The sequence below is a fragment of the Silvibacterium bohemicum genome (assembly GCF_001006305.1).
Lineage (GTDB): Bacteria > Acidobacteriota > Terriglobia > Terriglobales > Acidobacteriaceae > Silvibacterium > Silvibacterium bohemicum.
The window spans coordinates 519,045-575,346 of sequence record NZ_LBHJ01000004.1 but is presented as its reverse complement, the minus strand read 5'-3'; the positions used below and the strand labels follow the sequence as shown (position 1 = coordinate 575,346).

Here is a 56,302-nt window from a genome sequence, read left to right as displayed (position 1 = left end):
CGGAAGGTACGGGCGTGATCGCTGGCGGCGCAGTGCGCGCGGTGATGACCTCGGCGGGTGTGCAGAACATTTTGACCAAGAGCCTGGGTTCCGCGAATCCGCATAACGTGATCAAGGCTACATTCGACGCGCTGGTTCAGCTGCGCGATCGTGCCGAGGTTGCTGCGGCCCGCGGCAAGCAGGTTGAGGAGCTGTAAGAGTCATGGCAGAGATAAAGGCAACGATCAAGATCCAATACTTTCGCTCTATGATCCAGGCGCCGGTGAAGCACAAGAAGGTCGTCAAAGGCCTGGGCTTCACACGTCTGAATCAGGTCGTCGAGCGCGAGGACACGCCGTCCATTCGCGGCATGGTAAAGACGATTCCGCACCTGGTGCGGATCATTGGCTAGTTGTTAGCACCCAGCTTTTAGCTTCTGGCTAAAAGCAAAATAAAAAAAGCGAGTCGGTGGAGTTCAGCTCTTCCGGCGTTGAGCGAGGAAATCATGAATCTTTCAAATCTTAGGGCGCCTAAAAAGGCGAACCGTGGCAAGAAGCGTGTCGGCCGCGGTATGGGCTCCGGCCACGGCAAAACTTCAGCTCGTGGACACAAGGGACAGCGCTCCCGCTCCGGTTCGAGCATGATGCGCGGTTTTGAAGGCGGCCAGATGCCGCTGCACCGCCGTTTGCCCAAGCGCGGCTTCACCAACATCTTCCGCACCGAGTACACGGTTCTGAACCTGGACCGCCTGGCCGAGTTGAACGAGACCGAGCTGACGCTCGAGGCCTTCGTCGCCAAGGGCTTCCTCAAGAAGCGCGGCGAGCTGCTGAAGATCCTCGGCAACGGCGATCTGAGTGTTGCTCTCACCGTGCACGCGCACAAGTTCTCGAAGACGGCGCAGGATAAGATCGAAAAGGCCGGCGGCAAAGTCGTTCTGGTCGGTTAAGGTTTGCCATACGCCTCGTTCCTCTTCGGGGAGCGAGGCGGTATGATTGAGACGGTCTACCCCGAATCATCCTGAGAGTCTTCCATGCTTGAAAAGTTCCTGAATATCTTCCGCGTCCCTGATCTGCGCAAGCGTGTCCTGTTCACCATGGCCATGCTCGCCATCTACCGCCTTGGCGCGCACATTCCTACGCCGGGCGTAAATACGGACGCCCTCGCGAACTTCTTCAACCAGCAGAGCGGCTCTTCGCTTGCGCTCGTCGACCTCTTCAGCGGCGGTAATCTTCGCCGCCTGACAGTATTTGCGCTGGGCATCATGCCCTACATCACGGCGTCGATCATCTTCCAGCTGCTGACTGTCGTTTACGAGCCGCTCGCGCGCCTCCAAAAAGAGGGCGAGCTGGGCCGTCGCAAGATCACGCAATGGACGCGCTACCTGACCGTCATCCTCGGTGTGGTGCAGTCCGCGGCAATCGCCATCGCGCTCAAGAGCTCCTCGGGCAATCTGGTCCTGAATCCCGGTGTCGGCTTCATCATCATGACCGTTCTCACACTCACCACGGGTACAGCATTCATCATGTGGCTGGGTGAGCAGATCACGGACCGCGGCATCGGCAACGGTATGAGCTTGCTGATCTTCGCCGGCATCGTGGTCGGCCTGCCTCGCGCCATTGCCGAGCTCGTCGATGTAGCCAAGACGCAGAAGTTCGGAGCCTTCACCGTTCCTGCGCTCATCTTGCTGGTCGTCGGCATGATTGCGGTCGTGGCCTTCATCGTCTACGTGGAGCGCAGCGAACGCCGCATCCCCGTGCAGTACGCCAAGCGCATTGTTGGACGCCGCCTTATGGGCGGTCAGTCGACCCACCTGCCTTTGAAGGTCAATTCCGGTGGCGTGATGCCGGTTATCTTCGCGGCCTCCGTCCTGTCGGCTCCTCTGCTCTTCGCGCAGTCGTCGTTCATCCGCAATAGCGCTCCGCTGACCCGCATCTTCGATGCGCTGCATCCGGGAGAGCCGTGGTACGAGCTGCTCTATATTGTCGCGATCATCTTCTTCGCGTACTTCTATATCTCGATCGTCTTCCGTCCCGATGACATTGCCGACAACATGCGCAAGTACGGCGGCTTCATCCCCGGAATTCGACCCGGCAAGCGGACTTCGGATTACATCAACGACATCCTGACCCGTATCACGCTGGTTGGCGCTGTATACCTGATCATCATCTCGATCATCCCGACCTTCCTGATCACTGGTATTCGCCTGAACCACCTATGGCTGGTTGGAGGCTTCTTCGAGCACCTTCCGCTATGGGTGACCAACGGCTTCGGCTTCAACTTCTACTTCGGCGGCACATCGCTGCTGATCGTAGTGGGCGTGGCCATGGATACCGTGAACCAGGTGGAGTCGCAGCTGATCATGCGGCACTATGAAGGTTTCTCGCCCCGCAGCGGACGAGTGCGCGGAAGGCGGAGCTGGTAAGTGGCCTTGACCGCAACCGATCCACAAATTCATGACCCGGCGCAAAGGAAACTTGCTCCGGGTCCTATCCTTTTACTGGGAGCTCCCGGTGTCGGTAAAGGCACGCAGGCCAAGGAGTTGGTGGCGGCTTGGGGCATTCCGCAGATTTCTACCGGAGACATCCTGCGGGCGAATGTCAGCCAGGGAACCGCTCTCGGTATCATCGCCAAGTCTGTGCTCGACCGTGGCGAGTTGGTCTCGGACGACCTGGTGAACGAGATGGTCGCCGACCGCCTCAAGTCCCCGGACACGACTGCCGGCTATATTCTGGATGGCTTCCCCCGGACCCTCGGCCAGGCCGATTGGCTCGACCTTCATCTGGCAGGCAGCAAAGATGCTTTGCCGGTGATTGCTGTCAGCATTCAGGTAAGTTATAATCAGTTGTTGCGTCGCATCACCGGTCGACGCAGCTGTCCCGTTTGCAAGAGTATTTACAACATCTACTTGCAGCCGCCCAGGGTGGATGAGTTGTGCGACCTTGACGGCACGCCCCTGGCGCGGCGCTCAGACGACACGGAAGAGGTTTTCGAGGAGAGGATGCGCGCCTATAACGCGCTGACGGCTCCGGTCGTTGAGCATTATCGTGCGCTGGGCCGATTCGAAGAGGTAAACGGGGAACAATCGGTGAGCGCGGTTACAGCCGAAGTAATGAAGGCTGTTGTGCGCTTGAGGAGCTGATAGGCGCATGGCAATCATGATCAAGACGCCGCAGGAGATCGAGAAGATGCGGCGCAGCGGACAGGTAGTTCGCGATGTTCTCGAGCATGTCCGCAAGTTTGTAAAGCCAGGCGCGTCCACGCTGGACCTGGAAAACGCGGCTGTCGAGAAGATGAACGAGTTTGGCGCCAAGCCGGCATTCAAGGGATATCGTGGTTATCCCTGCGTGCTGTGCACCTCGGTAAACGAGGAAGTGGTTCACGGAATTCCGTCGGCGGAGCGGGTGCTTCGCGATGGCGACATTGTTTCGATCGACACCGGCGTGATTATCGACGGCTTTTACGGCGATTCGGCGATTACGGTGGCGGTAGGCGACAAGGTCAATCCGCGGATTAAAAAATTGCTGGACGTTACGCAGGCATCCCTGGCGAGCGGCATTCAGGCCATCCGGCCGGGCGCAACGCTGGGCGATGTGGGCGCTGCGGTTCAGGAAGTCGTTGAAGCCGAGGGCTTCAGCGTGGTTCGGGATTTTGTAGGGCACGGGATCGGGACGCGTCTGCATGAAGATCCGCAGGTGCCGAATTACGGACGCCGCGGGCAAGGGCAGAAGCTGCGCGAGGGTATGGTAATCGCGATCGAGCCCATGGTGAACGCGGGCAAGCCGGATGTGCAGGTGTTGAGCGACGGCTGGACAGCAGTTACGCAGGATGGAAGTCTGAGCGCGCACTTCGAGCATACGGTTGCAGTGACCGCCGAAGGCGCCGTGATTCTGACGTAGGCGCTTTGACGCGATGCTTTTAGCAGGATATTTGTTCGAGCGGGGCTGGGCTAAGGTCCGGCGGAAACGGGATAAGGTTTGTCGAAGGAAGATGCGATTGAAGTAATGGCAGTGGTCCTTGAGACCCTGCCAAACGCTATGTTCAAGGTTGAGCTCGAGAACAAGCACCAGGTGCTGGCGCATGTCTCGGGCCGCATGCGGAAGAACTTTATCCGCATACTTCCCGGCGATCGTGTAGCGATTGAGCTCAGCCCGTATGATCTTACGCGCGGGCGGATCGTGTATCGCTACAAGTAGCTTTTTAGCCGTTCGCTCCTCGCTTTAGCTGGAGTGACGGCTTCATCAACATTGTGCTGCGGGGCGGCCAAAAACGCCGGTAGCGCAAGGAACAGGCTGATAGCTAAAAACTAGAAGCTGGAAGCTGGAGTTAGTTATGAAGGTTCGTGCATCGGTAAAGAAGATTTGTGACAAGTGCAAGGTCATTCACCGCCGTGGGGTGGTGCGTGTGATCTGCGAAAACTCGAAGCACAAGCAGCGCCAGGGCTAAATTCTGGCGCGGCTTCGGCTGCGAATGATTCGAGTCGCGCCCGGCAAGATTAAGGGCAGGGGCTAGTTAGCCGTAGAAAGGCTTGCGATGAACCCCGACTCATCACTGCAGGTTTGAAATTCAGACCTGCCTAACCGCTTCCGGCGGTGAAGCTTCCGGAAGCAAACGAAGGACAGAACATGGCACGTGTTGCTGGCGTCGATTTGCCCCGCAATAAGCAGGCGCGGATCGGCCTTACTTACATCTTCGGGATCGGTAACCCGCGCGCACTCAGGATTCTGAAGGCCGCGAATGTCGACCCCCTCAAGAAGATCCAGGATCTCGGCGAAGACGAGGTCAACCGCATCCGTCAGATCATCGAGCAGGAAGGCAACGTCGAAGGCGATCTTCGCAAAGACGTCTCGATGCACATCAAGCGGCTGATCGACATTCAGTCCTACCGCGGCATCCGTCATCGTCGCAGCCTGCCGGTACGCGGGCAGCGGACGCACACCAATGCGCGCACCCGTAAGGGACCGCGTAAAGGCACGGTAGCAGGCAAGAAGAAAGCGACGGCGAAGACCTAATGGCAAAAGCACAGCAGCAGGGTGGCTCTGCCGGCAAGGCGGCCAAGAACAAGAAGTTCAAGAAGCGCGAACGCAAGAATGTCCCCTACGGTTTGGTATACATTCAGGCGTCGTTCAACAACACCATCGTGACCATTACCGACGGTCAGGGAAACACCATCTCCTGGAAGAGCTCGGGTTCGCTCGGCTTCCGTGGATCGCGTAAGGGAACCCCGTTTGCCGCGCAGCAGGCGGCGATGAATGCGGCCAATCAGGCTCGCGACCATGGTCTCCGCTCGGTCGACGTCCGCGTGAGCGGTCCGGGATCGGGCCGTGAGTCTGCGGTTCGTGCACTGGCTGCCGCAGGCATCGACGTGCGTTCGATTCGTGACGTTACGCCGATTCCGCACAATGGCTGCCGTCCGCCCAAGCGCCGCAGGGTGTAAGAGTAGGGTATAGGGCTTAGGGGAGGGTTAGTAAAACACCCTCCCGCAACCCTGTTGCTGTAAAATTGTGGATGGACTGGGACGAAGCGCTTGCCAGCGCGTAAACCTGTCGGCCTCTGAAATGAAACGTCCGGGCTGAAGCCGGGACGAGGAGAATTGTTTTGGCACGTTATACAGGAGCAGTCTGCCGCCTTTGCCGCCGCGAAGGCATGAAGCTTTTTTTGAAGGGCCCCAAGTGTTTTAGCGACAAGTGCCCCATCGAGAAGCGTAACTTTGCCCCCGGCCAGCACGGCCGCGACCGCAAGGCGAAGATCGTCGGCTACGGCCTGCAGCTTCGCGAAAAGCAGAAGGCGAAGCGCATCTACTTCACCCTCGAAAGCCAGTTCCGCGAATACTACGAGAAGGCAGCGCGTACCCCCGGCGTCACCGGTCAGCTGCTCTTGCAGCAGTTGGAGCGTCGCCTGGACAACGTGGTATTCCGGCTTGGTTTTGCCAGCTCGCGTCGCCAGTCTCGCCAGATCGTTCGTCACGGACACATTGAAGTGAATGGCCGCAAGGTGAACATCCCTTCTTTCCAGGTGGGTGTGGGCGACGAGATTAAGATTCGTCCCAACTCGCAGAAGTTGACGGTTGTCGAAGGCGCTCGCGAGTTCGCGAGCCATCAGCCGGCTCCGGCATGGCTGAGTGTCGATGGCGCGAACCTCTCGGGCAAGGTGATTGCTCTGCCGAAGCGCGAAGATGTCAACCTGCCGGTCAACGAGCAGCTGATCGTCGAACTGTACAGCAAGTAATCAGGGCGCAGAGCACAGAGCTCAGTTTTGTGCTCTGCCAGACCGAAAGTTTTCGGATCGAAGACGATCCGGAGAGCAATAAACCGCGAAAGCGGTATCTCAAGTCAGGAGAATCACGCGCAGCCGTTGCAGAATGCTTCGCGGCGTTCGCTGCGCATGAGAAAAGGATATCGATATGCTTTGGAGAGGATTTCAAAAACCCAAGCGTTTGGCCGTCGAGGCAGAAACGCTCACCGATAAATACGGGAAGTTCAGCGCCCAGCCTTTTGAGCGCGGCTTCGGCACCACCATCGGCAATGCGCTGCGCCGCACCCTGCTTTCGTCAATCGAAGGCGCGGCGGTAACGGCAGTCAAGATCGAAGGCGTATTGCACGAGTTCCAGTCGATTGGCGGAGTCGTGGAAGACGCGACCGACATCATCCTCAACCTGAAGCAGATTCCCTTCAAGTTGAACGGCGAGGGCCCGAAGGCGCTGTATCTGCGCGCGGAGCAGCCGGGGATTGTGACTTCGGGCATGATCGAAGCCGATGGAGACGTGGAAATCCTGGACAAAGATGTCTATATCGCCACCGTCAGCGAAGGTGGCAAACTGGACATGGAAATGCGCTTGAAGCGCGGCCGTGGCTACATCTCCGCGGACAAGAACTTCGACTCCGACCTGGGCATTGGCTTCATCCCGGTCGATTCGGTGCACTCGCCGGTTCGCAAGGTGAACTATGCTGTCGACGCTGCGCGTCTCGGCCAGATCACCGACTACGACAAGCTGACGCTCGAAGTCTGGACCAACGGTTCCGTGCTTCCGGCAGACGCAGTCGGTCTCGCGGCGAAGCTGCTCAAGGACCACATGAGCATCTTCATCAACTTCGAGGAAGAGATCGAAGCTGAGAGCCACGCCGAAGAAGGCCGCATGCAGCTGCGCAACGAGAACCTGAACCGCTCGGTGGAAGAGTTGGAGCTCAGCGTCCGCAGCTACAACTGCCTGAAGAACGCAAATATTCAGACCATCGGCGAGTTGGTGCAGAAGACCGAAGCCGAGATGCTGAAGACCAAGAACTTCGGCCGCAAGTCGCTGAACGAGATCAAGGAAATCCTCGCGCAGATGGGGCTTTCCCTGGGCATGAAGATCGACGAGCACGGCAACGCCGTACCCGGACCGACCTCCGTGCTGCCGGCCGCGACGCTCGCCGCCAGCTACAACCACTTCGACGACGATGACGAAGACGATGAGCTGGAAGACGACGTAGCACTGCAGAACGAAACCGAGAACTTTTAATTACAGGGTGCAGCGTTCCGGGCTCAGGGTGCAGCAAGACCCAGACCCTGAGCGCTGCTAACTGACAAGATAGTACGAATTTAAAGACGGGCGCGTGGCGTGCAGGTGATGGGCAGGAACTCCCTGAACCCTGTGCCCTGAACGCTGAGCCCTAATAAAGAGAGAAACGCCATGCGTCATCGCAATGCAGGATACAAACTGGGACGGAACACCAGCCATCGCCGCGCTCTGCTGCGCAATCTGGTCACGTCGATTCTTCTTGAGGACCGCGTCGAGACCACGATTACCAAGGCCAAGGCTGCGCGTCCTCACGTTGAAAAGCTCATCACCCTGGGAAAGAAGGGCGACGTGCACGCGCGGCGTCAGGCTCTCTCTTTCCTGCAGACCCGCGAAGCGGTCACGCGGCTGTTCGACACCGTAGCCCCGCGCTACGGCGATCGTAACGGCGGCTATCTGCGCATCGTCCGCACCGGCTTCCAGAAGGGCGACGGCGCCGAGAAGGCCTTCATCGAGCTTTTGGGCGCGGAAAAGATCCTCGACGAGAAGCGGCAGAAGCGTGCCGAAGCCCGCGAGAAGCGCCGCGAAGAGCTGCAGAAGCAGCTGGCAGAGCAGCAGCCCGCTGGCGGCGAAGAGCAGGCCTAAGCTCGTCCGATCGGGACTCATTTCAACCGGTCAAATTCAAGCGCACCCTTCGCGGATGCGCCTCAGATAGTTGACAAAGTCTTGGTTTGGGAAGGGTACGGCCTTCAGGCCGTACATAAATCAGGCAGAATGAGTGCGGCTTTAGCCGCTGAGGGAACGCCCCGCTCGCGCTATAAAGGTTTGTCATCAGTCTCAGCGCATCCGTTTGCGGGTGCGCTTTTCTTTTGAGCCAAGAAATACGCTGGCCTCGCCGTCACCGCGCTGCTATCGTATTGCCTGCCCCCAGAGTGTTATCCGTCCATGCCCAAGGCCAACGATCAAAAAAAAGTATTAGGAAATTTCAGCCTGCTGGGCTTTCAGCTTGTCCTCGCGGCGGTGTCGGTGTCCGTATGGGCAGTCGAGTGGATACTGCACGCACGAGGGACGCTGGTTGGAGTGTTGCTGGGCACGTTTATCACTGGAAATGTTCTGATCTTTGCGATATCGGCTACCAGGCCGGTCTATGTAAAGCGGCCGCGTCCGTGGAACTGGGTTGTCTATCTCCTGCTGCTGATGTGTGCCGGATTGGCGGGCGATCTTCTGTCCGAAGTTCCTATCTACCTGCTGCTTCATCCTCCGGTGTCGTTCTGGCAGGAGTTTATCGGCGGATTGCCATTCGCGATGCTGGTGACTTTGATTGTGGGCTCCCTGATCTTTGCCTTCGACGACAGCCAGGCGCGGCTGAAGGCCCAGAATGAGAAGCTGCAGAGCCAGGTTCATCTGGGGCTGATAGAAAAGCAGGCGCATCTTTCCGAACTGGAACAAGCCGGCGAGATCCAGATGCATCTGCTGCCGCGCGAGACGCCGCAGCTTCGAGGTTTTCAGATCGCCTGCGCCTGGCAGCCTGCGAAGAGCGTAAGCGGAGACTACTTTGATGTCTTTCCCGTAGGCGCCGATAAGATGGCAGTATGTATCGCCGACGTGTCGGGCAAGGGCATGGCTGCGGCCCTGCTCATGGCCAATCTGCAGGCATCGGTCAAGGCATTTGCGCGGGACAATCCCTCTGCCGGAGCGATGTGCGCTCGGCTCAACGCGGCGCTCTCGGACAATATCGCGCCCGGGCGCTTCGTGACTCTGTTCTACGGCGTGCTCGATGCCAACACGAGGGTGATGCAGTACGAGAATGCCGGACATTGCCTACCGCTGCTGGTGCATGCCGATGGGACAGTGGACTTTCCCGCCGCCTACAGCGGAGTCCTGGGGCTATTCTCCCACTGGACCTACAGCGATCGTGACCAACAATTAAAGACCGGAGATACGCTGCTTCTCTTGACGGATGGCGTGCTCGAGGCCGCCGACGAAGCCGAAGAGGAGTTCGGCTATCAGCGGCTGATTCAGTCGGTGGTGGCGAGCCGAGCCTCGGGAGCCCACGGAATTCGTCAGCAGGTCCTGGATGACGTGACCGCATTCTGCCACGGACAATTTCAAGACGACGCTTCGCTGATCGTGATCAGCGTCCTGTAACCAAGAAGCGGATGGTTCGGACTTCGGTCTTGAGCAGCTCGCGATATATCGGCGATAGATCGCCAATATGCGGTCAGTGGTTGCGGGAAAACCTATAGAGAAGTGCGATGTGGAATCAATGCTGCCCGAAGTTCGCGGGTGACGATCGCCAAAAAATTTACCACTTCATCCTGGGGAAGATCGCCTTGCGCCAGGTCCGGCGAGCCGCCGCCACGGAAACCGAAATCCGCGAGCGCCTTCTTCATCATCTCTCCGCAGTGAATATCGATGTCGCCGCTGCGCGCCAGCACCACCCGCGCCGGAGAGGACTCCGTCGAGGCAAGCAGCGCAACCGTGCGAGGAACAGATGCGGTGACCTTCGAACCCAGAAGGCGAATGTAGTCGTTGCCTCGATCGGCGAACATGCGACAAACCAGGCGGAGATTTTCCTGGAATAGCTCTTCGACCACTAGACGCGTGGCGTGATAGGTCGCCACTTCTTCCAGGAGCTTCTGTCTTTCCTTCGCGGCGGCTTTGGCCTCGCCCACCAGGCGCTCGACGGCAGCAGGAATCTCCTCGGGCTTCGTGGAGAGCGTGCCCGCGGCGCGTCCCAGCAGCTCAAAGTCATGTCTGGCGGCGTCAGCGGCGCGGAGTCCACAGAGGAATTCGACGCGGAAGCCCCGGCTCACCTTTTCCACGGAGCGGATCAGCAGCCCTCCAATCTGGCCGGTGGAGCGCACATGCGTGCCGCCGCAGGCATTCAGATCGTAATCGGCGATTTCAATCAGGCGGATGGAGCCTTCGCGCTCGGGAAGCTTGCGCAGATCGCCGGTAGCCAGGAGGCTTTCGGCCTCGGCGCGCTCGACGGTGCGGACAGAGACCGCGCGGTCCTCCGCGATCAATTCGTTGGCGATTCTTTCAATGCGCTGGAGGGTGTGTCGCGCGATGGGCGCCGTCGCCAGATCGATGGTCGACACCGTTTCTCCCAGGTGAAAGGACACCGTGGGCGCGCTGAGCTCTCGAGCGAAGACCGCCGAAAGAAGATGCTGACCGGAATGTTGCTGGATGTGGTCTAGCCGGCGCGACCAATCGATTTCGCCTTCAACCGTAGTTCCGGCCTGCAGAGGCTTGCGGGTGTAGTGCCAGACCTGGCCGCTTTCGTCCTCTTCCACGCTTTCGATGGCGGCTTCCAGAATCGCCCCATTGCGGGAGGTCGCGCGCAGGACTCCCGTGTCGTGAGGCTGGCCTCCGCTGGTTGGGTAAAAAGCGGTGCGATCCAGGGCGATCTGCCAGACCGATATACCGTCGGCCCGCGAAGCCTCCCGTATATCGGTTACGTTTGCAGCAAAGGCCCGAACAAACGAGTCGCGATAAAACAAGCGGTCCGTCATTACTTCTCCAAAGGTGAAAAGTACAACCAGCTCTCAAGTGTAGCGGAGAAAGTCATTGATTGGCTGAGAGTTGGACAGAGAGATTCTCCCCTTTTTCTACCAACTTTTGGTGGGAATATGCGTTTAGAGGGTTGTAGTCGTCTATAACTTCATGCCACGAATCTATCGATCAACGTTACTTGCAGTTATCGCCTTCCTCGCCCTGTTGTCCCCGATGCATGCACAGGAGCAGAGCTTCCCCGACGACAGCTGGATACCTCAAGGGATGGAAGCGCTGGGGAAACATGCCAGCTTCCATACCGATGTCACCTTCGACAAGTCGATGTTGGATATGGCCAACAATTTTCTCGGCGATGACGACACCAGGCGTGTGGTCGCGAAGCTGCGCGGGATATCCGTACACACCTTCCGCTATCCCCAGCCTGGGCTTTATGATCCGGCCATTCTCGATTCGGTGCGCTCGCAGTACCATGACCGGGGCTGGAAGCACCTGGTCACCAAGCAGTCGCACGCCGCCGCGCCGCATCCCGGCCGTACCGATGTATGGATACGCTTCGCGCACGGCAATGTCGAAGGAATGGTTTTGCTTATAGCGAATGAAACCAATGTGAACCTGGTGGCTGTGAACGGAACGCTGAGTCCGCTCGATCTGTTGCACCTGCGCGGGCACTTCGGCATTCCCCGCTTCTCCGGCGATGATTTCGAAGAGCAGAAGAACTGATCCGCGGACGCTTGCTCCTTGCTGCCGTTATTCTGGAAGCTGAGTGACGGAGAAGAACGTGTCAGCCAAATCCGCAAGAATGAAAGACGTGCCCCGCAATCTCAAGGGCTATTTCCTTTGCCTGATGCGCAAGGGACCGCAATGGAACGAGACCGGCGATTCGCCTGAGCTAATGCTCGCGCATCTGGCGTTCCTGCGGACGCAGCTGGAGGCGAGGCGGTTCATGATCACCGGTCCGGTCGTGGACGATGCCGACGATCTGGTAGGGATCACACTGTTGCAGGCGGAAAATCTGGAGGAGGCGTCGCAGCTTGCGAATGACGATCCGGGAGCGCGAGCAGGGCGGCTAAGGATGGAGCTTCGCCCGGTATTTCTGCCTTCGCTGGATGCGGTGCGAGTGGAATACTGAACTCGGTAGCGCCACGAGCTGACTGCAGATCCTTCGGTTCACTTCAAGCCGTTGGGATAACAAGCAGAAAAGCAGCAGAAGGGAGTCCGCGCGGACTCCCTTCTGCTGCTTGAGATCGCTGAGATTCCCTCACTCCGTTTTGAACGACGAAGTGAAGGCTGTTAGAGCGAGCTCATGTTCAGCAGGAACTCGGCGTTGTTTCTGGTCTTGCCCAGCTTGTCGACGAGCAATTCCATAGCTTCGACCGGAGACAACGGATTCAGCACCTTGCGGAGGACCCAGATGCGCTGCAGGTCTTCCTTGGGGATCAGCAGCTCTTCCTTACGAGTACCCGAGCGCTGGATGTCGATGGCAGGGAAGACACGCTTGTCGACCAGCTTGCGGTCGAGAATGACTTCCATGTTGCCGGTGCCCTTGAACTCTTCGAAGATCACTTCGTCCATGCGCGAGCCGGTATCGACGAGTGCGGTCGCGATAATGGTCAAAGATCCGCCTTCTTCAATATTGCGGGCCGCCCCGAAGAAGCGCTTCGGACGCTGCAAGGCATTCGAATCGACACCGCCCGAGAGGACCTTTCCTGACGGCGGAACGATGGTGTTGTAGGCGCGGGCGAGACGGGTGATCGAGTCGAGCAGGATGACGACGTCGCGCTTGTGCTCGACCAGGCGCTTGGCCTTCTCGATGACCATCTCTGCAACTTGTACGTGGCGTGCCGCAGGCTCGTCGAAGGTCGAGCTGATGACTTCGCCTTTCACCGAGCGCTGCATGTCCGTGACTTCTTCCGGACGCTCGTCGATAAGCAGCACAATCAGAACCACTTCAGGATGATTCGAGGTGACGGAGTTGGCAATCGACTGCAGCAGCATGGTTTTGCCGGTGCGGGGCGGGGCGACGATCAGGCCGCGCTGGCCCTTGCCAATGGGGGTGAGCAGATCCATCACGCGGCCGCTGATGTTTTCGCGCACCGTCTCCTGCTTGATCCGCTCCTGCGGATAAAGAGGCGTGAGGTTGTCGAATAGGATCTTGTTGCGCGTCTCTTCGGGCGACTCGAAGTTGATCGCCTCGATTTTGACCAGGGCAAAGTATTTCTCACCCTCATGAGGCGGGCGCACATTGCCGCTGATGGTGTCGCCGGTCTTGAGGTCGAATTTGCGGATCTGGGACGGGGAGACGTAGATGTCGTCGGGACCGGGCAGGTAATTATAGTCCGGAGAGCGAAGGAAGCCGTAGCCGTCGGGCAGAATTTCGAGCACGCCTTCAGCGAAAATGTGTCCTTCTTTTTCGCTCTGGGCCTGAAGAATCTTGAAGATGAGGTCCTGCTTGCGGAGTCCGCTAGCGCCGGGGATCTCGAGGGTCCGGGCGATACGGCTCAGCTCCGTAATGTTCTTTTCTTTTAGTTCGGAGATGGTCATTTTTTACCTGCGGTGGGTTTTTTAGGATGGGGGGCGGTGCCAGGAAGGAAGTTACGGATCGAACGGCAATTCGGTGGACCCTTGTTTCTAGATTCTCTGGAGGATCGATCAGGGGGAGCTGGTGGGACGGCAAAGCCGCGCGATTAAGCTGCGCGGCGCTGCTGGATTGCTGTCTGGTGGGCGGAAACGGCCGAACCGGCCGCCGGGTTGGTCTCGTGAAAGCGGAGTAGCACATCATTCGTCGTGTCCTGGAGACGAGTGTTCGGCTTATGCAGCTTGCGAGTGGCCTTCGAGGCCAACTGGCAGAGCTGATACCGGTTTTCAACATGGGCAAGAGCCCCAAAAATTAAATCAGAACGCATATTCGTACTCTCCTTCTCGACCGCTTCACGCAACCTTTCATTCTCGGGCTGGGAAAGGTAGTTCCGGGATTATCTACGGCTACCCTATGTCGGTCTTTGCTTTCTGTCCCTTTAGACGCGCGAGACAGCATTCATGGTCAACATTTTTTCTGACATCTGCGCGAAAACCTAGCTGACCTTACGGACTTTCACGCTGAGCAAACTGCAATTGAACTTTCAGAATTCCTTCGCGACTTCACAACGGCCGAGTAATTCCATGGACCCGGTTCTCTGGATCTACGGAAACATGGTCATGGCGGGAAATACCGACAGGATGCAGTGACTTCAGCTGCAACAGGCCTGTTTCGAAGGAACATTTCCTAAGTGCAAGGTTGAAAATAAACCTCTCTCCGCCGTGGGTCAATACTTTTTTCATAGAAATGTGTCGAGTGTGATTCCAGGAACTGGAGATAAGCAAATGCTCCCCAAATGAAACTAATTACCTAAGTTTGTTGGGTTTGCGTTGGAGTTACCAACTGATCAGCAAGTTTACTTATTCTGTTTTTCATATATTTTCTGGATTTCTTACTCTTATTTCTCCGCCATCGGAACCCGAAGGCCGCATTTCACTCATTTGCCAGCGGATATTCGGCGCTCGGCAGCGTACAGCTTAAGAACAGCTAAATGAGGACAAAATTCCATTCGTCCATCATTAAATGATTCGGGGGATCGGGGCGATATGCCGACGTTACACGTCGAGGCCAATCGAGCGCATGAGCAGCAGCGCGTTGGTGGTCTGCACGATGCCGGGTGTCAGCTTGTAGTCGAAGTGCAGCTTGCCGTCTTCGAAGGTGTCCTCGAAGTGGAAGTTCGCAGCAGTCGTTCCGATGCGCTCGGCGATCTCGGCCAGCGCCAGGTCGTGGGTGGTCACCAGACCGATTGCTCCGCGCCCGAGCAGGCTGCGCACGAACGATTCGGTTCCAATGCGGCGGTCGTAGGAGTTGGTGCCCGAGAGCAGCTCATCGAGCAGGAAGAGGACAGGAGTATCCGCTTTGCTTAACTCGTCGATTTGTTTCAGGCGGGAGATCTCGGCATAAAAGCGCGAGAGCCCCCCTTGCAGCGAATCAAGGATGCAGATCGAGGCAGCTACCTGAAGGCTGGAGAGCGTCATGCGGCGGGCGCAAACCGGCGCTCCGGCCAGAGCGAGGACGGCATTGATGCCGATGCTGCGGATGAACGTGCTCTTGCCCGCCATGTTGGGGCCGCTGATGACCAGCAGTTGCAGATTACGGTCGAGCTTCAAATCGTTCGGAACTGCGTTTGCGCGCGCGAGCAGGGGATGAGCGAGACCCTCGGCGTCAAGATAGGGTCCGCCTTCCGGCATTTGCGGAAAGGTGTCCGCGGGGTGCTCGTAGGAATAGAGTGCGAACGAGGTGAGTGCTTCGACCTCTCCGGTGACGGCGAGCCATTCGCGAATCGCCGCGCCATGGCGCGTACGCCAGGCGTCGATCGCCATCACGCAGTGGGGAAAGTAGAAGATGAATGGGTCGAATATCTTCACAAACCAGTTATCGTTCGATTCGAGCCATTCGACGCGCTTGCTCAAAGCCACTATCGCCTGCGAGGCCAGCACGCCGGAGCGGCCGAGCCTGTGCTGCAGCTGAACGATCTTCGGCGCAGTTGCCGCCTCTGCTTCGATGATTTTCAAGATGCCCGCCAATAAGGCGAGATCATGCTGCGCGCCGTAGACACCTTCCGCGGCGCGGTTCATTCGCGAACGGAGCTTGTAGCTCACTCCGAAATTGACAAGGCTTATGGCGAGAGCAGCGGCCATCCAGTCCCATCTCCACCAGGCGACCAGGCTGAGCAGCCACAAAGCAGTCAGAAGGAGTGTAGTGAGGCGAATCGAGGCACGGTTCAATGGCTGTGCGTTCTCCGCCCATGCGATCAGTGCTTCGGGATGAACGTTTTTTTTGACTTCTTCTCCGGCGAGAACCAGGCGTTCGCGCAAGTCCACCTTCGGGGTCAGTTCTTGAACTGCTTCCTGGCGTGCTGTGATTTCGGGGACAGGCGCTGCGGCCATCAACCACGCAGCCAAGGTCTGTTCCCCCGAACTGGTTCGAGCCGTGCAGAGCAATTGAAAGAGGCTGCCAGGGCCGAAGATATCGAGATCGCGCGCGTAAGGATGTGAAGGGTCGAGGAATCGTTCGCCGGTTTCTCCAATGCCAGCCCAGCGATTCTCGATGCGAGCGATGCCCTGGTTGTAATAGGACTGGAGCCGAGCATCGGAGCGCAGCCGCTTTAAGATTCGCTCGTGCAGTACGCCAAGAACGACGAAAAGCAAAATGGGGATCAGCAGCAAGTACAACCGGGCCGCGTGGTACTTCACCAGCCAGATTGCAGCGAGGACGATGAAAACGCCGAGAATCAGCTTGGCCGCTGCAAAGACTTTATCGCGCCCGCGGTAGCGGTTTGTAGAATCGGCGATCGCGCTCAAGCGGCGGCGATACTCGGCAATTGGCTCGCTCCCCGTTGTTTCGCGCCCCGTTCCCTCGCTCCCAGTTGTCTCGTTCATCGTTCCATTGTCTCAGGGGAGGTTCTCCGTCTGAGTTGCCTGAGCTCAACGTTCAAGGGACGCGACGTTAAGCTTTCGATTTTTAAGGTATACGTCTGCCTAGCTCCAATAACTGCGGTCGAGCGTCCGATACTGGATGGCTTCGGCGATGTGGGCTACGGTGAGCGCGCTTTGACCTTCGAGGTCGGCGATGGTGCGAGCCACTTTTAAGATGCGGTCATGAGCGCGGGCTGTGAGCCCCTGTTGCTGCATGGCGCGTTCCAGAAGCTTCTCGGCGTCGGGGCCGAGTTCGCAGAAGGCGCGAATCTGGCGGGTGCTCATCTGCGCGTTGGAATAGATTTTTTCGCGAGCGTGGGCGAAGCGTTCGCTCTGCAGCCCGCGAGCTTTGAGAACCCGCGCCCGGATGCTCGCCGAACTCTCGCTCGATGCGCCGGCGCGCAGCTCGCGATACTGCACGGCAGGGACCTCGATGTGGATGTCGATGCGATCGAGCAGCGGTCCGGAGACCTTGGAGACGTAACGCTGGATGATCGGCGGAGTGCAGTGGCACTCGCGCGACTTGTCATTGAAATAGCCGCAGGGGCAGGGGTTCATGGCGGCGGCGAGCATGAAGGCGGATGGAAAACTCAGAGACATTGAAGCGCGAGCAATGGTGACTGTGCGGTCCTCAAGAGGCTGGCGCAGCACTTCGAGCACATTGCGCGGGAACTCCGGCAGCTCGTCGAGAAAGAGCACGCCGTTGTGCGCGAGCGAAACCTCGCCGGGGTGCGGAATGACGCCTCCTCCGATAAGCCCGGCGTCAGAGATCGTGTGATGTGGCGAGCGAAAGGGCCGCTGGGTTACCAGTCCCGCCTCGGGATCGAGAACACCGGCGACGGAATGAATCTTGGTCGTCTCCAGAGCTTCTTCAAAGCTGAGCGGAGTGAGAATAGAGGGCAGACGTTTGGCGAGCATCGTTTTGCCTGAGCCCGGTGGTCCGATCATCAGGATGTTATGGCCGCCCGCGGCTGCAACCTCCAACGCTCGCTTGGCCGTTTGCTGGCCGCGAACATCGGCGAAGTCCAGCGCACAATGCTGCAGCTCGCCGAGCACGTGCTTTGCTTCTACTTGAAAGGGAGCGACGTGGATTCCGCCGTTGCCCGCCGCGTTGAGCAGTTCGCGAACCTCGTTCAGCGTCTCCACTGGATAGACGTTCACGCCTTCGACCACGGCGGCTTCGCGAGCGTTGGCCTTGGGGACGACCAGGTTTTTAATGCCATGCTCGCGTGCGGCGACTGCTACCGAGAGCATGCCCGAGATGGCGCGCAGGCCGCCATCGAGCCCGAGCTCGCCCACCAGCAGAAACTGGCTGAGATCGCGGAGTTGCAGTGCTCCGTACGCTCCGAGAATGCCTACGGCCATGGGGAGATCGAAGCCTGAGCCTTCTTTCTTGATATCCGCCGGCGCAAGGTTGATGGTGATGTGGGTGGGCGGAATGTCGAAGCCGGAGTTTTTGATGGCGGCGCGTACGCGGTCGCGGCTTTCGCGTACGGCGGCGTCGGGAAGTCCAACCGTGTGGAAGTGATCCTCGGTGGTCTTGATGCCGGAGAAATCGACTTCGACATCGATCATGTTCGCGTCGATGCCGTAGACGGAGGCGCTGAAGGCTTTGAAAAGCATAATGTTCTTGGGAGTAAAAGTGGCTGGAGTATACACTCGCGAACGACATGCTCTTTCATGCAAACGCGTGGAATGGATGCTGCTCAGGTAGCGTTAGTAACCTGGAGTCTTGGTTCGGGTAAGAGCGGCCTCGATCGAAGGCCTGCGAAGGAGAAATACCGCAATGAAAAACTTTGCTCAGACGGTCATCTTTTCAGCCATCCTGCTCTCCGCAGTCCCGGTGGTTCAGGCTCAGAGTGACAGCAGTTCCAACAATAATCAGGCTGCGCAAGCCAGCCAGGGCAGCGACGAGCCGGATCAGCCAGTGACCGCGCACTCCGACCAGCTCAAGTCCAACCAGGGAGACGCGCTGACGACTGCATGGCAGATGCTGCAGTCAACCAGCCAGGCGTCGAAGCCGCGCGAGCACGTGAGCCTGCTGGTGGCTCTGGGCACGCTGGGTGGATATAAGCAGGCCGAAGAGATGATTACCTCCGCCATGAAGGACAACAACCTGGATGTAAAGCTGGCAGCGGTGGCTTCGGCGGGCACGACGGAAGATCACGCGTTCATTCCCGCTCTGCGTATTGCCATGGAGTACCAGGCGCCGGAGGTGGTGGTGACTGCGGCGGCCTCGCTGTGGAAGATGGGAGATCACACCGGCATGAACGTGCTGCAGGGAGTATTGACGGGGCAGATGAAGGCCACCTCGGGCATGCTCAAGTCGGGGATGCACACGGTGAACCGCGACCTGCATGATCCCTCGACGATGGCCACCATGGGCGCGGAAGAAGGAGCTTCGATGTTGTTCGGACCGGTGGGAATCGCGCTGGCGGCCGTCAAGTTTGCGCATCCGGGACCGTCGGCCAATTCACCGCGGGTCATTGCTGCCGGATTGCTGGCGAGCGATCCCAATGAGTCGAACCAGAAGGCTCTGATTCAGACGCTGCGGGACAAAGATCCCTTTCTGCGGCTGGCTTCGGCTAAGGCGCTCGGAAAATTCCACGGCAAAGATGTGACGGATGCATTGGTGGACGGCTTCGACGATCCCAAGCCCTCGGTGCGGTATATGTCGGCTGCATCGTACATTCGCGTGACAACGCCCCTGACTCCGGAAGAGGTCCATCAGACTACGCATAAGACATCAAAGAAGAAGCCGGTCGCGAAACAGAATTGACGGCGGGTTGGATGTGCAGTCCACGCGGACTAGAATGATCTGTTGTGAAGACCAGCCTGTTCGATCTCTATAAGGTGGGCATCGGCCCATCCAGTTCTCATACCATGGGGCCCATGCGTGCGGCGCGGCGTTTTGCCGAGGAGCTTGCCGCATCGAAATTGTTGGATCGTGTCGCTTTGCTTCGCGTCGACCTCTACGGATCGCTTGCCCTGACCGGTTTAGGCCACGGGACGGACCGCGCGGTGCTGCTGGGGCTCAGCGGCGAAGAGGCTTCCGCAATCGATCCTGCAACCATCGAGCCGAAGCTGGCGGCAATTCGTGCGTCGGGCATGCTTGCTCTGCTGGGCCAACAAACAATTCCTTTTCGCGAGAGCGAGCACCTGTTTTTTCATCGCGATCAGATGTTTCCTCCGGGTGCCAAGACGGAGCATCCCAACGGGGTGCGCTTCACCGCTGTCGATGCACAGGGAACTGAGCTTCTCAGCAATATCTATTTTTCCATCGGCGGCGGATTCATTGTGGCCGATGCTGAGGGCGCGGGCGCTGCTCCAGTGATGACGACAGCGACGCTGCCGTTTCCTTTTCGCAGTGCGGCGGAACTGCTCGAACTTGCTGCTGAAAAGAATCTCGCCATCTGGCAGGTGATGCTGGCCAATGAATGCGTATTGCGCAACGAGGCGGAAGTGCGCGCGGGCATTCTGCATATCTGGAGTGTGATGGAGGCTTGCATCGATCGCGGCATCGCCACCGAGGGAATTCTTCCCGGCGGATTGCAGGTGCGGCGACGCGCTGCACGCCTGGCGCAGAGGCTAGGTGCGAAGGGCTCAGTAGATCCTCTAGCGCCGTTGGATTGGGTGACCGTTTATGCCATGGCCATCAATGAAGAGAATGCTGCCGGCGGCCGCGTGGTCACGGCTCCGACGAATGGAGCTGCTGGAGTCATTCCCGCAGTCGCCCGTTACTATCGGACTTTTATCGGCGGAGCGGACGAAGAGGGAATCCTGCGCTACTTTCTAACCTCGGCCGCGATTGGCGTGCTCTACAAAGAGAACGCATCGATCAGCGGAGCCGAGGTGGGTTGCCAGGGTGAGGTGGGCGTGGCCTGTTCGATGGCCGCCGGTGGATTGGCTGCCGCGCTGGGCGGCTCCAACAGCGAAGTGGAGCATGCCGCCGAGATCGGGATGGAGCACAACCTGGGCATGACCTGCGATCCCATTGGCGGGTTGGTGCAGATTCCCTGCATCGAACGCAATGCGATGGGCGCGGTCAAGGCGGTGCATGCCTGCAGGATCGCCATGAACGAGACCGAGGGGCACAAGGTGTCGCTCGATCAGGTGATCAAGACGATGTATCTCACCGGCCTCGATATGCAGTCGCGCTATAAGGAGACTTCACTCGCCGGCTTAGCTCTCAATGTCATCGAATGCTGACGTTGTGAGTTGGCCGTAAGCGACGGAGCACTCGTATTCCATCCGAACGTGGCCATTCCTCTCTTCGCTCTTGAATAAGTCCGCGATCGCGAGGCGCATTGCATCGCAACGGGGATGTCCGGGCTGCGGCATGTAGGACGAAGAGAGCACCCGGCCCTCCAGGCCCTGCAGGTCGAGATCCTGCGCGTTAGGGAAGGTGACTTCCTTCATCCCATCTGGTGCGAAGAACGCGGCGATCCCTTCCGGTGTCAGATGGCTATCCCGAACGGCTGCATAATCCCTGCCGAAATCAGCGAGGATCTGTTCATAGCCTTCGTGGAAGCTGTCCCCGGACATGCGGCGATTGTTGTAGATGACGGCGCACCAGCCTGAGGGCCGGAGTATGCGACGAAACTCGGTACGTGTGCGCTTCAGATCGAACCAATGCATCGCTTGCGCCACGGTGATCAGATCGATCGAGTTGTCGCCGAGCCCGGTGGCTTCGGCAGTTCCTGATAAGCATTGGAGTTGCGGATATTCCGCGATCAACTCCCGGCAGACTTCACGCATCGCATCGTTTGGCTCGATCGCGGTCACTGGGTAGTCCTGCTCGAGAAAGATTTCCGCGAGCAGGCCGGTTCCGGCAGCGATATCGGCGATGGCTGAGCTGCGATGAAGCCCGCACTCACGCTCCAGCAGCGTGACGATCTCCTGGGGATAGTGAGGCCGGTGCCGGCGGTAGCTGTCGACCCGGCTGGTGAATCGCTCGGTAGGCTTCATGAAGTCCTTATCGCTCGATAGCTAGGGCGACGGAGTTTCCTCCACCAAGGCAGAGCGCGGCAACTCCACGATGAACGTCGCGACGGATCATTTCATGGATAAGCGTAACCAGCACCCGCGCTCCACTTGCGCCGATGGGATGGCCGATAGCGATGGCACCGCCGTTGACGTTTACTTTCGCCAGGGGAAGACCAAGTTCGCGCGTGACGCCGAGGGCTTGCACGGCGAAGGCCTCGTTCAATTCGAAGAGGTCGACGCTGTCCGCAGTCCAACCGGCTCGCGCTAACAGTTTCTGAACTCCGGTGACGGGAGCCAGCATGACCCATTTAGGGTCGACGCCGCTGGTGGCCTGCGCGCGGATGTGGACCATCGGCTCAAGCTGCAGCTCCGCCGCCTTCTTTGCCGACATGACGACGAGCGCCGCCGCGGCATCGTTGACTCCGGGTGCGTTGCCCGCAGTGACGGTGCCGTCTTTTTTGAATGCGGGCTTGAGCGCTCGCAACGCTTCGATGCTGGCATCTTCGCGAATCGACTCGTCACGCTCAACCAGGGTTGGCGGCTGGCCCTTCTTCTTCGCTGCTATCTCGACGGAAACTACCTGCGATGCGAAGCGGCCCTCTTTCCAAGCCGCGGCGGCTTTGCGATGGGAGTTCAGAGCGTACTCGTCCTGCTCTTCGCGGGTGATTCCGTACTTCTCGGCAACGTTCTCCCCGGTAATGCCCATGTGGTAGTCGTTATAGATATCCCAAAGCCCATCGTGGACCATGGAGTCGACGGCGACCGCGTTGCCCATGCGGAAGCCGCTGCGCCCCTGCGGCAGAAGATAGGGCGCATTGGTCATGGACTCCATGCCGCCGGCGACGACGATCTCAGCGTTGCCGGTTTGGATGGACTGGGCGGCGAGAGCAACAGCCTTCAGACCCGATCCGCAGACCTTGTTGATGGTGAGTGCGCTGACCTCGACCGGAAGGCCGCCGTTCAGAGCCGCCTGACGCGCCGGGTTCTGCCCGAGACCGGCCGGCAACACGTTGCCCATAATGCACTCGTCAACAAGTTGATTCGCTTCCGATGGGGCCAGATGAGCGCGCTTCACCGCTTCGCGCACCGCGATCGCTCCCAACTGCGTAGCCTTCAGATCGGAGAACGCACCTTGAAATTTGCCCACTGGTGTGCGGACGGCCGAAACGATAACGATGTCTTCCAACAACTGCTGATTCATGACTGCCTCACCTCTATTCGATGCTCCATCCGATTTGCTGATTCTATGCAGCCTTCATCGGCTTTCCACGGTCTAAACTCGGAGTGGGAACGAATGAAGATATCAGAGTACACAAGCGAAGGACTATCCCCAGTGGTTGATACGACCGGAGCGGCAGCATATGCTGCCGAGTGGCCGGCACGCATTCATCCGATTGCACCGTGGTGGCACACCGTGTTTCTCGTCGCATTTCTTATTACCGTCTCGGTGCTGACCAGTATCGAGTCGAAGGCCAAAGGATTTTCGGGCGGGCACACTCGCCGCTATCTCTTCGGGATTGCGTGGGAGTGGCTGCTGGCTGCTCTCGCCTGGTGGGGAATACGCATGGGTCACGTTCCCGTGCGGCGGCTGCTGGGGCAGCGGCGCCAAGGATGGAGAATGTGGGCGCGCGACTTCGGCGTGGCTATGATCTTCTGGCTGATGGCAATGATCCTGCTTGCCGCGCTCGCCGCTGTGTTGCGGCTCATGCATCTTCTAGTTCTGCAGAAGGCGGTAATCGAACTTGCTCCGCAGAGTGGGGTAGAGATGGTTACCTGGCTCGCGTTGTGCCTCACCGCCGGAATCGTGGAAGAGTTTGTCTTTCGCGGTTACTTCCTGCAGCAGTTTTCGTCGTTAGGACGCAGCACTGCTAGCAAGCTGTGGTGCGGTATTGTCGCGTCCTCGATCCTCTTCGGCATCTCTCACGGCTATGAGGGCATCGGCGGAATGATCGTCATCACCGCGTACGGCGCGGCTTTCAGCATACTTGCTGTAAAAAGAAGAAGCTTGCGTGCGGGCATGATGGCGCACGCGTGGCATGACTCGTTAACCGGAATTGCGTTGGCAATCGTGAAGCATCTTCGCGTTCTTTGAGAAGAAAAAACGCTGCATGGTTGACCTGAACGATTCCACTAAAAAAATAGATTGCGACGAAATGTGATTTTTTTCTTGACACTCTTTTTTCAGACTTCTATACATTCGTTAACTGCAGCATTAGTGCTGCAGACTCGATGTCACATCGAAAAGGGAGAATAGAAACCATGGCAACGAAAAAGGCAGCCAAGAAACCGGCGAAGAAGGCAGCAAAGAAGGCAGCGAAGAAGAAGTAAGTAGGCAATAAAAAAAGGCAACACAAAGGGGGAACGCTGCAAAGCGTTCCCCTTCGTGTTTCTGCACGCTCCCTTCGGCAAACACCGCGATGAATAAAGGACAATATGGGTATGACAAGACGCCGCTGGATTGCCGATAGATGGGATGAAGCTACAGCTTCGTTGAGCGGAGAACAGGCTGCGCACCTGATCCGCGTATTGCGAGCGCAGACCGGCATGGAGTTCGACATCGTAGCCGGGGATCGCGTGTGGCGTGGCGTGATTGCCGGCATCAGCGGCGACGAAGTTCGCTTCAACCTGATCGCGGAGGTAGAGGCTGACCCAGCACTACCGGTTACCTTGCTGCTTTCCATCTTCAAGTTTGATCGCATGGAGTGGGCTTTGGAGAAAGCCACCGAGCTCGGAGTCGAGCGTATCGTTCCCATCGTTGCGCGCCGGAGTGAAAAGCATCTTGCTGCATCTGCGCAGAATCGGGTCGAGCGCTGGCGCCGGATTGCACGCGAATCGGCGCAGCAATCGCGCCGCTCCGATGTGCCAATGATCGAAGATCCCACGCTGCTGAAGACGGCGGCTCGCCGGGAAAGCGAGGGGCTGCGTCTTCTCCTAGCCGAGCAGGAACGCTCGACCACTCTGCGCCAGGCTTTGAGCACAGCAATGAAAGAGGCCGGCGACGAAATGCCTCGCATCCGAATGGCAGTAGGACCGGAGGGAGGATGGGCTGCGGAGGAAGAAGCCCTCTTCGATGAGGAAGGATGGAAGGCGGTTAGCCTGGGACCGCGCATCCTGCGCGCCGAGACGGCGGCGATTACGGCAATGGCGGTGGTTGCTGCGATGCTGGAATAAAACAGGGGACAGGGTTTAGGGGACGGGGTTCAGAAATGCTTCAAGCAAAAAGAGCGGCGAGCCTTCCAGGCCGCCGCTCTTTTGCTTTTGATACTTTGTCGTCCGGTTTAAGAGAAGATCTCTTTCACCTTCTCGAAGAGGCTTCGAGAGGTTGGTGTGTTCTCCACGGTTACGGTTTCGCCGAGCTGCCGCAACAGTTCCTTTTGGATGCGGGTGAGCTTCTTTGGCGTTTGAACCGCCACTTGCACGATCAGGTCTCCCCGGCCATGTTCATTCAGGTAAGGCACACCCTTGCCGCGAACGCGAAATTGCTTGCCGCTCTGCGTGCCTTCGGGAATCTTCAGCGCAGTCTCGCCTTCGAGCGTTTGAATATCGATCTCGGCTCCCAGCGCTGCCTGCGTGAAGGAAATAGGCATCACGCAATGCAGGTCGTTGCCTTCGCGCTCGAAAAACTGATGCGGCTTGACGGCGAGCACAATATAAAGATCGCCGGAGGGTCCTCCGAAGCGACCTGCATCGCCTTCACCCTGGTAGCGGATGCGAGTGCCGTCCTCGACGCCGGCCGGAATATTGACGCTGACCGTGTGCTGCCGTTCGACCCGGCCATCGCCACGGCAGACATGGCAGGGATCGGTGATGACGTTGCCCGTTCCTCCGCAGGCGCTGCAAGTGCGGGCAATCGAAAAGAAGCCCTGCTGGTAGCGAACCTGGCCGCGTCCCTGGCACTGTTGGCAGGTGACGGGACCGCGCCCGGTCGCTGTTCCGGTGCCGCGGCAGTCGGTGCAGGCCTCCATGCGGCGTACTTTGACCTGAACCTCTTTACCGAAGACCGCCTCTTCGAATTCGATGGTCTGATCGAAGCGCACATCGCGGCCCTTCTGCATGCGCGAGGCCCTGCGGCCGCCGCCACCGCCGCTGACGTTGAAGCCAAACAGATCGCCGAAGATATCGCCGAGGTCCTGAAGATCGCCGAAGGGGTTTCCGGTTGCACCCTGCGCGGCCGAGGCTACGCCGGCATGACCATAGCGATCATAGACCGCACGCTTCTCCGGATCGGCGAGCACCTGGTAGGCTTCGCTGCACTGCTTGAATCGCTCTTCGGCGCTTTGATCGCCGGGATTGCGGTCCGGATGATACTGCATCGCAAGCTTGCGATAGGCAGTCTTCAATTCCTGATCGGAGGAGGTTCGGGCCACACCCAGTACTTCGTAATAATCTGCTTTCATCGTGTTGGCTGATTGACTCATGCTTCCTTCTGTTGCGAATTGCTGGCCACGCGAACCAGAGAAGGACGCAGGAGGCGATCCTTGATGCGGTAGCCGCGGCGCACTTCTTCGATGACCTGGTGGTCGGGTACATCATCTTTTTCGACCATTTCGAGAGCTTCATGAAAGCGGGGATCGAACGTAGATCCTACCGTCTCCACGGTCTGTACGTTGAGCGAGCGAAGCGCCTCTTCCATCTGCTTGACGATCAACTCGACGCCGGTGCGGAGCTGTTCAGTCGAGGCGGTGGATTTGAGCGCCAGCTGGAAGTTATCCAGCACGGGAAGAAACTGCTCGATGGCGCCGGAGACGGCGTAGTCGCGAAATTCATTGCGCTCGCGGGTCTCGCGCTTGCGCGCGTTGTCGAATTCCGCTTGCAGGCGGGCCAGCCTGTCGATCAGGGAATCGCGCTCAGCTTTAAGGCGCTCGAACTCTTCCTGAGATACGGCATCGGCCGGCGCGAGGGGATCGACTACCCCTACTTCTGTGACGTCGGTGGCAGAATCGTTCGTTTGTTTCGTTTCAACTGCTTCATTATTCATTGGAATTCCGGCAACGTCCTTCTGCTGGTAATTATTTGCTGCTCTTTTCAGTCTATCCCGGAGGTTCATCGGCCTACTTTAGATGCGACAGGGGTGGCATACGCATCTTACTTCGCGGTTGGCTACTGCGGAGTCTGGAAAATCCGGTCCGAAAGCTGTGCGATGTAGGACACGGCGTTGATGGTTTGTTCATACTGAATTCGGGTGGTGCCGATAACTGCCACTGTGCCCAGGCTTTCAGCGCCGATGCGCGTAGGTGCTCCGATCAGGACCAGGTTATGCAGACCGGGGATGGCTTCTTCGAGTCCAACCACGACGCGAACATTCTGCTGCCGTGCGTCCACGTAAGCATTCAGAAGCTCGATCAGCCTCTCTTTCGCTTCCAGCGCGTGAAGCATGGTGCGCAGGCGCCCGCGATCGATCTCGGTCGAGAGTAGATTCGCCACTCCTTCGACGAAGATGGTGGTCGCCGATGCGGCCTGGCTTTCCAGCGCTCCCTTGCGATAGAGCTCTTCGAGCGATTGCATCAGGCGGTTATATTCGCTGCGCTCGGCCTCGATGCGGCGGGCGAGCTCTCCCTGAATCCGTTCGATCGACCAGCCATGAAAATTCTCATTCAGAAAGCGGGAGGCGGTCTCCAGGTCGGGCAGCGACAGGTCGCGGTCGAGCACTATCACCCGGTCCTGCACGGCTCCCTCCATGGTGACTACCACGGCAAGAACGCGGCCCGCGCCCAGACGGGCGAAATGAATGTGCTCAAGAGTCTGAGTTTCCGGGGTCGAAGTGATCGCGACACCGACGCCGCTCGAGAGGAGCGCGAGCACGTGCGAGGTCCGTTCCAGAAACTGCTGTCCCGAGCTCACGCCCGCGAAGCTGTCGTGAATCTGCTCTATGCGCTCCTGCGGCATTCCATTCAAACGGGTCTGGGCGGCGAGCTGCTCGACATAGAAACGGAAGGCCTGGGGAGTGGGAACGCGTCCCGCCGAGGTGTGGGGTTGATCGAGCAGGCCCGATTCATCGAGCGAGGCCATCACGTTGCGGATGGTCGCCGCGCTCATGCCGTCCTTGTTGCCAAGCTGGCGTGCGATAGCCTGCGAGCCCACAGGCTCCCCGGTGTCGATATAGTTTTCGATGATCGTAACCAGCACCAGCCGCTCGCGCGGGCTGATTCGCAGATCGGAAGACATAGGCCCCTCAGCCTCTCCACTTCAGCTTAAGCGTCCGGCGCCGAATGGATAAACTTCTCCTTATTTATTGTAGGTGGCCGCAAAGAGGGGGTCAACGGGACGTTTGATATCACTTCTGGACCATTCTCGTTTACGGCTCTGTGCGGGCCCGCTGAGTTCGAACCATTTCCTATTCTCAAGCGCATCGTTCTTCTACCCATAATCACTCGCGGCAATCTCTATAGATCCAGGCAGCGCCGTCTCTATAGATCCACTCTCCTCCGTTACATTCATCCACTGAAGTAGCACTTGTAACCTCCGTCGCGATTTATCGCATCGAAGAACTTATTGCCTATTGGGCGATCTGTTCGATGGGATCATGCTCGATGCAAAGGAGCTGTGCGCCTTGAGTTCTTCCATCCCCCTGCGGCCGTTTGGCCGGCACACCGACGTGAAAATCTCCGCTCTGGGTCTCGGCGGCCACCATCTGGGCCAGGCCGAGGATCTCAACACCGCTATTCGCATTGCGCATCGTGCAATCGAGGGCGGCGTCACATTTTTCGATAACTGCTGGGAGTACAACCGGGGCAAATCAGAAAACTGGATGGGGATGGCTCTCAAGGGGAAGCGAGACAGGGTCTTTCTGATGACCAAGGTCTGCACCCACGGGCGCGAGGCCATGATTGCCACTCAGATGCTGGAAGAGTCGCTGAACCGCCTGCAAACCGATCATCTCGATCTGTGGCAGGTACACGGCGTGGCATTCGAGAACGATCCCGATCTCTTTATTCGTCCCAATGGCGCAGCCGAGGCGCTGCGCAAGGCGAAGGAGCAAGGCAAGGTTCGCTTTGTCGGATTCACCGGCCATAAGCGTCCGGAGATTCACCTCAAAATGCTGAACTGCGGATTCGAATGGGATGCGGTGCAGATGCCGCTCAATCCCTTCGACGCCAACTTCCTCAGCTTTGAGCAGCAGGTGCTTCCGGAACTCAACAAGCGTGGCATCGCAGCTCTAGGGATGAAGCCCATCGTGGGCCACGGTGAATCGGTGAAAAAGGGAATGTTGAGCGCGCAAGAGGCATTGAGCTATGCCATGAGCCTTCCCGTGACGACGACCATCACCGGCATGGAAAAGATGGAGATCGTCGAGCAGAATCTGGCCATCGCCCAGGGATTTCAACCGCTCAATGAACAGCAGATGCAGGCCTTGCGCGATCGCTGCCGCACCGTTGCGGGAGACGGACGCTTCGAGCTCTATAAGATGTCGCTGAAATACGATAATCCCGAAGCGCGGCTGGCGCACGGCTTCCCCCTTGACGACCAATCCATCGAAGTCAAGCAGATGCTGAAAGAAACCGACAATACCGGAAAGCCTTATCCCGCAGTGCAGGCGGGCTGAAGACTAGCTATGACGAACCCCGAGAAATCAAACGACGCCCTCTCCCGCCGCACATTTTTAAAATCAGCCGCATTGGCCGGAGCTGGATCCCTGGCAGCCCGCGATGCCAACGCCGCCGCTACATCGGAAAATCCGCAGGAGACCACCATGGCGAATCAAACTTCGAGCGGACAGGTGCCGCGCCGCCCCTTTGGGAAGACTGGACAGCAGGTGTCTATCCTCGGAGTTGGAGGATTTCATCTCGGCTCGGCCAAAGACCAGCAGACGGTGAATGCCATGGTCGGGAAGGCCGTCGATGCTGGCGTGAATTTCTTCGACAACGCATGGGAATACCACGAGGGCGAAGCGGAAGAGCGATTGGGCATCGCGCTTCAGGGCAAGCGCGACAAGGTCATCCTGATGACCAAGGTCTGCACGCATGGCCGCGATAAGAAAGTTGCCATGGAACAGCTGGAGCAGTCGCTCCGTCGATTGAAGACTGATCACCTGGACGTGTGGCAGATTCACGAGGTCGTTTATTACAACGATCCCGATCTGATCTTTCGTCCGGATGGAGCCATTGAGGCATTGGAGCAGGCGAAGAAGGATGGGAAAGTTCGCTGGGTCGGTTTTACCGGGCACAAGGATCCGGCGATTCACCTCAAGATGCTCTCCCACGATTTTCCGTTCGACACCATCCAAATGCCGCTCAACTGTTTTGACGCGCGCTTTCGCAGTTTTCAGCAGCATGTGCTGCCGGACGCCAATCGCCGCGGCATGGCCGTGCTGGGCATGAAGAGCCTCGGAGGTTCCGGCGAGCTGGTGACGCACGGGGGCGTAACTCCAGAAGAGGGACTTCGCTATGCGATGAGCCTGCCCGTGGCCACCACGATCAGCGGCATGGATTCAGAGTTGATCCTCGATCAGAATCTGGCCATCGCTTCGAGCTTCACTCCGATGTCCGCGGGGGAACGCAAAGCGCTGGAGGACAGGTGCCGGGCTCTCTCTGCCGACGGCCGGCTGGAGCGCTTCAAAACCACGACCATGTACGACGGCAAGGTCGGGCGTGAGCAGCACCAGTATCCGGAAGTAGAAAAGCTTCCGGCGTAGTACCTCGTGTGCAACGGGGTGGGCCGTCGACAATCCTTGCGCGTCGAGTACCCATGGGGCAAACCGCTTACTTCGGCGAGGATTTCGCTATGACCGGGCCGGTCGGCGCGGGGGGCAGGTCGTAAACTTCGATTGCCCCTTCGCGAAGGATGGCGAACCGCTCGCCGTCTTCGGAGAGAGCATAATTGTGGCCGGCGCTCAAGATCGGGGAGGCTGTCTTCACCATCTCTAGTTTTCCTGTCTCCGTATCGAAGACGCCGACCATCTGCGCCACGACATCATCCTCCCCGAAGGGATCCATGGTGCCGATGGTGTGATTTAGCTCAAGTGAGCCATAGGCGAAGCGGGTGCCGTTTTCAGCGAATTCGAAGGTTGGCCAGATGTAGCGCGGCTGCCAGCGGTCCCGCCACAAAACGGTTCCCGTAGTAGAGAAGGCCGTCACCATGTGGTCGCTTGATCCGCCTGTGCAGCCGATGGCCAGCCCCACCGTGTTGCTGAGCGTAGTGATCTCCGGATTGCAGGCGGAAGTAACTTCGACGACATTGTTCCCGCTGCCGGTGAACGGTCGGTTCCGGACTACCCACTTATCGGGATGATCGCCTTCGAGCAGCTCCAGAAAGCCATTCTGAACCAGCGGCAGTTCGACGACGTGGCGTGTTTCGCTCCTCGCGATCGGAGCCTGGTCGGGAATGCGCACGATGAGGATCTGGGTCGAGGGCCGCTTGACGTCTTTCGACGAGAGCGGGACTTGTGAGTTCTGGTCGGTATCGGAATCCTCGACGGAGGGATCGTGCTTCTCGGACTCCAGGGTGATCAGTTGGTGGTCTGGGGCGACGGCGATACTCTGAAGCCGAGTATCGAACTGCATATACGGATGGAGCTCCAGCCGCCTGTCGGTGAGATAGAGAGAATTTCGCTGGCGCACCAGGAACTCGCCCCTGCCGATGGCCCAGAGATACCTCTGACGATCGTGCATACGCCACTTTGCCTTCTGGACAACTTTGCCGCTGGCAATATCCAGCACGAGTGCGCAGATGGCCTGATCGTCGTCGTCTCTGGAAGCTTCGGGAACGCGCTGCATCAGGCCGCTTTCCCGGAAGGTGAAGAGGAGGTGCTCCCTGTCGATGAAATCAAGGGACGCCGAAGCAAAGCGCCCCACCAGATAGAACCTGCTGGGCGCGGTATACCCGAGAGGCCCGACTTCAATGCGGGCGACGGGAGGTGGTCCCGACTCTGCCTGATGCTTGGATTTGGAGTTGCCTGCGGCCGCGGACGTGAGAGAAGCGTAAGCGAGCATCGAGCATGCGACGATCGTTGCGGGAAAACGTGCGGACATGAAGCCGAAAGCCATCATGAGCATTTTCCTCATCCGGCGACCTCCGTGCAAATCCTTCCGAAGCGAGGGTGACAGGGGTTTTCGCGAGCGGGCGGAAATTGCAGACGATGCTTGACTTGCGCTGTTCACGTTGCTAGCTTCCAGCTTGTCTATCGCACTCTAGAGGTTTGAAATGATTCGTCTGCTCTCTCGATTTCACTTCGTGTTCTTTATGATGATCTTTCCTGCATTGGCCGTCTGTTATGCCCAGACGAATACCAAGGATACGCCGGCGACTCCAGCGAAGGCACTCGATCCGGCGCTGATCGATAGCAGTGTCGATCCCTGCGTTAACTTCTACCAATATTCTTGCGGCAACTGGCTGAAAAAGAATCCTATCCCAGAGGATCGCTCCTCGTACGGGCGGGACACGGAGCTTTTGGATCAGAACTTCCTGGTGTTGAAATCGATTCTCGAGAAAGCGGCGGCGGGTAACACCGGCCGTTCGGCGGAGGAGCAGAAGATCGGAGACTACTACGCGACCTGCATGGATGCCGACGCGATTGACAAGGCAGGGCTCGTGCCGTTGAAGCCTTTGCTCGGCCGAGTGGATGCTCTTTCGTCGAAAGACGGACTGCCGGAGCTAGCCGCCGCACTGCAACTGGAAGGTGTCGGATCTTTCTTCAGCTTTTCAAGCGACCAGGATTTTAAAGATGCCAGCCAGCAGATTGGGGTGTTAGACCAGGCTGAGCTAGGGCTGCCGGAGAAAGGCTATTACTCGCGCACGGATGCACAATCGGTCCAGCTGCGCGAGCAGTACCAAAAACATGTGGAGCGTACGTTCGAGCTGATCGGCGAATCGCATGCGCAAGCCGAGAAGGATGCGGCCACTGTGCTTCGCCTCGAAACGGCACTGGCCGCGGCCTCGCTTAACAATGTCGAACGGCGCGATCCGGCCCGGCTCTATCACAAGCTGGAATTGGCAAAGTTCGACGCCGGCGTGCCGAACTTCGCCTTCGACCGTTTTCTCCGCGCTGCCAATACGCCGCCGATCCAGTCGCTGAATGTGGCTACTCCGGGATATTTTGCCGCGTTGAATCAGCTGCTGGGATCAACCGGCCTCGCCGATCTGAAGACCTATCTGCGCTGGAGCATGCTTCGCCGCACGCCTGCGACGGCTCTGCCCCGCGACCTCGATGAGGAGAGTTTTGCTTTCTATGGAAAGATCCTCTCCGGCCAGCCACAACAACAGCCCCGCTGGAAACGGTGTGTGCGCTCGGTGGATGGTGCGCTGGGTGAGGCGCTAGGTCAGGCATATGTGGCGCAGCGCTTTAGTCCGGAAGACAAAGCCCGTACGCTGGAGCTGACCAAGGACATTGAAGATGCGATGAATCGGGATATCGATCAGCTGGTATGGATGAGCCCGCAGACCAAAGTGAAGGCGAAAGAAAAGCTGCACGGAGTTGCCAACAAGATCGGCTACCCGGATAAGTGGCGCGACTATACGACACTCGAGGTCAAGGCCGGCGACGCACTTGGCAACGCCCAGCGCGCGGCAGCCTTCGAAGCCAGGCGCGACATTGCGAAGATCGGCAAGCCGGTGGACCACGGGGAGTGGGGCATGAGCCCGCCAACCGTCAATGCTTACTACAACCCGCAGATGAACGACATCAACTTCCCAGCCGGCATTCTGCAGCCGCCTTACTTTGATCCGACGCAGAACGACGCCGTCAACTACGGCGATGTGGGCGGCGTGATTGGCCACGAGCTGACGCATGGCTTCGACGATGAGGGACGGCAGTTCGATGCGCACGGGAACTTTGTCGACTGGTGGACCCCGGCGGACAGCAAGCAATTCAGTGAACGGTCGAGTTGCGTGGTGAAGGAGTTCGACGGGTTTGTCGCCGTCGACAATCTCCATGTGAACGGACAGCTCACGTTGGGTGAAAACCTGGCTGACCTGGGGGGCCTGAAGCTCGCCTTCCTGGCGTATCTCGATCGCGCACAGAAGGCTGGAGTGAGCCTCACGCAAAAGGGCAGCGCCGAGTATGGCAACCTCACCCCGGAGCAGCAATTCTTCGTCTCGTACGGGCAGGGATGGTGCCAGAACAACCGGCCCGCCGATCTGCGCCTGCGGGTGCAGACCGATCCTCACTCGCCGGAAGAGTTTCGCGTAAACGGCGTGGTGGTCAACGTGCCGCAATTCCAGAAGGCATTCGGGTGCAAGACCGGACAGCCGATGGCGCCAGCCAACCGCTGCGAAGTCTGGTAGGACCGGCCGGGACTGGCCGTCCGGGCACACGCGCCTTCGGCCCAAAGCCTTGAACATTGGTCGAGATTCGTTTGGCGCGAGCGCTTTCTTTGGCTCGCGCCGCGCAGGCATACGACTGCCTTTATTCTGAAGTCAGTTCTTTCATTCAATCCCGGCTCATGAATACGCAAATACAAACTCGATCCTCCCGTTCCACCACTGCGCTTGGTTACGGAGCCTGCGCGCTGGCGGGCACGCTTTGGGGCACTGGTTTTTATTTCGGCAAGATCGCGCTCACCCAGATGAGCGTGGGCCATATGGTCGTCTACCGTTTCTTCTTCGCGATGCTGGGTTTGTTGCCTGCTCTATTGGTTCGACCGCGTCGTCCCGGATTGAACCGCAAGGAATGGGGACTGCTGTTATTGGCTTCGTTTCTAGGCATCCCAGTTCAGTTTCTGATCCAGTTCTATGGTCTTTCGCTGACTACTGTCAGTCACGCGGCATTGATGGTGGGCACTGCTCCGGTGATCTTGGCGATCGGAGCAACCATCTTCACGCACGAGCGGCTGGATTGGAAAGGATGGATGGCTCTTTTCGGATCCACCTGTGGTGTTGTGCTGATTACTCTGAGCGGCGGTCATGGTTTGGCAGCAAATGGGCCGTCGCTGGTGGGGGATATGTTAGTGGTGCTCTCGGTGGTGATTTCGCTGGGATGGATTTTGCTGAACCGTCACCTGATGCATGGGCACTCGGCCATGGTGGTCACCGCGTATGGAATCCTCAGCGGACTGATCATGCTGGTGCTTTGCGTCGTACCGATCGATGGATGGCCTCCGGTGCACGGCGTCAGCGGGCGCGTGTGGTTTGCGCTGGTGGCGAGCGGCTTGTTTTGCACCGCTGCGACAACTTTTCTTTGGAACTGGGGCATTCACCACGTACCGGCGTCGCGAGCAGGCGTCTTTCTCAATATCGAGCCGGCGCTGGGGTCGATTCTCGGCGTGGAGCTGTTAGGCGACCGCCTCGGACCTGGCGCCTGGGTCGGCGGCGGACTCATCATCGCAGCCGCAGTGGTGCTCACGGCAACGGGCCGCATCGAAGCGGAAGTAATTCTGGAGTAGGGAGAAGCTCATGCCTGAGAAAGTTACCCGCGCGAATCTCGAGAAAGATCTTAAGACTGCGGGTGATCCGCGCCGGGCCTTAACCAGCGCGGCCTACTTCAAAACGGGCAAGGGTGAATACGGCGAAGGAGACATCTTCCTCGGTATCTCGACGCCGATGCTGCGTAAGATAACTCTCCGTTTTCGCGAACTTCCGCTGGCTGACATCGCAAAATTGCTGAGCTCGAAGATTCACGAATGCCGATCCGCAGCGCTTGAAATTCTTGTGTCGCAGTACAAACGCGGCAGCGACGAGCAGCGGGCGGAGATCGTCGATTTCTATCTGCAGAATACGGCCGGCATCAACAACTGGGATCTCGTGGATGGCTCCGCTCCCTACATCCTTGGCGAGCATTTGAGAACGCGCCCGCGCAGGATTCTGCGCAAACTCGCCCGGTCACAATCTCTGTGGGAGCGGCGAATCGCGATCATCGCAACCATGAGGCTGGTGCGGAACGGCGAGCTAGAAGATGCGCTCAGCATCGCTGAAATGCTGCTCGATGATGATCATGATCTCATCCACAAAGCGGTTGGCTGGGTGCTGCGTGAGGTGGGACGGCAGGATCGCGGACGGTTGATAGGCTTTCTGCAGACGCACTATCGCCGGCTGCCGCGGACCGCGTTGCGATATGCCATTGAGCACTTCGCACCGAGTGAGCGAAAGAAAATGCTGGCTGGAGAGTTCCGATAAGAGCGTGACGCGGGTAGGAGACTGCTTTGCTGACTACGCGAAGCGGGCTCTGCCGACCTTCTGGCGGAAGTCGGCTCCGTGCATTTCTACCACTACGCACATCTCTGCTAAACGAGAGCGCATGCGCTCGCCGATGCGGTCGCCGAGGGTTTCATCGCGCATGGCTCGTTGTGGGCTGGTGGCCACGCCGCCGGGAGGAGCGTCGGCGTAGTTGGTGGTGATGATGGTGGTGCGCTTGTCGTTGTAGCGCGTGTTCAGAATATGCGCTACCGTATCCCACACCCACTCCGTGGGCTTCGATGCGCCGAGCTCATCGAGCACCAGAACCTCGGCGTCGAAGACTGGACGCAGGATGTCGAGCTCTGTCGTCAGCACCTGCGGGTTGTAGGAATGCTGGATCTCCTTGAGCAGCTCACGATAGTCGCAGAAGAGTCCGTGAACGCCTTTTTCCACGATGAGGGACTGCAGGATTCCGACGGCGAGATGGGTTTTGCCCACGCCAATGGAGCCGGTTAGCAGGAGCCCATGGCCTTCGGTGGTTGCGGGATAGCCATCGACAAAGCGGCGCGTCATAAGGTGCGCGGCGGCGAGCGAACGGTCGGCCCCGGGAAAACTGGCCTCGTAGCTGTCGAAGGAGCAGTGCTGGTAGCGGCGTGGGATGTGGGCGCGCTCGACTAGCGTCGCCCGTCGCTGCTCAAAACGGCATTCGCAGGGCTCGGCGGCGAAGCGGCCGTTAGGCCGGCGCTGGACGCGCATTCCCATTCCATCGCATTTGGGGCAGGGCTGAGGCATGAAGGCTTCTACCAGTATCGCAGCGATCCGCGGTAGGGCGGTCGTGGAAAATCAGAAGTGTGTGTGCAGAACATATAAAATGCAAACACGGAGCTGTCATGCGATTTGAAGTCGCGTTCGACCGCGAAGAGGATGGACGCTGGATTGCGGAAATCACCAACCTCCCAGGAGCGATGGCCTATGGTGAAACCAGGGAAATCGCATTGGCTGCAGTTCCGCAATCGCGCTGCGTGCGCTTGCGGAACGTCAATGAAGAGCTCGGTCCCAAAATGCTCTCGCGAATCGCCAAACATACGGGTCTGAGTCCCGAAGACTTGTAACTCTGGCTGGGCTTATCTGCCGAGATGCTTGTCGAAAAAATCGGCCATGATCTTGTAAGCCTCCTTCGATTCCGGCAGGCTAACGTCGTTCCAGAAGGCGTGCGAAAGGCCGTCGAAGACGATGAGCTGCGCGTCGACTCCCGACTCATAAAAATGCCGTTGCAGGATGCTGGTTCCGCTGAGCAGAATGTCGCGTCCGCTGGTGATGAATAGCGTGGGCGGAAAGCCATGCACGTCGGCGTAGAGGGGCGACAAAACGGGGTCGCGGGGATCGGTCGAGCCGACATACTCCTTGTCGTTCGTTCCTGGCTGAGGCGGATCGAGATGGCCGGCGAGGCCATTGAGCGCATACATCGCGATCGAGTCGCCGACCTGACTGAAATCGCCCATGCCGGAAAAGACACCCAGCGCGCCGGGCAGCGGCAGACCTATCTGTTTGAGTCGGGCCGTCGTCTCGGCGGTGAGAATGGCGCCGGCTGAGGTTCCATAGAGCGCGATATTTTTCGGCTTGTGGGTCTTGAGCAGCTCTTTATAGACGGCAACGGCGTCGTCTACTGCCGCGGGAAAGGGATGCTCGGGCGCCAGGCGGTAGAGAACGGAAACCACTTTGGTTTGCGTGAGGCTGGCGATGGGAATGCTCTCGGTCAGCGAACCGGAGTCAGAGTTGAACCCTCCGCCATGCACGCAGATGAGCACGCGGTCGCTCTTGCCGGGACCGATAACCGGTGGCGTGACCAGCAATACCGGAACGCCGGCGACGGCGCTCTTCTCTATGCTGACTGGATAGACCGCCTTGGATGCAGCTCCGGCGCGAGCCTGCCAGGCATCAGTTCCGCTGCGGCGTTCGGCCAGGGGTTGCGGCCGGGGCGCATCGGAAGTCTGCCGCGATAGCAGCTTTTGTGCCTCCGGGCTGAGGGTCTTCGGCACCGGAATGACCCGTGTAATGTGCGCGGCGCCATCGGCGTCGATGTAACTGGTATCGGATTGCGCGGCGGTCTGGGCGGTAGTCGGAGAAATGGCCGGCGCTGCGGTTTGCGCGATGGCCAGAGAGGGAAGAAGACCGAGAGTCAGCAGGAGAGTTTTCACGATTGGTCGCCCTTTGTACTCCCGGAGAGTACCGCAGAATATCGGAAATCGCGAGTTCCAAGGGGTTTGTCACGAATGCGATCCTTATTTGCAGCTGGGGACAGTTTGAATCTTCATAAGCGACCGCACATCCAATCTTGCAGCCGAAGTCGAAACAGCCTAAAATAAAAGGATTGTTGGAAAGGTCCAAACAGAATCATGCCTAAAGCAGGAATTCATCCGAACTATAACGAAATTCGCGTCATGTGCGCTTGTGGCTCGAACTTCGCGACTCGCTCGACCCATAAGGGCGACATCCACGTTGAAATTTGTTCCAGCTGCCACCCGTTCTTTACGGGTAAGCAGAAGCTGGTGGATACCGCAGGCCGTGTCGAGCGCTTCCGCCGCAAGTACGCCAAGGCGGAGCCCGCAGCCAAGTAAGACCAAGCTGCCAGTCGAATCGACGAAGCCTCCGCTGTGGCGGGGGCTTTCGTTCGTGGCATCTTGTGCGAGAATGCGGCCATGTCGGACGTGCAGGTTCAGTTGTACCTAAAACGCGCAAAAGACTTTCTTGAGGGCATGAAGCTGCTTCGAGATGATTGCATCGCTTACGGCTATTCTTCAGCGTTGCTGGCGGTCCACGGGGCAGTTTCTTATTGCGACGCTCTGAGGACCGGTCTTGGAGATGATAATGTGTCAGCCGACGACCACCGAGAAGCGGTGTCGAGGCTCGAGCAGCTCCTGAGAGATAAGCGGTATCCGAAACTGGATGGTCTCAAGAGGCTGAGCGATCTGATAGGCGACAAAAACGCGATTGCATACGGGTCCAAAAGGGTCGCTCAGGAAAAATTTAAAGCACTCACCGACCGGGCCGAACGTTTTGCTGCGTGGGCGGAGATTACAGGGGCGGATCTGAAGATCGAGGGGTGGCGCGATGGGGCCGACTAATAACATTCAGCAATTCGGAAGAGCCAAGAATGCCCTGCTCGACTACTTCATTCAGAAACTCCTTGTTCCTAAGATATATTTCGATGCGCAATGGAGGGGTATCCCCATTCCCGTGCTAGCAATTGATCGTGCGGGTGTTGGCGACGTTCATGCCGTGCTCTTTGTCGAGCGAGTCAATCAGTCGTTTGGGATTAAAGGAACGCCGCCTCCTCGGGGCCTGGATGAGCTCGTGGGTGGGTCTATAGAAGAGCTGCGATCGCTTCCTTGCCAGTTCCGCTATGTGGCGGTTTACGACTCCGATACTGTCGATGCCTTATATTCACCGCCGGCAAGTACAGCCCAGCGCGCTCTTGCCATGGATGGCGTTGGGCGCATTGGAATTCTTTCGCTCAATGCGATAGAGAATGAACCGACTGTCAATGTGCTCGTGAAACCCGAACGATTCCGTTCTTCAAAGGAAATTGTTGAGTTAGCTGATCAATATGTCGCCGAGCATACTGCTGACTGGGAAGTTCGGGCCTGACGGCTTTCGTTTGGTGGTGTGAAGAGACAGTTTATGAAGAAGCATTGGGACAACCCGGTCGAGCATGCGATGCCTACGGGCGCGCGTGTGCCGGCGTCTGTCTCGATCGGCGGAGTGCAGGTGGCTCCGGCGACGGTGCTAGCGCCCATGGCCGGAGTCACGGATACCATCTTCCGGCGGTTTATCAAGAATGCCAGCATCTTCAGCGGTGACGCCGAAACTCCCGCCTCGGTAGACTCCGAGACTTCCAATCAGCAGTCGGGCTGCGGCCTCATTATGACCGAGTTCACCTCGGCCGACGGCCTCGCCCGCATGCGCGAATCGAAGCGGAAGCGGTATCTCACCTATTACGACGACGAGCATCCGATCTCGGCGCAGCTCTTCGGGTCGAATCCGGCCACACTGGCGGATGCGGCAAAGATTGTCCAGGACACCGGCTTCGACATGGTAGATCTGAACCTTGGCTGCCCGGCGAAGCGCGTGGTCTCCTGCAATGGAGGCAGCGGCCTGCTGCGCGATCTTCCGCTGATTGCCAAAATTTTTGCCGAGGTGCGTGCTGCGGTTTCGATTCCGTTCACGGTGAAGTTTCGCCTGGGATGGAGCGATCAGCACATCATCTGTGTCGAACTCGCGAAGCTGGCTCAGGAATCGGGACTCAACGCCGTCGCGCTGCATGCCCGCACGCGTGAGCAGGGCTACTCAGGCCAGGCGCGCTGGGAGTGGATCGGGGCAGTAAAAGATGCGGTCGCCATTCCGGTCATCGGCAATGGCGACATCCGCACGCCGGAAGACGCCTGCGCGCTGGTGGCAGAGACTCATTGCGATGCGGTGATGATCGGACGCGCCGCGCCGGCCAATCCGTGGATCTTCCGCCAGATTGCGCAGTACACCGCAACCGGTCGCTACGACCAGCCGACCGAGATGGATCGCTATCGGATGATTCGCACGTATTTCGAGATGCTGGTGGCGGCGGAGTATCCCGAAGTCCAAGGCAAGATGAAACAATTTGCCACCTGGTTCACGCATGGCGTGCCGGGCGGCGCTGCGCTGCGCAAGGCGATCTACATGTCGAAGACCAGCGAGGCCGTTCTGGGAGTGGTCGAGCGGTTCTTCGAGGATCGGCAGTCGACGGCGGATGACGCGGACGCGTCCGTGTCGCCGCTCACTTTCGGCGAAGAACAGGACATGCCCGAACCGGCGTTCCTCGGTTAATCTTCTCGGTTAGTCCAGGAGTTGCTTCTTCCTGCAGTCTTTGCCTTCGCGACCGAACCTGAGGGATGACCCCCTCGACCCTCTTCCTTAAGTTTTTCTCTCTGATTGTGTCTCCGATTTTGACAAACGTCCGTCCAACCTGTGCGGCCACAGATTTCACAAAACTTACAGTTTGAATTTTCAGTGAGATAGCTGAGAATGGCGGCAAAGGTCTGCTCCCGTGCTCATTCTGCCCAAGAGGAGTCTTGCTCTCTACGTTGCAGTGGTGGCTTGTGCGCTCGGCGCTGCGACCTTTCGCTGTGCGGCGCAAGACGCTGCTGCGACCTATCCGGTACGGGGCGTCGTGCTCAATAACGTGACTCATCAGCCCATTGCACGAGTCCTCGTGTATGCGAATGCGGATGCGGTGCTCACCGACAATGACGGGCATTTCGAGCTGAATCTTCCCGCGGGTCAAGTCCAGATCAACCTGCGCCGTCCTGGCTACACAGCCCGTAGGAGAGGGATGATGAACTCCGTCAATGTTGCCGCGAATATGCCGGATCTTACGTTCAGCTTGACTCCCGAAGCCATCATCACCGGCCATGTCACGCTCTCGACCGGAGACGAGGCGGACGGCATCCGCATCATGGCGTATCGTAAGCGCGCAGTCAACGGTCGCGTGGCTTGGACGATGCAGACTATGGCCATGACCAACAGCGAAGGAGCATTTCGCCTGGCGAGTCTCGAAGCGCCGGGCTCTTACCTCATTTACAGCATGCCGGCGCATGCTCGCATGGGACGCATCGCGCCGGGTTCGGTTGGATACGGCTATGCCTCGGTCTTTTATCCGAGTGTCGCGGATTTTTCCGCAGCCGGCATGATCGCGGTCTCACCTGGCCAGCAGGCGCAGGCGGATTTCACGCTGACCCGCCAGCCGTTTTATCCGGTGAGTATTGCCATGCCTCAACGTGCCGAAGGGCGCGCAGGAGGTGCGGAGGTTCAGATTCACGATTCGAGCGGCCGCATTCTGGAGGCCGGGACGCGATGGGACCCGCAGCGCGGCACAGCGGAGATCAATTTACCGAACGGACATTATTATGCCGAGACCCATACTTTCGGCGAGTCCCAGATGTATGGACGCGTCGACTTCACGGTCGCAGGCGGTCCGGTTTCAGGATTGACCATGACCCTGTTGCCGCTGCACGCCATCCCGGTGGTTATCCGCAAGGATAGCGAAGGTGGCAATAATCAGCCTCAGGTGATTATTGCCGCGGGATCGCAGATTGATTTGTCGGCAGGGATCAACCTCACGTTGTCTCCGGCCGATGCATTCGAAAACCAGACGGGAAGTGGACTGCGGCATCAGCAGGGATCGAACGACAGCTCGCTTTTCGAGTTGGAAAACGTGTCGCCGGGACGCTACTGGGTTGAGACATATCCGTTTCAGGGCTATGTCAGCTCGATCACCTGTGGAGGTACTGACCTGACGCGTGAGCCGCTGGTTATCGGGCCGGGCAACACGACGGCTCCAATCGAGATCACGATTCGCAATGATTTTGGCACACTCAAGGGCCAGCTCAATCAATCTTCCACGGCGGCGGCATCAACTTCGTCGGGCGAGATATCCAGAATCTATATCTATGCCATCCCGCTTTTCCCGACTACATCGCAGGTGCCGCAGAGCACGACGCAGGCTGGCGGCCAGTTCACGATGACCAATCTCGCTCCGGGTTCCTATCATGTGATTGCTCTCGATCAGTCCAGGGAGATTGATGCGAACGATACGGAAAGTCTTGCGCAATACACCGGCAAGGGACCGACCGTTACCGTAGAAGCCAACGGCACGGTGAACGTGCAACTCGATGTGATTCAAACAGGCGGCGAGGTCTCGACTCCAGAATGATCTGCCGGACTCGATCGCTGAAGCAACGTTTCTTGCTCGTCGGATGCGTCTTCGCATTGTGGGCCGTATGCGCGGAGCACGTTTCCATCTCGGCGCAGACGGCGCCCACCTCGAACGAAGGCCGCATCATCAGCGGAACCGTTCTTAGCGCCGCGAGTGGACAGCCGCTCGAAGGCGCTGACGTGACGCTGAACGATTCCAAAACAGACACGCTGGTTGCGGAAACAAACACGAATGCGGACGGGCGATTTCTCTTCCCGCGCCTGGCGGACGGAAAGTACTCCCTACGCGCCACGCATCGTGGCTATCTGGCCGCTGCCTTCGACGAGCACGACGGCTTCTCGACAGCGATCGTTACGGGTGAAGGGCTGGTTTCGACCGGCCTGAGATTTACGGTCCAGCCTCTGGCGGTTCTCTACGGAGTCGTCGCCGATGACTCCGGCGATCCAGTGCAGCAGGCGCGTGTGTCCCTCTATCGCCAGGATGAACGAAGCGGTACGGGGAAAATCGTGCGCGCAAGCGCAGTCGTCTCCGATGATTTGGGCAACTATGAATTTCCTCGCCTCGCGCCTGGAAACTACTACATCGCAGTCACAGCGCAACCGTGGTACGCCGTGGGATCACGAACATTGATAGGTCAGGAAAACGATACCTCCGGGGAGAAGTCGCGATCGCCGCTCGATGTAGCCTACGCCACGACATTTTATGCCGACGTGACCGATTCGGATTCGGCGACACCCATCCCGGTGAAAGCCGGCGATCGCATTCCGGTGAACTTCACCCTGCATGCGGTGCCGGCAGTGCATATATCTTTTCAGATCCCGAGTCCGGAGCGAGGGCCGTACCCGATGATGCAGCTCCACCAGGACGTATTCGGATCGATGGAAGCTGGCGGTATGCAGGGCACCACGTACATGCCTCGCGGTGACGGCAAGACAGCACCGGGCATGACGACCGTTGAGCTGAGTGGCGTCGCTCCCGGTCACTACGAGTTGGAAGTCCAGTCGCCGCGCGGCGAAGCCGGGCGCCTCATGAGCGTGGATGCATCCTCCGGTCATCAGGTCGTCGACGTCGGCGGCGGAGAAACTCTGGTCAATGTAACCGGCAAGGTCGCCATGGCAGGCGGAGGAAATCTTCCACCTGGACTCAGTATCGCCCTCACACCTCAGCAGGGCGAAGCTAGCAGCAGCGCTCGTGTCGACAAAGATGGTGGGTTCGAGATTCGCAACGTTCGTCCGGGTACGTATGAAGTGATACCTACCGCAAGCGATGCGGCTGTGGCGATCAGCCAGGCAACAGCCTCAGGCGCGACGATGGACAAGCACATGCTGAAGGTAGGAAACGCGCCGGTAACCCTCGCGGCCACCCTGGTAGAAAGCTCGGCGACGGTGACTGGTTTTGCGAAGGCCGACGGCAAACCGGCGGCTGGCGTGATGATCCTGCTGGTTCCGGTGAATCCCGGTGGCAGTCGAGAGCTGTTTCGTCGCGATCAGAGCGACTCAGACGGCAGCTTCGCCCTCAAACGGGTGATCCCCGGCGAATACACGGTAGTAGCGATCGCCGATGGATGGACCTTGGACTGGGCTCGTCCCGAAGTGATCGGCCACTATCTACCGGACGGCCTGAAGGTCAGCGTGCCTGCGCACAGCAAAGACATTCAGATCAAGGATGCGGTGCAGGTCCAGCTGAAGTAGATCGCTCTTTTCCGTCTCATCTCTTACACATCGACAATGCAGCCGCCTCACTTATCGGTGAAGCGCCGCACTCTACATTTTCGCCATTGACTCTCTACCCATAGATAATCTATATATGGCCCATGGGGAAGAAATCCGAATTGCTGCCGGGAACTCTGGACATGCTCATCCTGAAGACGCTGACTCGGGGCGCGCTTCATGGCTATGGCATAGCTCTTTCGATCAAGCGCCTCTCCGACGATGTGCTGACGGTGGAAGAGGGATCGCTTTACCCCGCATTGCAGAGGCTCCTGCTGCAGGGCTGGGTGAAGGGCGAATGGAAGATGACGGAAACCAATCGGCGAGCCCGTTTCTACACGTTGACTGCCGCGGGACGGAAGCAGTTGAGTCTCGAGCTGTCTCAGTTTGAGCAGATGATTGCCGCGATCGGTCGTGTCTTGCAGGACGCGTAAGGAGTTCCGCTATGAATGGAATCGTTCGAATGCTTCGCAAGCTTCAGATTCTCTTTCGCCGTGACCGATTCAGCCGCGATCTGGAAGAAGAGATGGCATTCCATCGAGCAGAAGCGGCGAAGCAGTTTGAATCCGAGGGCATGTCTGTGGACGAGGCCCGGTACGCGGCGGCGCGACAGTTCGGCAATATGACACGCCTACAAGAACGGAGCCATGAGATGGTGGGCTTTCGCTGGGAGAGTGTAGTGCAGGATCTGGTGTTCGCCATTCGGCAACTGCGAAAGAATCCGGGATTTACGGTCACTGCGATTCTGATGCTGGCCTTGGGAATCGGCGTGAACGTGGCTATCTTCGCGTTTGTCGACGCTGCACTGATCAAGCCTCTACCGTATGAGAATCCTTCGCGGCTGGCGGTTCTCTTCGAAAGCATTCCTGTGGGACCGCGCTTTCATCTGTCTTATCTCGATTACCTGGATTGGAAGAAATCGAATCAGGTTTTTAGTTCTCTTGATATCTATTCGGTTGGCGGCTTTATCTTAAGCACGCCCGAAGGCACGCAGCAGACACAGGGAGCGAGCATTTCCGCTGGGTTCTTTCGCACGTTGGGTGTGACGCCGATACTGGGCCGTGATTTCGGTCCTGAGGAAGACCAGTCGGCGGCTCCGCGCACCACTCTCTTGAGCTATGCGGCGTGGCAGAAGCGATATGGCGGACGAAGAGACGTGGTGGGGAAGACGGTTACGCTCGACGGCAATCCAACGACGATCATCGGCGTGCTGCCGCGCGATTTTCATTTTGCTCCTGCTGAGCCGGCGGAGTTCTGGGCCACTACTCGCGCCTCCGGCAACTGCGAAAAGAATCGAGGCTGCCACGACTTTTTCGGAATCGCGCGGCTCAAGGATGGTGTTTCCTCTGCGTCTGCGCTGGCGAATTTGAAGGACGTCGAGGGGCAGTTGGAAAGACAATATCCCGACACGAACCGGGATCGGCTCGCATTTATGCTGCCACTGACCGAAGTAATCGTTGGTGACATTCGTCCGATTCTGCTGGTGCTGCTGAGCGGAGCCGGTCTACTGCTGCTAATTGCCACTGTGAATGTGGCGAGTCTGCTGCTGGTGCGGTCGGAGAGCCGGAGACGGGAGATCTCCGTGCGCGGCGCGCTGGGGGCATCGCGGGCGCGGCTGGTAGGTCAGTTCGCGATTGAAGGTGTGGCGTTGGTGACCGCAGGAACGACGGTCGGCATCGCGTTTGCATGGTCGGCTATGCGGCTGCTTGCCGGAGCCATTGCACTTTTTATGAGCGTATTTTTTTCGGTGACTCCCGCGCTTCGCCTGTCTCTCTCAGATCTGCGGGATGGGCTGGCGGAAGGCAGCCGCGGATCTTCGGGGGTGATATGGCGGCGTTTTGGAGCCCATCTGGTAGTGGTGGAGCTGGCTACGGCCATGGTGCTGTTGATGGGCGCGGGTTTGCTCGGCAAGAGCTTCTATCGGCTGCTGCATGTGGATACCGGTGTGCAGCCGGAGCACGTGGCTGCGATCCAGGCGGCGGCGACCGGAAATGCTTATTCGACTGATGCGCAACAGATCGCATTGGAGCGCGAGTTGGCAACTCGGATTTCTAGTCTGCCAGGGGTGAAGTCTGTGGCCTTTGCCAGCCAGCTTCCGCTGGGCGACGGCGATGGCATCAAGGATTTCCGAATTGTGGGACGGTCTTTTCATGGCGAGCGGTATGAGACGGTCTATCGAGAGGTGAGCGCCGGATACTTTTCCGTGCTGCAGACGAAACTGCTGCGCGGTCGCTACTTCACTGACGCCGAGGACGAGTCGCAGCCCCGTGTGGTGGTAGTCAACGAGCAGATGGCGAGGCAGTATTTTCCCGATGAAGATCCGATCGGTAAACAGATTTCTGTTGACGCTTCTATGCAGAAAAAAAGCGAGATTATCGGCGTGGTGAGCGATATCCAGGAAGGACAGCTGGATGCGGCTCCGCGTGCGGCGATGTACATCCCTTTCAACCAGGACCCCACGAGCGAGTTTGCGGTGATTGTGCGTACTTCGCAGGCAGAGGAGTCCTCGATTCCTCTGCTGGATGTTGCAATTCATAAGATTGATCCATCGATTGCGACCTTTGGCGGCATCACGATGACGGAGAAGATTCACGATTCGCCATCCTCCTACCTGCACCGATCCTCGGCGTGGCTGGTGGGAGGATTTGCCGCGTTTGCGCTGCTGCTGGGAGTGGTCGGGCTATACGGTGTGATCGCGTATTCGGTGAGCCAGCGGACGCGGGAGATTGGTGTGCGCATGGCACTAGGGGCGCAGAAGAGCGGAGTTTACCGGCTGATTTTGTTCGAAGCAGGATGGCTGGCCGTGATCGGAATTGCTTTGGGAGGGTGCTGTTCAGTATTTGCGGGCATGCTGATGCAGAAACTGCTCTTCCAGGTTCATTCCTGGGATGTGCCGACTCTGGCCGGGGTTGCGGCAGTGTTGGCCTTAGCGGCTGCCGCGGCGAGCTATCTGCCGGCGCGCCGGGCAGCTTCGGTGAATCCCGTGGACGCGCTGCGGGCGGAATAAGGTGATGGGTGCAGCCGCCGGGCTTTTCGAATTCCGCTTGCGCTGATAAGCTAAGGGGAGTGTCTCCTGCCTTCGTGGGGCTATAGCTCAGCTGGGAGAGCGCCTCGTTCGCAACGAGGAGGTCAACGGTTCGATCCCGTTTAGCTCCACCAAATGATTCAAATTCCTAGTTTTCTCTTTCCAGCTCCTCATTGCGCTTCTCGATTTGCGTGGTTTCTTCCGGATATAGAGCGGAAAGGATCTCCAGCAATTTGCGCGGATCGAAGCTTTCAAGATGATGATCCGCGCCTGTGCACCGTGTGCCCCGGGGGCCGGAGATCGCGATCACCGGGATTACAGGGTTGATCGCCTTGAGCGCCGATACTAATGCGTCGCACGGAAGATCGCGTACGTCGGCGTCCAGGACTACACCGCTCACTAACGGGAAGTGTCGCATTGTTTCAATGGCTTCGCGTCCGCTATACGCGGTCAGCACGTTGAATTTGGCGGTCTCGATGACCAGCTTGCGGGTCGAGATGCTTCCGGGAAATTCCGGATCGATAACCAGGAAACAGGGCCTTACCATAAGGAATTCCTTTCGTGGACGAACATGCAGTTCTAGCTCATCCTCACAGCATCATCAAGTTTTGATGTCGGAAAGAGACGTTGCGTAAGGCTGAAGGGGAAATATCCCGGACGAAATTCTGCATCCTTACGGAAGCCGGCGGCCGGGGTGATCCGGGCCAGTCCTGCCCCTTATTGAGCGTTCTCGGTTAAGCGGTTTTGAGGCGGTCACAGAGTCTTGTAAGGGGCGAGGAAAAACACTTAAACAGAAGTTTCGCGGCGGTATTGATACCAGCATCGATTCGCGTATCCTGAACGAGATCGAGGTGTGCACATGCGCACATCTGACTTAGCACCTGAAGTAGCAGCTGAGATCATTCAGTTCCAGGGACCGTTGTTCGTTGCGCCAGGAGATTTTCTATGAAGACATTCCCGAAGATTTGGTTCGCTGTGGCGCTTTCCGCCGCGGCAGCCTTGCCGATGACCGCCCAGACCGCAGCGCCGAAATCGGTGACGGTCCAGTTTAAGACCTCAGATGGAAAAGATGCCGGGACGGCAGTTCTGAAACGAAAGAAGGGCGCTGTAGCCGTCAAAGTCGCGTTGAAGAATCTACCTCCGGGCGAGCACGCAATTCACATTCACCAGAACGCGAAGTGCGATGCACCTGATTTCAAGACGGCGGGTGGCCATTTCAATCCGTCAGGAAAGAAGCATGGGATCGATAGTCCTGACGGCCATCACAATGGAGATATGCCGCTGAATCTGATTGTGGGCGCGGATGGCACGGTGAAGACGGCGTTTCTGGCCAAGGATGTCACCCTTGATCCCAGCGCGCCGAACTCGGTATTCGCAAACGGCGGCACCGCATTCATCATCCATGAGAAAGCGGACGATATGAAGACCGATCCGACCGGAAATGCCGGTGGAAGAATCGCCTGCGGGTTGATCACACAGCAGTAGTTGGGCAATCCAGATCGATGCAAGTAAAAGAGGCAGGCCCTGCGGCCTGCCTCTTTTATTTATGCAAGGTATTAAGCCTTACCCTTACCGTCTTCTTCGATGGCCTTCCACTCGTCCGCGCTGAGTTGAACATTGACGGAAGCGATGTTCTCCTCGAGGTGATCGACGGAGGACGTTCCGGGGATGGGCAGCATCACCGGCGAATGATGGAGCAGCCATGCCAGCGAAAGCTGCGCGACGGTGGCGCTGTGGCGCTTGGCCGCTGCGTCGAGCGGTCCGCCGGAGCGCGCCAGCTTACCGGCCGCGACCGGGAACCAGGGAATGAATCCCAACTTTTGCTGTTCGCAGTATTGCAGCGTCTTCTCGTGTTGACGGTCGCCGAGATTGTAAAGATTCTGAACGCTGACGATGGGAAGAACCTTGCTCGCCTGCTTGATCTCATCGGCATTGACTTCAGAGAGGCCCACATGGCGGATCTTCCCCTGCTGCTGCAGCTCCTTGATTACACCTAGAGATTCTTCAACCGGGACTTTTGGATCGATGCGGTGGAGCTGCCACAGATCGATGCGTTCAACTTTGAGATGGCGGAGACTCAGCTCGACGCATTGGCGGAGATATTCGGGACGGCCCACCGGAGCCCAGGCATTGGGGCCGGAGCGCGTGAGACCACCCTTGGTGGCGATGATGAGGTACTTCGGATACGGATAAAGAGCCTCGGCGATAAGCCGTTCGCTGACCTCGGGGCCGTAGGCGTCCGCGGTATCGATGAAATTGACGCCGAGCTCTACAGCGCGCCGGAGAACCTTCTTCGCCTGCTCTGGGTTTTTCGGTTCGCCCCAGATGCCTTCGCCGGTAATGCGCATGGCTCCGAAGCCGAGACGGTTGATGTGGATATCTCCGCCGAGGGTAAATGTACCGCTCGCCGCTGCGTTAAGCTCTTTGGTCGTCATAGCGGATTGGATGCGTTGATGGGAAGCGCGGTTCCATTACTTGAACGTTAACGCTGAATGAAAGCAAGGGAGAGCCGGCGGATGAAATTCGCTTTGTTTACGCGGTCTGAACAGCCTTGCGCGCGGCATCTCGACCCTGGCGGACCATGTCGGGAAGGCCCACTCCGTGATAGGCGTTGCCGACGAGATGAAGGCCGGACATGGTCTGCACCAGCTCTTCCAGCCGTTCGATGCGGCGAACGTGGCCGACCGCATACTGGGGCAGCGAGAGCGGCCAACGGCGAACGAGGGATACTGCGGGTTCGGGCAGCGGAACCAGGGCCTCGGCAAGCCGCTGTCGTGCCAACGCAATGAGACGGCCGTCGGCGTCACCCATGAGAGCTTTTGCAGCGGATCCTCCGAAAAATGCGCGCAATAGCACCGTGCCTTTCGGGGCGCGGTGTTCATATTTCTGGTCGACAAAGGTGCAGGCTAAGAGCTGCGGGTTCCCGATGTCTTCAGACGTGGATGAAGGCGGCACCAGGTAGCCGAATCCGGATGGGATCGTAAGGCCGCGCGATTGCTCTTTGGAGAAAGCGAGGGCCACGACGATCGCCGAGGTCGACTCCATCTCCAGGAATGTGGCGATGTCTTCATGAAGCGCCCGAAGCAATTGTCGAGTAACATGCGGGGGCGTAGCGACGATGATGGCATCGAAATTTTCCCTCGTGCCTTGGGCTTCGAGCTCCCATTGCCCGCTGCGTCGCGTGATTGCATGGACAGAATGTTGCAAGCGGACAGCGTGGGAAGGCAATGCAGTCTGCATCCGCTCCACAAGTGTTTGCAAGCCGCCCTTAAGGGTAGTAAAGACAGCCGGGGATTGCGTCTGGGCCGCTTGCTTCCTCTGCAAGGCGGCGATGAGGCTGCCGTGTTCCCTCTCCATCTTCACGAACGCCGGCATCACAGCACGAACGCTGAGCCTTTCGACGTCGCCTCCGAAGATGCCGGCAAGCAGCGGGCCGGCGAGGGTGTGCGTGACTTCCTCTCCGAAGTGGCGGCGGACAAAACTGGCTACCGATTCGTCTACGTCCTCTTTGAGCGCGGATTGCCTGAGGGATTCTGCATTCTGGAATTCGTTGCGATAGGCGAGACGCGCCTCCTCGCTGAAGAGCGGAGATTCTTCGATAGAAGCCCATTGCGTGGGAACCATCATGCGCATGCCGTCGGGGATGGGGATGAGCCGTCCGTCGCGCAGAATGTAGGTTCGGCGCATGGCATCGTTTGAAGCGATGATCTCGGATTCGAGGCCTAACTCGATGGCCAGCTCGCGCGCCCAGGGCTTTTCTGTCACCCACGCATCGGGTCCGCACTCGATGATGAATCGGCCGTCCTCTGTTTCGACGCGCGCTGTTTCGACGATGCCGCCCAGGCGGGAAGAAGCTTCATAGAGAACGAATTCGGATTGTCCATCGCGCGCGAGCTGCCACGCAGCAGCGGTGCCGCTTAGCCCTCCACCGATAATGGCGATGCGCTTCATATCAATTGCGTGTCAGGCCAGCCGTTCAAGGCCCTTGCGGGCGAGATCGGCCAAGGCCGCGATCAGCAGTGGCGAGTCGTTCAGCGATTCGGGGCGCTTCAATTCCATCTGCAGCTTGTTAGCAAACTCGCGGAAGGCGATGTCGATGTCATAAAGGATCTCGACGTGGTCGCAGAGAAAGCCGATGGGCTGAAGAACGATTTTACCGGCGCCCTGCTGATGCAGCGCCGTCAATGTGTCTTCGACGGTTGGGCCGATCCACGGGCCTCCCGACATGCCCTGGCTCTGGAAGGCGAAGCACCACTGATCTTCTTGAACGCCTGCGCGTTCTGCTACCAAAGCCGCGGTGCGTTTAGCTTCGACAGCGTAGGGATCGGGATCGAGCGCAGCTCCTGTATCCGATGGCGCAGGCGTCTGGATGGTCCGGCAAGGCACGCTGTGCGCAGTAAAGAGGACCGGTATGGGTTGGCCTGCATCGAGTTGGAATGGCTCCAGCACGATGCGTAGTCTTTCTGCGAAGGCGTCGGCAAGCAGTGGATGATCGGCCCAGCCATTGATGAACTCGATGCGCATTGCGCCGCTCGCAGCAAATAGCGCGCGTCGGTAGAGACCGACACTGGTGCGCGAGTTCTGCGGCGCGAGACAAATAGCGACGATCTTGGTAATCCCATCTTCGCGCATCCTGGCTACGACATCGGCGATGTATGGCTTCCAGTTGCGCATGCCGACGTAAACCGGCATGCCCAGCTCTTCGGCAAGAAGACGGCCCTGTTCGAGCGTCAGCTGTGTCAGTGGGCTGGCGCCGATCAGCGAGTAGCGATGGCGGATTTCCTCGACCACGCTATCGGGAAGCGGGCGTCCTCCGGTTATGTTTCGGAGGTATTCCGGGATTTCGTCCAAGGTGTCAGGCGTGCCGTGCGCGAGAAGTAGAACCGCCGCACGCTCAGACATGGCGCTGGTCCCGGATTGCCTTCTCCGCCGCATATTCGCGAACGAATTTCACGACATGCTGAACATTTTCAACCGGGGTTTCGGGAACAATGCCATGGCCGAGATTGAAAATATGCCCTGGCTTTCCGGCTGCTTGATCGAGAATGTGCCGGACACGGTTACGTATTAGCTCGGGCTCGGCGAAAAGCGTGATGGGATCGAGATTGCCCTGAACGGCGCAGGAGTAATCAAGCTGCCGCCAGGCAATATCGAGCGGCGTGCGCCAGTCGAGACCGAGAACATCCGCTTGCGTTTCACGCATCGCGGGCAAGAGAGTGGCGGTGTCGACACCGAAATAAATAACCGGCACGCCGTAGGATTGAATCTCGCGGATCAAAATTTTGGTGGTGGGCAAAACAAATTCGCGATAGTCCTCAACGCTCAGCGCACCGGCCCAGCTATCGAATACCTGGATGACATCGGCGCCGGCCTCCACCTGCTGGCGCGCATATTGCGTGAGCACGGTCACCAGCTTGTCGAGCAAGCGCCGCCAGGCGTCGGTCTGCCGGTACATCAGCGTCTTCGTATGAACATAGTTGCGCGAGCCGCCGCCCTCGATCATGTAGCTGGCGAGGGTGAACGGCGCTCCGCAGAAGCCGATGATGCCCAGACGGTCCTGCCTGGGAACGCCGCGGGGGGCGCCAAAGTGTGCGACGACACGCTCGATGGCCTGGGCGACATAGCCGAGCTCGCCTGCGCGGTCGGTGCGAAGGCGGGCAATGTCGTCGGCGGTGCGAACGGGATGGTGTACGACCGGGCCTTCACCGGCCTGGAACTCGAAATCCAATCCCATGCACTCGAAGGGCAAAAGCAGGTCGGCGAAGATGATGGCCGCATCGACGTCGAGCTTTTCGGCTGCGGTAATCGTCACCTCGGCTGCAAGCTGAGGCTGCTTGCAGATTTCAAGCAGGGTGTGGTGGCGGCGTACGGCCTGGTATTCCGGCATGTAACGGCCGGCCTGGCGCAGGAACCACACCGGGGTTCTGTCGACGGGCTGCTTCAGGCATGCCCGCACAAAGCGGGAGCCGCCGATGGGAATCTCGGCGCCGGCATGCGCCTGGAATCCGGGGGGAGATGAGATTTTCGCTTTGTCTGTCATGCTTTGGGTAACAGAAAAAGGTTAGCATTTTGGGCGCTTCGATGTTGGAAGTGCGCGAGCACGGCTCCCACGTCTCTGCAGCGAGACGTGGGGGCATTCGGTGAGGAGATTAACTCTTTGGAGCGGGCGTCGGGACCGGCTTTTTGCCGAGGATCCATTGGTCGTACCAGTCAAAGTAGCGCTGGTAGCGGTCGCGGATAAAGCTGGGGCGGGTGAAGCCGTGGAATTGGCCGGGATAGACGACCAGCTCCGTAGGTACGTCGAGAGTGCGAAGCGCCTGGTACATCTGCTCGCCTCCCACCAGAGGAACGTTCATATCCTTGTCGCCGCCCATGAAGAGCGTAGGCGTTTTGATCTTGTCGGCGTGATAGAGAGGATAGGCCAGCTTGATGTAGGTTTCCTGGCCCTTCCACGGCGGAAGCAGCTCGGTGTTGTACTGATGCACGTACTGGTCGACACCGTAGAGCGCGATGGGATTACCCATGCCTGCTCCGCTGATCGCTGCCTTGAAGCACGTGGTGCTGGCGATGGTGTAGTCGGTAAGAATGCCGCCGTAGCTCCATCCGCCCACGCCGAGGTGATCGGGATCGGCATAGCCCTCTTTCACCGCTTCATCGACGGAGGCAAGGAGATCGGCGACTTCATGATGGCCCCAGTCGGCGAAGATCGCCTCCGAATAGGCGCGGCCGCGGCCGGAGCCGCCGCGATAGTTGACGTTCAGCACCGCATATCCGTGTGCGGCGAAGAGCTGGCGTTCGAGGGTGAAGCTGTGCGCGTCCTGGCCATTAGGGCCGCCGTGAATTCGTAACAGCATCGGATACTTTTGTCCGGGCTTCGCATTAGGCGGTAAGGTCAGCAGTGCATGGACCGAGGTCCCGTCTTTTTCAGTGGTGTCGAGGTCGCGAGTGGCGCCGAGCTTGAGTTGTGCGAGCAGCGCGTCGTTCTGGCTAGTGAGCTTGCGCAGTCTTCCGTCTTCGAATGCAAAGATTTCTCCGGGAGCGGTATCGGTGGTCTGAATAAGGGCCTGCTTGCCGGAAACGTCGTTCATCGTGGTCACGACTCCGGGCTCATCCAAAAGCTTCTTGGTCGATCCGTCTTCGATGCTGACCACAGCGGGGTATTCGGACCGGTCATCTTCAACGAGTACGGTGATGGATTTGCCATCGGGCGAAAAGATCGGATTTGCGACGCTGCGATCGAGCTTCGTGGTGAGTAGTCTCTGACCGCTTCCGTCGGAGCCAACGATGGCCAGCTCGTCCTGGTTATATTCCTCGAACTTCGGATCGCTGCCCTGAGCGTAGGCGATCCATCGGCCATCCGGGCTCCAGGCAAGCCGCCGGCCGCCGTCGGAGCCCTTAAACGTCGTGAGCTGCTTGGGCGTCGAGTTCGGGGTCGCGTCCACGACAAACACATCGGAGTTGATGGTGCGATCCCAGTCGGGATCGTGATTGCTCTCGAATGCGATCTTGCTGCCGTCCGGCGACCAGGATGGATTGCTCTCGTCGTGATCTTTGTCGCTGGTGAGCTTTTCCAGCTTGTGCGTGTCTGTGTCCCACAGATAAAGCAGGGCATGCGTGTTGCCGCTCAGGTATCCCTGCACGTCCTGCTTGAAGTGGTAGCGGTCGATAACTATGGGCTTGGGTTTCTCTTCCTTTTTCTCGTCTTTCTTGTCCTTGGCTTTGTCCTCGTCTTCGTCGGCGCGGATGGTGAGCAGCAGCTTCTTGCCATCAGGTGACCAGGCATAGCCGCCGAGATGACCTTTGACGTCGGTGAGCTGACGGGCTTCTCCACCGCGGCGATCGAGAACCCAGACCTGCGATCCCTTTGCTTTGCCGGGACGGTCGGTTTCAAACGAGATGTACTTGCCATCGGGGCTCCAGCGGGGCGAGCTGGCAGAGGATTCGATGTTATAGGTGAGGCGAATGTCCTGGGAGCCGTCCCAGCTGACCATCCACAGATCGGTCGTTCGCTTGTCCGCAGTCTCATCGGTCGTCGCTACCGTATATACGACCCACTGGCCGTCGGGCGAGATTTGAGGGTCGCCTACGTCGTGGAAGCGAAAGATGTCATCCAGCGTGACGGGATGCGGGGCCACGGGCGCGGGCGGAGCGGTTTGGGCAAGTGCAGCAGCGCTGAGCGCAACGATTCCAAGCAGAGAGGTGAGAGGAGCAAGCCTGAGCATGCAGCCGAGTATAAAGGCGTTCGCGTTTTGCCGGGAGAAAGTTGGTGTTATCCCACGTCTGAGAATCCAGAGATGGAGCGCCCGCTCTACTTTAAGGACCTCAGTGCGCGGGAGCGAAGTTCCTGGCGATGACCTGCAGCTGGGTCAGATGGTTGAGGTCGTGGCCGGCCAAGGTCTCCACGATGATCCAGAAGGTCATGGCCCCGCGCTCGGGGTGGGTCACCGTCTTGCTCCGCTGCTCCTCGGAAGTAAAGCGGAGCAGGGCCAAATTCCAGTTCCGGATCGCGCAGAAGAGCGTCAGAGCCTCGCGGGCATCGTAGGCGGCGTAGTTGGCCGCCCACTTTTCCTGGTCAAAGGGCTGGATGACATGGTCGCCTTCGGCCAGCGTCTGGCGGAGGCGGAAGGCGAACGCCAGCTCGGTGTCGGCGAGATGACAGACGATCTCACGTGGGCTCCATTTACCCGGCGCGGAGGGCTGATCCATCCGCTCGGAGCCCAGGTCCTCGATGAGTTGTTCTATTTTGCGAGGGGTCGCGGAAAGAACCTTCAGAGGATCGTCTTTTCCCAGGTTGGAGGCGTAAGGATTGATCTGGCTCATAGATTTTGATCGAGTTTGGGCACAGTATCCCACAGAAACTGCATGAGAACGTGGTTACGAGTGGTTTTTCGGCTTGGGAAGATCGGGAAACGCGGCATGCAATTGAGCCAGCATTTGCTGATACGGCTCGCGATTCGTCGTGAGCGCACCATAGTCAGTTGTCTTGTAGCCCAGAAGCAAGTCGCTCATCAGGCTTTGGGCAAGTTGTGGGGCAGGGATGTTGGGTTCGTCCGGATTTTCGGCCCTTTTGTTGGCGGCGATGGTCCAGGCAAAGGGCGCTTCGCGGAGGTCATAGCCGTTCTGCAGCATATAGCGGAGGCCGATGCGGCCCGCCTGTTCGTTGATCTGCAGCATGAGGTTGTTGTACGCGATGCTGTTTCCGATCAGGAGTGGCGCTCCGAGGTCGCCGCCGATCGTAGCCAGACCTATCCAATTGAGATCGCGCTGTACGTGCATCCGGGTTCGATGAGTGTAGGCTTGCC

General features: G+C 58.6%; 56 protein-coding genes and 1 tRNA gene (2 of these 57 only partly in view). 36 read left to right on the top strand and 21 right to left on the bottom strand.

Annotated features, from left to right (window positions below):
- The 14 genes from rpsE to XX99_RS13030 form a co-directional block, all read left to right on the top strand.
- On the top strand, window positions 1–197 hold the 3' end of the coding sequence (gene rpsE, locus XX99_RS13095) for a 30S ribosomal protein S5 (protein WP_050059821.1). Its footprint begins 313 nt before the window's first position; 197 of the gene's 510 nt are visible here — the last part of the coding sequence; its start codon lies off the left edge, out of view; it ends in the stop codon at window positions 195–197.
- A gap of 5 nt (window positions 198–202) precedes the next feature.
- The gene (gene rpmD / locus XX99_RS13090) at window positions 203–391 is read left to right on the top strand and encodes a 50S ribosomal protein L30 (RefSeq protein WP_050059820.1); all 189 of its coding nucleotides are present in this window, start codon (window positions 203–205) and stop codon (window positions 389–391) included.
- 93 nt (window positions 392–484) lie between these two features.
- A complete protein-coding gene (gene rplO, locus XX99_RS13085; protein ID WP_050059819.1) occupies window positions 485–925 on the top strand; it encodes a 50S ribosomal protein L15 in 441 nt (146 codons plus the stop codon).
- A gap of 84 nt (window positions 926–1,009) precedes the next feature.
- Window positions 1,010–2,401: a preprotein translocase subunit SecY gene (secY, locus tag XX99_RS13080; protein WP_050059818.1), complete on the top strand. Its 1,392-nt coding sequence runs from the start codon at window positions 1,010–1,012 to the stop codon at window positions 2,399–2,401.
- Window positions 2,402–3,118 (top strand): adenylate kinase, encoded by a 717-nt coding sequence (locus XX99_RS13075; RefSeq protein WP_231581329.1) that lies wholly within the window; start codon window positions 2,402–2,404, stop codon window positions 3,116–3,118.
- A 7-nt stretch (window positions 3,119–3,125) separates the two neighbouring features.
- A complete protein-coding gene (map, locus tag XX99_RS13070; protein ID WP_050059817.1) occupies window positions 3,126–3,875 on the top strand; it encodes a type I methionyl aminopeptidase in 750 nt (249 codons plus the stop codon).
- 78 nt (window positions 3,876–3,953) lie between these two features.
- Window positions 3,954–4,172: a translation initiation factor IF-1 gene (gene infA / locus XX99_RS13065; protein WP_050059816.1), complete on the top strand. Its 219-nt coding sequence runs from the start codon at window positions 3,954–3,956 to the stop codon at window positions 4,170–4,172.
- Between the two features lie 136 nt (window positions 4,173–4,308).
- Entirely contained in the window at window positions 4,309–4,422 is a 114-nt protein-coding gene (gene rpmJ, locus XX99_RS13060; RefSeq protein ID WP_015896560.1) for a 50S ribosomal protein L36, read from the top strand.
- Between the two features lie 179 nt (window positions 4,423–4,601).
- Entirely contained in the window at window positions 4,602–4,988 is a 387-nt protein-coding gene (rpsM, locus tag XX99_RS13055) for a 30S ribosomal protein S13 (protein ID WP_050060125.1), read from the top strand.
- Window positions 4,988–5,413: a 30S ribosomal protein S11 gene (rpsK, locus tag XX99_RS13050; RefSeq protein ID WP_050059815.1), complete on the top strand. Its 426-nt coding sequence runs from the start codon at window positions 4,988–4,990 to the stop codon at window positions 5,411–5,413. The genes rpsM and rpsK overlap by 1 nt, the downstream gene beginning before the upstream one ends.
- Window positions 5,414–5,574: 161 nt before the next feature.
- Window positions 5,575–6,204: a 30S ribosomal protein S4 gene (rpsD, locus tag XX99_RS13045; protein WP_050059814.1), complete on the top strand. Its 630-nt coding sequence runs from the start codon at window positions 5,575–5,577 to the stop codon at window positions 6,202–6,204.
- A 175-nt stretch (window positions 6,205–6,379) separates the two neighbouring features.
- Window positions 6,380–7,477, top strand: a complete 1,098-nt coding sequence (locus tag XX99_RS13040; RefSeq protein WP_050059813.1) for a DNA-directed RNA polymerase subunit alpha — start codon at window positions 6,380–6,382, stop codon at window positions 7,475–7,477.
- Window positions 7,478–7,648: 171 nt separating this feature from the next.
- Window positions 7,649–8,119, top strand: coding sequence for a 50S ribosomal protein L17 (rplQ, locus tag XX99_RS13035; RefSeq protein ID WP_050059812.1), 471 nt, complete (start codon window positions 7,649–7,651; stop codon window positions 8,117–8,119).
- A 300-nt stretch (window positions 8,120–8,419) separates the two neighbouring features.
- Window positions 8,420–9,622 carry a PP2C family protein-serine/threonine phosphatase gene (locus XX99_RS13030; protein ID WP_050059811.1) on the top strand — a complete coding sequence of 401 codons (1,203 nt, stop codon included), beginning with the start codon at window positions 8,420–8,422 and terminating at the stop codon, window positions 9,620–9,622.
- A gap of 92 nt (window positions 9,623–9,714) precedes the next feature.
- Here XX99_RS13030 and XX99_RS13025 read toward each other — a convergent pair whose 3' ends face one another.
- Window positions 9,715–10,992 (bottom strand): alanyl-tRNA editing protein, encoded by a 1,278-nt coding sequence (locus XX99_RS13025; protein WP_050059810.1) that lies wholly within the window; start codon window positions 10,990–10,992, stop codon window positions 9,715–9,717.
- 151 nt (window positions 10,993–11,143) lie between these two features.
- Here XX99_RS13025 and XX99_RS13020 point away from each other — a divergent pair, with 151 nt between their 5' ends.
- Both XX99_RS13020 and XX99_RS13015 read left to right on the top strand, forming a co-directional pair.
- The gene (locus tag XX99_RS13020; protein WP_082125533.1) at window positions 11,144–11,713 is read left to right on the top strand and encodes a DUF4252 domain-containing protein; all 570 of its coding nucleotides are present in this window, start codon (window positions 11,144–11,146) and stop codon (window positions 11,711–11,713) included.
- A gap of 58 nt (window positions 11,714–11,771) precedes the next feature.
- Entirely contained in the window at window positions 11,772–12,122 is a 351-nt protein-coding gene (locus tag XX99_RS13015; RefSeq protein WP_156185966.1) for a YciI family protein, read from the top strand.
- 161 nt (window positions 12,123–12,283) lie between these two features.
- Here XX99_RS13015 and rho read toward each other — a convergent pair whose 3' ends face one another.
- The 4 genes from rho to XX99_RS12995 all read right to left on the bottom strand — a co-directional run bounded on the left by rho (window position 12,284) and on the right by XX99_RS12995 (window position 18,109).
- Window positions 12,284–13,534 carry a transcription termination factor Rho gene (gene rho, locus XX99_RS13010; RefSeq protein ID WP_050059807.1) on the bottom strand — a complete coding sequence of 417 codons (1,251 nt, stop codon included), beginning with the start codon at window positions 13,532–13,534 and terminating at the stop codon, window positions 12,284–12,286.
- A gap of 143 nt (window positions 13,535–13,677) precedes the next feature.
- On the bottom strand, window positions 13,678–13,896 hold the full coding sequence (locus XX99_RS13005) for a hypothetical protein (RefSeq protein WP_050060124.1): 219 nt from the start codon (window positions 13,894–13,896) through the stop codon (window positions 13,678–13,680).
- A gap of 727 nt (window positions 13,897–14,623) precedes the next feature.
- Window positions 14,624–16,450, bottom strand: coding sequence for a MutS-related protein (locus tag XX99_RS13000; protein ID WP_050059806.1), 1,827 nt, complete (start codon window positions 16,448–16,450; stop codon window positions 14,624–14,626).
- Window positions 16,451–16,549: 99 nt separating this feature from the next.
- Window positions 16,550–18,109, bottom strand: coding sequence for a YifB family Mg chelatase-like AAA ATPase (locus XX99_RS12995; RefSeq protein WP_050060123.1), 1,560 nt, complete (start codon window positions 18,107–18,109; stop codon window positions 16,550–16,552).
- Window positions 18,110–18,272: 163 nt separating this feature from the next.
- Here XX99_RS12995 and XX99_RS12990 point away from each other — a divergent pair, with 163 nt between their 5' ends.
- On the top strand, window positions 18,273–19,265 hold the full coding sequence (locus XX99_RS12990) for a HEAT repeat domain-containing protein (protein ID WP_050059805.1): 993 nt from the start codon (window positions 18,273–18,275) through the stop codon (window positions 19,263–19,265).
- A gap of 44 nt (window positions 19,266–19,309) precedes the next feature.
- A complete protein-coding gene (locus XX99_RS12985) occupies window positions 19,310–20,695 on the top strand; it encodes an L-serine ammonia-lyase (RefSeq protein WP_050059804.1) in 1,386 nt (461 codons plus the stop codon).
- Here XX99_RS12985 and XX99_RS12980 read toward each other — a convergent pair.
- Entirely contained in the window at window positions 20,669–21,454 is a 786-nt protein-coding gene (locus XX99_RS12980; RefSeq protein WP_050059803.1) for a class I SAM-dependent methyltransferase, read from the bottom strand. The genes XX99_RS12985 and XX99_RS12980 overlap by 27 nt on opposite strands.
- A gap of 7 nt (window positions 21,455–21,461) precedes the next feature.
- Window positions 21,462–22,673, bottom strand: a complete 1,212-nt coding sequence (locus XX99_RS12975; protein ID WP_269430969.1) for an acetyl-CoA C-acetyltransferase — start codon at window positions 22,671–22,673, stop codon at window positions 21,462–21,464.
- A 93-nt stretch (window positions 22,674–22,766) separates the two neighbouring features.
- On the opposite strand from XX99_RS12975, the gene XX99_RS12970 reads away from it, so the two are divergent.
- Together XX99_RS12970 and XX99_RS12965 are read left to right on the top strand one after the other, a co-directional pair.
- Window positions 22,767–23,564: a CPBP family intramembrane glutamic endopeptidase gene (locus XX99_RS12970; protein WP_184084866.1), complete on the top strand. Its 798-nt coding sequence runs from the start codon at window positions 22,767–22,769 to the stop codon at window positions 23,562–23,564.
- A gap of 347 nt (window positions 23,565–23,911) precedes the next feature.
- The gene (locus tag XX99_RS12965) at window positions 23,912–24,643 is read left to right on the top strand and encodes a 16S rRNA (uracil(1498)-N(3))-methyltransferase (protein ID WP_050059801.1); all 732 of its coding nucleotides are present in this window, start codon (window positions 23,912–23,914) and stop codon (window positions 24,641–24,643) included.
- A 107-nt stretch (window positions 24,644–24,750) separates the two neighbouring features.
- Here XX99_RS12965 and dnaJ read toward each other — a convergent pair whose 3' ends face one another.
- The 3 genes from dnaJ to hrcA form a co-directional block, all read right to left on the bottom strand.
- Entirely contained in the window at window positions 24,751–25,890 is a 1,140-nt protein-coding gene (gene dnaJ, locus XX99_RS12960) for a molecular chaperone DnaJ (protein ID WP_050059800.1), read from the bottom strand.
- On the bottom strand, window positions 25,887–26,450 hold the full coding sequence (locus XX99_RS12955) for a nucleotide exchange factor GrpE (protein WP_050059799.1): 564 nt from the start codon (window positions 26,448–26,450) through the stop codon (window positions 25,887–25,889). Before XX99_RS12955 ends, dnaJ begins: the two co-directional genes overlap by 4 nt.
- A gap of 122 nt (window positions 26,451–26,572) precedes the next feature.
- Window positions 26,573–27,637 (bottom strand): heat-inducible transcriptional repressor HrcA, encoded by a 1,065-nt coding sequence (gene hrcA / locus XX99_RS12950; RefSeq protein ID WP_050059798.1) that lies wholly within the window; start codon window positions 27,635–27,637, stop codon window positions 26,573–26,575.
- A 385-nt stretch (window positions 27,638–28,022) separates the two neighbouring features.
- Here hrcA and XX99_RS12945 point away from each other — a divergent pair, with 385 nt between their 5' ends.
- Both XX99_RS12945 and XX99_RS12940 read left to right on the top strand, forming a co-directional pair.
- A complete protein-coding gene (locus XX99_RS12945; protein WP_231581328.1) occupies window positions 28,023–29,015 on the top strand; it encodes an aldo/keto reductase in 993 nt (330 codons plus the stop codon).
- A 9-nt stretch (window positions 29,016–29,024) separates the two neighbouring features.
- The gene (locus XX99_RS12940) at window positions 29,025–30,104 is read left to right on the top strand and encodes an aldo/keto reductase (protein ID WP_050059797.1); all 1,080 of its coding nucleotides are present in this window, start codon (window positions 29,025–29,027) and stop codon (window positions 30,102–30,104) included.
- Window positions 30,105–30,171: 67 nt separating this feature from the next.
- Here XX99_RS12940 and XX99_RS12935 read toward each other — a convergent pair whose 3' ends face one another.
- Entirely contained in the window at window positions 30,172–31,458 is a 1,287-nt protein-coding gene (locus XX99_RS12935; protein ID WP_050059796.1) for a hypothetical protein, read from the bottom strand.
- A gap of 154 nt (window positions 31,459–31,612) precedes the next feature.
- On the opposite strand from XX99_RS12935, the gene XX99_RS12930 reads away from it, so the two are divergent.
- From XX99_RS12930 to XX99_RS12920, 3 genes are all read left to right on the top strand, one after another.
- Window positions 31,613–33,691 (top strand): M13 family metallopeptidase, encoded by a 2,079-nt coding sequence (locus tag XX99_RS12930; protein ID WP_050059795.1) that lies wholly within the window; start codon window positions 31,613–31,615, stop codon window positions 33,689–33,691.
- 158 nt (window positions 33,692–33,849) lie between these two features.
- On the top strand, window positions 33,850–34,788 hold the full coding sequence (locus XX99_RS12925) for a DMT family transporter (protein ID WP_050060120.1): 939 nt from the start codon (window positions 33,850–33,852) through the stop codon (window positions 34,786–34,788).
- 10 nt (window positions 34,789–34,798) lie between these two features.
- Complete coding sequence (locus XX99_RS12920) at window positions 34,799–35,518, top strand: DNA alkylation repair protein (RefSeq protein ID WP_050059794.1); 720 nt, start codon at window positions 34,799–34,801, stop codon at window positions 35,516–35,518.
- A gap of 33 nt (window positions 35,519–35,551) precedes the next feature.
- Here XX99_RS12920 and XX99_RS12915 read toward each other — a convergent pair whose 3' ends face one another.
- Complete coding sequence (locus XX99_RS12915) at window positions 35,552–36,274, bottom strand: ATP-binding protein (RefSeq protein WP_231581326.1); 723 nt, start codon at window positions 36,272–36,274, stop codon at window positions 35,552–35,554.
- A 134-nt stretch (window positions 36,275–36,408) separates the two neighbouring features.
- Here XX99_RS12915 and XX99_RS12910 point away from each other — a divergent pair, with 134 nt between their 5' ends.
- Window positions 36,409–36,630 (top strand): type II toxin-antitoxin system HicB family antitoxin, encoded by a 222-nt coding sequence (locus XX99_RS12910; protein WP_050059792.1) that lies wholly within the window; start codon window positions 36,409–36,411, stop codon window positions 36,628–36,630.
- Between the two features lie 12 nt (window positions 36,631–36,642).
- Here XX99_RS12910 and XX99_RS12905 read toward each other — a convergent pair whose 3' ends face one another.
- Window positions 36,643–37,716 carry an alpha/beta hydrolase fold domain-containing protein gene (locus XX99_RS12905; protein ID WP_050059791.1) on the bottom strand — a complete coding sequence of 358 codons (1,074 nt, stop codon included), beginning with the start codon at window positions 37,714–37,716 and terminating at the stop codon, window positions 36,643–36,645.
- A 198-nt stretch (window positions 37,717–37,914) separates the two neighbouring features.
- On the opposite strand from XX99_RS12905, the gene rpmE reads away from it, so the two are divergent.
- The 9 genes from rpmE to XX99_RS12860 all read left to right on the top strand — a co-directional run bounded on the left by rpmE (window position 37,915) and on the right by XX99_RS12860 (window position 47,134).
- Window positions 37,915–38,136, top strand: coding sequence for a 50S ribosomal protein L31 (rpmE, locus tag XX99_RS12900; RefSeq protein ID WP_050059790.1), 222 nt, complete (start codon window positions 37,915–37,917; stop codon window positions 38,134–38,136).
- Window positions 38,137–38,217: 81 nt separating this feature from the next.
- Window positions 38,218–38,643, top strand: coding sequence for a hypothetical protein (locus XX99_RS12895; protein WP_050059789.1), 426 nt, complete (start codon window positions 38,218–38,220; stop codon window positions 38,641–38,643).
- Window positions 38,630–39,166 (top strand): hypothetical protein, encoded by a 537-nt coding sequence (locus tag XX99_RS12890; RefSeq protein WP_050059788.1) that lies wholly within the window; start codon window positions 38,630–38,632, stop codon window positions 39,164–39,166. Before XX99_RS12895 ends, XX99_RS12890 begins: the two co-directional genes overlap by 14 nt.
- A 33-nt stretch (window positions 39,167–39,199) precedes the next feature.
- Window positions 39,200–40,378, top strand: coding sequence for a tRNA dihydrouridine synthase DusB (gene dusB, locus XX99_RS12885; protein WP_050059787.1), 1,179 nt, complete (start codon window positions 39,200–39,202; stop codon window positions 40,376–40,378).
- A gap of 220 nt (window positions 40,379–40,598) precedes the next feature.
- Window positions 40,599–42,263: a peptidase associated/transthyretin-like domain-containing protein gene (locus XX99_RS12880; protein WP_050059786.1), complete on the top strand. Its 1,665-nt coding sequence runs from the start codon at window positions 40,599–40,601 to the stop codon at window positions 42,261–42,263.
- 32 nt (window positions 42,264–42,295) lie between these two features.
- Window positions 42,296–43,957 (top strand): MSCRAMM family protein, encoded by a 1,662-nt coding sequence (locus XX99_RS12875; protein ID WP_184084869.1) that lies wholly within the window; start codon window positions 42,296–42,298, stop codon window positions 43,955–43,957.
- A gap of 122 nt (window positions 43,958–44,079) precedes the next feature.
- A complete protein-coding gene (locus XX99_RS12870) occupies window positions 44,080–44,409 on the top strand; it encodes a PadR family transcriptional regulator (protein WP_050059784.1) in 330 nt (109 codons plus the stop codon).
- A gap of 29 nt (window positions 44,410–44,438) precedes the next feature.
- Window positions 44,439–46,982 carry an ABC transporter permease gene (locus tag XX99_RS12865; protein WP_231581324.1) on the top strand — a complete coding sequence of 848 codons (2,544 nt, stop codon included), beginning with the start codon at window positions 44,439–44,441 and terminating at the stop codon, window positions 46,980–46,982.
- 76 nt (window positions 46,983–47,058) lie between these two features.
- Window positions 47,059–47,134, top strand: a tRNA-Ala gene (locus tag XX99_RS12860).
- Between the two features lie 14 nt (window positions 47,135–47,148).
- Here the strand turns inward: XX99_RS12860 and XX99_RS12855 are convergent.
- A complete protein-coding gene (locus XX99_RS12855; protein WP_050059782.1) occupies window positions 47,149–47,547 on the bottom strand; it encodes a DNA-binding transcriptional response regulator in 399 nt (132 codons plus the stop codon).
- Between the two features lie 398 nt (window positions 47,548–47,945).
- Here XX99_RS12855 and XX99_RS12850 point away from each other — a divergent pair, with 398 nt between their 5' ends.
- Window positions 47,946–48,485, top strand: coding sequence for a superoxide dismutase family protein (locus XX99_RS12850; protein ID WP_082125531.1), 540 nt, complete (start codon window positions 47,946–47,948; stop codon window positions 48,483–48,485).
- Window positions 48,486–48,556: 71 nt separating this feature from the next.
- Here XX99_RS12850 and XX99_RS12845 read toward each other — a convergent pair whose 3' ends face one another.
- The 7 genes from XX99_RS12845 to XX99_RS12815 form a co-directional block, all read right to left on the bottom strand.
- A complete protein-coding gene (locus XX99_RS12845; RefSeq protein WP_050059781.1) occupies window positions 48,557–49,435 on the bottom strand; it encodes an aldo/keto reductase in 879 nt (292 codons plus the stop codon).
- Window positions 49,436–49,532: 97 nt separating this feature from the next.
- Window positions 49,533–50,951, bottom strand: coding sequence for a protoporphyrinogen oxidase (gene hemG / locus XX99_RS12840; RefSeq protein WP_050059780.1), 1,419 nt, complete (start codon window positions 50,949–50,951; stop codon window positions 49,533–49,535).
- 12 nt (window positions 50,952–50,963) lie between these two features.
- Entirely contained in the window at window positions 50,964–51,902 is a 939-nt protein-coding gene (gene hemH / locus XX99_RS12835; protein ID WP_050059779.1) for a ferrochelatase, read from the bottom strand.
- Window positions 51,895–53,040, bottom strand: a complete 1,146-nt coding sequence (gene hemE, locus XX99_RS12830; RefSeq protein ID WP_082125530.1) for a uroporphyrinogen decarboxylase — start codon at window positions 53,038–53,040, stop codon at window positions 51,895–51,897. Before hemE ends, hemH begins: the two co-directional genes overlap by 8 nt.
- A gap of 109 nt (window positions 53,041–53,149) precedes the next feature.
- Entirely contained in the window at window positions 53,150–55,222 is a 2,073-nt protein-coding gene (locus tag XX99_RS12825) for a S9 family peptidase (RefSeq protein ID WP_082125529.1), read from the bottom strand.
- A 100-nt stretch (window positions 55,223–55,322) separates the two neighbouring features.
- Window positions 55,323–55,820 (bottom strand): DinB family protein, encoded by a 498-nt coding sequence (locus XX99_RS12820; RefSeq protein WP_050059778.1) that lies wholly within the window; start codon window positions 55,818–55,820, stop codon window positions 55,323–55,325.
- A gap of 54 nt (window positions 55,821–55,874) precedes the next feature.
- Window positions 55,875–56,302: the 3' portion of a DUF5666 domain-containing protein gene (locus XX99_RS12815; RefSeq protein ID WP_050059777.1), read on the bottom strand. 1,030 nt of this gene lie beyond the right edge of the window; only the last 428 of its 1,458 coding nucleotides appear in the window; the start codon falls outside the window, past its right edge; it ends in the stop codon at window positions 55,875–55,877.

Excerpts from the sequence above, each read along its gene's own strand:
- rpmD (WP_050059820.1), top strand. The coding sequence starts at position 203 with ATGGCAGAGATAAAGGCAACGATCAAGATCCAATACTTTCGCTCTATG.
- rplO (WP_050059819.1), top strand. The coding sequence starts at position 485 with ATGAATCTTTCAAATCTTAGGGCGCCTAAAAAGGCGAACCGTGGCAAG.
- secY (WP_050059818.1), top strand. The coding sequence starts at position 1,010 with ATGCTTGAAAAGTTCCTGAATATCTTCCGCGTCCCTGATCTGCGCAAG.
- map (WP_050059817.1), top strand. The coding sequence starts at position 3,126 with ATGGCAATCATGATCAAGACGCCGCAGGAGATCGAGAAGATGCGGCGC.
- rpmJ (WP_015896560.1), top strand. The coding sequence starts at position 4,309 with ATGAAGGTTCGTGCATCGGTAAAGAAGATTTGTGACAAGTGCAAGGTC.
- rpsM (WP_050060125.1), top strand. The coding sequence starts at position 4,602 with ATGGCACGTGTTGCTGGCGTCGATTTGCCCCGCAATAAGCAGGCGCGG.
- rpsK (WP_050059815.1), top strand. The coding sequence starts at position 4,988 with ATGGCAAAAGCACAGCAGCAGGGTGGCTCTGCCGGCAAGGCGGCCAAG.
- XX99_RS13040 (WP_050059813.1), top strand. The coding sequence starts at position 6,380 with ATGCTTTGGAGAGGATTTCAAAAACCCAAGCGTTTGGCCGTCGAGGCA.
- rplQ (WP_050059812.1), top strand. The coding sequence starts at position 7,649 with ATGCGTCATCGCAATGCAGGATACAAACTGGGACGGAACACCAGCCAT.
- XX99_RS13030 (WP_050059811.1), top strand. The coding sequence starts at position 8,420 with ATGCCCAAGGCCAACGATCAAAAAAAAGTATTAGGAAATTTCAGCCTG.
- XX99_RS13025 (WP_050059810.1), bottom strand. The coding sequence starts at position 10,992 with ATGACGGACCGCTTGTTTTATCGCGACTCGTTTGTTCGGGCCTTTGCT.
- XX99_RS13020 (WP_082125533.1), top strand. The coding sequence starts at position 11,144 with ATGCCACGAATCTATCGATCAACGTTACTTGCAGTTATCGCCTTCCTC.
- rho (WP_050059807.1), bottom strand. The coding sequence starts at position 13,534 with ATGACCATCTCCGAACTAAAAGAAAAGAACATTACGGAGCTGAGCCGT.
- XX99_RS13005 (WP_050060124.1), bottom strand. The coding sequence starts at position 13,896 with ATGCGTTCTGATTTAATTTTTGGGGCTCTTGCCCATGTTGAAAACCGG.
- XX99_RS13000 (WP_050059806.1), bottom strand. The coding sequence starts at position 16,450 with ATGAACGAGACAACTGGGAGCGAGGGAACGGGGCGCGAAACAACGGGG.
- XX99_RS12995 (WP_050060123.1), bottom strand. The coding sequence starts at position 18,109 with ATGCTTTTCAAAGCCTTCAGCGCCTCCGTCTACGGCATCGACGCGAAC.
- XX99_RS12990 (WP_050059805.1), top strand. The coding sequence starts at position 18,273 with ATGAAAAACTTTGCTCAGACGGTCATCTTTTCAGCCATCCTGCTCTCC.
- XX99_RS12980 (WP_050059803.1), bottom strand. The coding sequence starts at position 21,454 with ATGAAGCCTACCGAGCGATTCACCAGCCGGGTCGACAGCTACCGCCGG.
- XX99_RS12975 (WP_269430969.1), bottom strand. The coding sequence starts at position 22,673 with ATGAATCAGCAGTTGTTGGAAGACATCGTTATCGTTTCGGCCGTCCGC.
- XX99_RS12970 (WP_184084866.1), top strand. The coding sequence starts at position 22,767 with ATGAAGATATCAGAGTACACAAGCGAAGGACTATCCCCAGTGGTTGAT.
- XX99_RS12965 (WP_050059801.1), top strand. The coding sequence starts at position 23,912 with ATGACAAGACGCCGCTGGATTGCCGATAGATGGGATGAAGCTACAGCT.
- dnaJ (WP_050059800.1), bottom strand. The coding sequence starts at position 25,890 with ATGAGTCAATCAGCCAACACGATGAAAGCAGATTATTACGAAGTACTG.
- XX99_RS12955 (WP_050059799.1), bottom strand. The coding sequence starts at position 26,450 with ATGAATAATGAAGCAGTTGAAACGAAACAAACGAACGATTCTGCCACC.
- hrcA (WP_050059798.1), bottom strand. The coding sequence starts at position 27,637 with ATGTCTTCCGATCTGCGAATCAGCCCGCGCGAGCGGCTGGTGCTGGTT.
- XX99_RS12940 (WP_050059797.1), top strand. The coding sequence starts at position 29,025 with ATGACGAACCCCGAGAAATCAAACGACGCCCTCTCCCGCCGCACATTT.
- XX99_RS12935 (WP_050059796.1), bottom strand. The coding sequence starts at position 31,458 with ATGATGGCTTTCGGCTTCATGTCCGCACGTTTTCCCGCAACGATCGTC.
- XX99_RS12930 (WP_050059795.1), top strand. The coding sequence starts at position 31,613 with ATGATTCGTCTGCTCTCTCGATTTCACTTCGTGTTCTTTATGATGATC.
- XX99_RS12925 (WP_050060120.1), top strand. The coding sequence starts at position 33,850 with ATGAATACGCAAATACAAACTCGATCCTCCCGTTCCACCACTGCGCTT.
- XX99_RS12920 (WP_050059794.1), top strand. The coding sequence starts at position 34,799 with ATGCCTGAGAAAGTTACCCGCGCGAATCTCGAGAAAGATCTTAAGACT.
- XX99_RS12915 (WP_231581326.1), bottom strand. The coding sequence starts at position 36,274 with ATGCGCGTCCAGCGCCGGCCTAACGGCCGCTTCGCCGCCGAGCCCTGC.
- XX99_RS12910 (WP_050059792.1), top strand. The coding sequence starts at position 36,409 with ATGCGATTTGAAGTCGCGTTCGACCGCGAAGAGGATGGACGCTGGATT.
- rpmE (WP_050059790.1), top strand. The coding sequence starts at position 37,915 with ATGCCTAAAGCAGGAATTCATCCGAACTATAACGAAATTCGCGTCATG.
- XX99_RS12895 (WP_050059789.1), top strand. The coding sequence starts at position 38,218 with ATGTCGGACGTGCAGGTTCAGTTGTACCTAAAACGCGCAAAAGACTTT.
- XX99_RS12890 (WP_050059788.1), top strand. The coding sequence starts at position 38,630 with ATGGGGCCGACTAATAACATTCAGCAATTCGGAAGAGCCAAGAATGCC.
- dusB (WP_050059787.1), top strand. The coding sequence starts at position 39,200 with ATGAAGAAGCATTGGGACAACCCGGTCGAGCATGCGATGCCTACGGGC.
- XX99_RS12870 (WP_050059784.1), top strand. The coding sequence starts at position 44,080 with ATGGGGAAGAAATCCGAATTGCTGCCGGGAACTCTGGACATGCTCATC.
- XX99_RS12865 (WP_231581324.1), top strand. The coding sequence starts at position 44,439 with ATGCTTCGCAAGCTTCAGATTCTCTTTCGCCGTGACCGATTCAGCCGC.
- XX99_RS12855 (WP_050059782.1), bottom strand. The coding sequence starts at position 47,547 with ATGGTAAGGCCCTGTTTCCTGGTTATCGATCCGGAATTTCCCGGAAGC.
- XX99_RS12850 (WP_082125531.1), top strand. The coding sequence starts at position 47,946 with ATGAAGACATTCCCGAAGATTTGGTTCGCTGTGGCGCTTTCCGCCGCG.
- XX99_RS12845 (WP_050059781.1), bottom strand. The coding sequence starts at position 49,435 with ATGACGACCAAAGAGCTTAACGCAGCGGCGAGCGGTACATTTACCCTC.
- hemG (WP_050059780.1), bottom strand. The coding sequence starts at position 50,951 with ATGAAGCGCATCGCCATTATCGGTGGAGGGCTAAGCGGCACCGCTGCT.
- hemH (WP_050059779.1), bottom strand. The coding sequence starts at position 51,902 with ATGTCTGAGCGTGCGGCGGTTCTACTTCTCGCGCACGGCACGCCTGAC.
- hemE (WP_082125530.1), bottom strand. The coding sequence starts at position 53,040 with ATGACAGACAAAGCGAAAATCTCATCTCCCCCCGGATTCCAGGCGCAT.
- XX99_RS12825 (WP_082125529.1), bottom strand. The coding sequence starts at position 55,222 with ATGCTCAGGCTTGCTCCTCTCACCTCTCTGCTTGGAATCGTTGCGCTC.
- XX99_RS12820 (WP_050059778.1), bottom strand. The coding sequence starts at position 55,820 with ATGAGCCAGATCAATCCTTACGCCTCCAACCTGGGAAAAGACGATCCT.